This window comes from Pseudarthrobacter sp. C1 (assembly GCF_034720455.1).
Lineage (GTDB): Bacteria > Actinomycetota > Actinomycetes > Actinomycetales > Micrococcaceae > Arthrobacter.
Genome location: NZ_JAYESK010000016.1, coordinates 1 through 57,671, shown reverse-complemented (window position 1 = coordinate 57,671; position 57,671 = coordinate 1). Strand labels below are relative to the sequence as shown.

At 66.2% G+C, this 57,671-nt stretch carries 49 protein-coding genes, 2 pseudogenes and 1 riboswitch (1 of these 52 running past the window's edge); of the genes and pseudogenes, 30 read left to right on the top strand and 21 right to left on the bottom strand.

Annotated elements, in window-relative coordinates; all coding sequences use genetic code 11:
* From U7114_RS18815 to U7114_RS18805, 3 genes are all read right to left on the bottom strand, one after another.
* Window positions 1-1,014, bottom strand: partial view of a GH32 C-terminal domain-containing protein gene (locus U7114_RS18815; protein ID WP_321214497.1) — the beginning only. 1,608 nt of this gene lie to the left of the window's left edge; only the first 1,014 of its 2,622 coding nucleotides appear in the window; the start codon lies at window positions 1,012-1,014; its stop codon lies beyond the left edge, outside the window.
* A 255-nt stretch (window positions 1,015-1,269) separates the two neighbouring features.
* On the bottom strand, window positions 1,270-1,563 hold the full coding sequence (locus tag U7114_RS18810) for a putative quinol monooxygenase (protein WP_321214496.1): 294 nt from the start codon (window positions 1,561-1,563) through the stop codon (window positions 1,270-1,272).
* Window positions 1,564-1,611: 48 nt separating this feature from the next.
* Window positions 1,612-2,610, bottom strand: coding sequence for a LacI family DNA-binding transcriptional regulator (locus U7114_RS18805; RefSeq protein ID WP_321216301.1), 999 nt, complete (start codon window positions 2,608-2,610; stop codon window positions 1,612-1,614).
* 164 nt (window positions 2,611-2,774) lie between these two features.
* Between U7114_RS18805 and U7114_RS18800 the strand changes: the two are divergent.
* From U7114_RS18800 to U7114_RS18780, 5 genes and pseudogenes are all read left to right on the top strand, one after another.
* Window positions 2,775-3,893 (top strand): annotated as a pseudogene (locus U7114_RS18800) (substrate-binding domain-containing protein).
* A gap of 106 nt (window positions 3,894-3,999) precedes the next feature.
* Entirely contained in the window at window positions 4,000-5,046 is a 1,047-nt protein-coding gene (locus tag U7114_RS18795; protein WP_321214494.1) for an ABC transporter permease, read from the top strand.
* Window positions 5,043-5,837, top strand: coding sequence for an ATP-binding cassette domain-containing protein (locus tag U7114_RS18790; RefSeq protein WP_321214493.1), 795 nt, complete (start codon window positions 5,043-5,045; stop codon window positions 5,835-5,837). Before U7114_RS18795 ends, U7114_RS18790 begins: the two co-directional genes overlap by 4 nt.
* Before the next feature lie 104 nt (window positions 5,838-5,941).
* Window positions 5,942-6,901 (top strand): carbohydrate kinase, encoded by a 960-nt coding sequence (locus U7114_RS18785; RefSeq protein ID WP_321214492.1) that lies wholly within the window; start codon window positions 5,942-5,944, stop codon window positions 6,899-6,901.
* 273 nt (window positions 6,902-7,174) lie between these two features.
* Window positions 7,175-8,407: a saccharopine dehydrogenase family protein gene (locus tag U7114_RS18780; RefSeq protein WP_321214491.1), complete on the top strand. Its 1,233-nt coding sequence runs from the start codon at window positions 7,175-7,177 to the stop codon at window positions 8,405-8,407.
* Window positions 8,408-8,501: 94 nt separating this feature from the next.
* On the opposite strand, the gene U7114_RS18775 is transcribed toward U7114_RS18780, so the two are convergent.
* Window positions 8,502-9,326 (bottom strand): alpha/beta hydrolase, encoded by an 825-nt coding sequence (locus U7114_RS18775; RefSeq protein ID WP_321214490.1) that lies wholly within the window; start codon window positions 9,324-9,326, stop codon window positions 8,502-8,504.
* A 391-nt stretch (window positions 9,327-9,717) separates the two neighbouring features.
* On the opposite strand from U7114_RS18775, the gene U7114_RS18770 reads away from it, so the two are divergent.
* Window positions 9,718-11,283: an alpha/beta hydrolase domain-containing protein gene (locus tag U7114_RS18770; RefSeq protein ID WP_323058199.1), complete on the top strand. Its 1,566-nt coding sequence runs from the start codon at window positions 9,718-9,720 to the stop codon at window positions 11,281-11,283.
* A 34-nt stretch (window positions 11,284-11,317) separates the two neighbouring features.
* Here U7114_RS18770 and U7114_RS18765 read toward each other — a convergent pair whose 3' ends face one another.
* Both U7114_RS18765 and U7114_RS18760 read right to left on the bottom strand, forming a co-directional pair.
* Complete coding sequence (locus U7114_RS18765; RefSeq protein ID WP_323058198.1) at window positions 11,318-14,167, bottom strand: ATP-binding cassette domain-containing protein; 2,850 nt, start codon at window positions 14,165-14,167, stop codon at window positions 11,318-11,320.
* Complete coding sequence (locus U7114_RS18760) at window positions 14,164-14,733, bottom strand: hypothetical protein (protein ID WP_323058202.1); 570 nt, start codon at window positions 14,731-14,733, stop codon at window positions 14,164-14,166. Before U7114_RS18760 ends, U7114_RS18765 begins: the two co-directional genes overlap by 4 nt.
* A 132-nt stretch (window positions 14,734-14,865) precedes the next feature.
* On the opposite strand from U7114_RS18760, the gene U7114_RS18755 reads away from it, so the two are divergent.
* Both U7114_RS18755 and U7114_RS18750 read left to right on the top strand, forming a co-directional pair.
* Window positions 14,866-16,146, top strand: a complete 1,281-nt coding sequence (locus tag U7114_RS18755; protein ID WP_323058197.1) for a wax ester/triacylglycerol synthase domain-containing protein — start codon at window positions 14,866-14,868, stop codon at window positions 16,144-16,146.
* A gap of 91 nt (window positions 16,147-16,237) precedes the next feature.
* Window positions 16,238-16,777, top strand: a complete 540-nt coding sequence (locus U7114_RS18750) for a hypothetical protein (RefSeq protein ID WP_323058196.1) — start codon at window positions 16,238-16,240, stop codon at window positions 16,775-16,777.
* Window positions 16,778-16,816: 39 nt separating this feature from the next.
* On the opposite strand, the gene U7114_RS18745 is transcribed toward U7114_RS18750, so the two are convergent.
* Together U7114_RS18745 and U7114_RS18740 are read right to left on the bottom strand one after the other, a co-directional pair.
* Window positions 16,817-17,290, bottom strand: coding sequence for a GNAT family N-acetyltransferase (locus U7114_RS18745; protein WP_323058195.1), 474 nt, complete (start codon window positions 17,288-17,290; stop codon window positions 16,817-16,819).
* Between the two features lie 36 nt (window positions 17,291-17,326).
* On the bottom strand, window positions 17,327-18,940 hold the full coding sequence (locus tag U7114_RS18740) for a phospholipase D family protein (RefSeq protein ID WP_323058194.1): 1,614 nt from the start codon (window positions 18,938-18,940) through the stop codon (window positions 17,327-17,329).
* Between the two features lie 228 nt (window positions 18,941-19,168).
* Between U7114_RS18740 and U7114_RS18735 the strand changes: the two genes are divergently transcribed.
* Window positions 19,169-19,642, top strand: a complete 474-nt coding sequence (locus U7114_RS18735; protein ID WP_323058193.1) for an SRPBCC family protein — start codon at window positions 19,169-19,171, stop codon at window positions 19,640-19,642.
* A gap of 177 nt (window positions 19,643-19,819) precedes the next feature.
* Entirely contained in the window at window positions 19,820-20,593 is a 774-nt protein-coding gene (locus tag U7114_RS18730; RefSeq protein ID WP_323058192.1) for a methyltransferase domain-containing protein, read from the top strand.
* A 59-nt stretch (window positions 20,594-20,652) separates the two neighbouring features.
* On the opposite strand, the gene U7114_RS18725 is transcribed toward U7114_RS18730, so the two are convergent.
* Both U7114_RS18725 and U7114_RS18720 read right to left on the bottom strand, forming a co-directional pair.
* On the bottom strand, window positions 20,653-21,639 hold the full coding sequence (locus tag U7114_RS18725; protein WP_323058191.1) for an aldo/keto reductase: 987 nt from the start codon (window positions 21,637-21,639) through the stop codon (window positions 20,653-20,655).
* Window positions 21,640-21,768: 129 nt separating this feature from the next.
* The gene (locus tag U7114_RS18720; protein WP_323058190.1) at window positions 21,769-22,545 is read right to left on the bottom strand and encodes a peptidase; all 777 of its coding nucleotides are present in this window, start codon (window positions 22,543-22,545) and stop codon (window positions 21,769-21,771) included.
* 440 nt (window positions 22,546-22,985) lie between these two features.
* On the opposite strand from U7114_RS18720, the gene U7114_RS18715 reads away from it, so the two are divergent.
* Entirely contained in the window at window positions 22,986-23,357 is a 372-nt protein-coding gene (locus U7114_RS18715; RefSeq protein ID WP_321214481.1) for a VOC family protein, read from the top strand.
* Here the strand turns inward: U7114_RS18715 and U7114_RS18710 are convergent.
* Together U7114_RS18710 and U7114_RS18705 are read right to left on the bottom strand one after the other, a co-directional pair.
* Window positions 23,354-24,541, bottom strand: coding sequence for an NYN domain-containing protein (locus tag U7114_RS18710; protein ID WP_323058189.1), 1,188 nt, complete (start codon window positions 24,539-24,541; stop codon window positions 23,354-23,356). The two genes, U7114_RS18715 and U7114_RS18710, sit on opposite strands and share 4 nt — an antisense overlap.
* Window positions 24,542-24,782: 241 nt before the next feature.
* Window positions 24,783-25,103: a hypothetical protein gene (locus tag U7114_RS18705; protein WP_231754857.1), complete on the bottom strand. Its 321-nt coding sequence runs from the start codon at window positions 25,101-25,103 to the stop codon at window positions 24,783-24,785.
* A gap of 117 nt (window positions 25,104-25,220) precedes the next feature.
* On the opposite strand from U7114_RS18705, the gene U7114_RS18700 reads away from it, so the two are divergent.
* On the top strand, window positions 25,221-25,973 hold the full coding sequence (locus U7114_RS18700; RefSeq protein ID WP_321214479.1) for a GOLPH3/VPS74 family protein: 753 nt from the start codon (window positions 25,221-25,223) through the stop codon (window positions 25,971-25,973).
* A gap of 33 nt (window positions 25,974-26,006) precedes the next feature.
* Here U7114_RS18700 and U7114_RS18695 read toward each other — a convergent pair whose 3' ends face one another.
* On the bottom strand, window positions 26,007-27,353 hold the full coding sequence (locus U7114_RS18695; protein WP_321214478.1) for an MBL fold metallo-hydrolase: 1,347 nt from the start codon (window positions 27,351-27,353) through the stop codon (window positions 26,007-26,009).
* Window positions 27,354-27,571: 218 nt separating this feature from the next.
* Here U7114_RS18695 and U7114_RS18690 point away from each other — a divergent pair, with 218 nt between their 5' ends.
* The 5 genes from U7114_RS18690 (at window position 27,572) to U7114_RS18670 (ending at window position 33,525) form a co-directional block, all read left to right on the top strand.
* On the top strand, window positions 27,572-28,573 hold the full coding sequence (locus tag U7114_RS18690) for a LacI family DNA-binding transcriptional regulator (RefSeq protein WP_321214477.1): 1,002 nt from the start codon (window positions 27,572-27,574) through the stop codon (window positions 28,571-28,573).
* 182 nt (window positions 28,574-28,755) lie between these two features.
* Window positions 28,756-30,090, top strand: a complete 1,335-nt coding sequence (locus tag U7114_RS18685; RefSeq protein ID WP_321214476.1) for an extracellular solute-binding protein — start codon at window positions 28,756-28,758, stop codon at window positions 30,088-30,090.
* A gap of 27 nt (window positions 30,091-30,117) precedes the next feature.
* Entirely contained in the window at window positions 30,118-31,020 is a 903-nt protein-coding gene (locus U7114_RS18680) for a carbohydrate ABC transporter permease (RefSeq protein ID WP_157240890.1), read from the top strand.
* A 2-nt stretch (window positions 31,021-31,022) separates the two neighbouring features.
* On the top strand, window positions 31,023-31,919 hold the full coding sequence (locus U7114_RS18675) for a carbohydrate ABC transporter permease (RefSeq protein WP_323058188.1): 897 nt from the start codon (window positions 31,023-31,025) through the stop codon (window positions 31,917-31,919).
* A 67-nt stretch (window positions 31,920-31,986) separates the two neighbouring features.
* Window positions 31,987-33,525: an alpha-N-arabinofuranosidase gene (locus tag U7114_RS18670; RefSeq protein WP_323058187.1), complete on the top strand. Its 1,539-nt coding sequence runs from the start codon at window positions 31,987-31,989 to the stop codon at window positions 33,523-33,525.
* A 60-nt stretch (window positions 33,526-33,585) separates the two neighbouring features.
* On the opposite strand, the gene U7114_RS18665 is transcribed toward U7114_RS18670, so the two are convergent.
* Window positions 33,586-33,870, bottom strand: a complete 285-nt coding sequence (locus tag U7114_RS18665) for a DUF427 domain-containing protein (RefSeq protein WP_157240896.1) — start codon at window positions 33,868-33,870, stop codon at window positions 33,586-33,588.
* A 153-nt stretch (window positions 33,871-34,023) separates the two neighbouring features.
* On the opposite strand from U7114_RS18665, the gene U7114_RS18660 reads away from it, so the two are divergent.
* The gene (locus U7114_RS18660; RefSeq protein ID WP_323058186.1) at window positions 34,024-34,485 is read left to right on the top strand and encodes a RidA family protein; all 462 of its coding nucleotides are present in this window, start codon (window positions 34,024-34,026) and stop codon (window positions 34,483-34,485) included.
* A 49-nt stretch (window positions 34,486-34,534) separates the two neighbouring features.
* Here U7114_RS18660 and U7114_RS18655 read toward each other — a convergent pair whose 3' ends face one another.
* The 4 genes from U7114_RS18655 to U7114_RS18640 form a co-directional block, all read right to left on the bottom strand.
* Window positions 34,535-35,734, bottom strand: coding sequence for a fumarylacetoacetate hydrolase family protein (locus U7114_RS18655; protein ID WP_323058185.1), 1,200 nt, complete (start codon window positions 35,732-35,734; stop codon window positions 34,535-34,537).
* Complete coding sequence (locus U7114_RS18650; RefSeq protein ID WP_323058184.1) at window positions 35,731-37,212, bottom strand: aldehyde dehydrogenase (NADP(+)); 1,482 nt, start codon at window positions 37,210-37,212, stop codon at window positions 35,731-35,733. The genes U7114_RS18655 and U7114_RS18650 overlap by 4 nt, the downstream gene beginning before the upstream one ends.
* Window positions 37,209-38,555 carry an enolase C-terminal domain-like protein gene (locus tag U7114_RS18645; RefSeq protein WP_157240903.1) on the bottom strand — a complete coding sequence of 449 codons (1,347 nt, stop codon included), beginning with the start codon at window positions 38,553-38,555 and terminating at the stop codon, window positions 37,209-37,211. The genes U7114_RS18650 and U7114_RS18645 overlap by 4 nt, the downstream gene beginning before the upstream one ends.
* A 163-nt stretch (window positions 38,556-38,718) precedes the next feature.
* Window positions 38,719-39,444: a GntR family transcriptional regulator gene (locus U7114_RS18640; RefSeq protein ID WP_321214471.1), complete on the bottom strand. Its 726-nt coding sequence runs from the start codon at window positions 39,442-39,444 to the stop codon at window positions 38,719-38,721.
* Between the two features lie 226 nt (window positions 39,445-39,670).
* Between U7114_RS18640 and U7114_RS18635 the strand changes: the two genes are divergently transcribed.
* A complete protein-coding gene (locus U7114_RS18635) occupies window positions 39,671-41,008 on the top strand; it encodes an MFS transporter (protein ID WP_157240905.1) in 1,338 nt (445 codons plus the stop codon).
* Window positions 41,009-41,106: 98 nt separating this feature from the next.
* Here U7114_RS18635 and U7114_RS18630 read toward each other — a convergent pair whose 3' ends face one another.
* Window positions 41,107-42,339 carry an amidohydrolase family protein gene (locus U7114_RS18630; RefSeq protein WP_323058183.1) on the bottom strand — a complete coding sequence of 411 codons (1,233 nt, stop codon included), beginning with the start codon at window positions 42,337-42,339 and terminating at the stop codon, window positions 41,107-41,109.
* A gap of 103 nt (window positions 42,340-42,442) precedes the next feature.
* On the bottom strand, window positions 42,443-43,900 hold the full coding sequence (locus U7114_RS18625) for a DUF3100 domain-containing protein (protein ID WP_323058182.1): 1,458 nt from the start codon (window positions 43,898-43,900) through the stop codon (window positions 42,443-42,445).
* A gap of 171 nt (window positions 43,901-44,071) precedes the next feature.
* Between U7114_RS18625 and U7114_RS18620 the strand changes: the two genes are divergently transcribed.
* From U7114_RS18620 to U7114_RS18605, 4 genes are all read left to right on the top strand, one after another.
* Entirely contained in the window at window positions 44,072-45,559 is a 1,488-nt protein-coding gene (locus U7114_RS18620; protein ID WP_323058181.1) for a chlorohydrolase family protein, read from the top strand.
* Between the two features lie 184 nt (window positions 45,560-45,743).
* Window positions 45,744-47,081, top strand: coding sequence for an amidohydrolase family protein (locus U7114_RS18615; RefSeq protein ID WP_323058180.1), 1,338 nt, complete (start codon window positions 45,744-45,746; stop codon window positions 47,079-47,081).
* 84 nt (window positions 47,082-47,165) lie between these two features.
* The gene (locus U7114_RS18610; protein ID WP_323058179.1) at window positions 47,166-48,152 is read left to right on the top strand and encodes an ornithine cyclodeaminase family protein; all 987 of its coding nucleotides are present in this window, start codon (window positions 47,166-47,168) and stop codon (window positions 48,150-48,152) included.
* 42 nt (window positions 48,153-48,194) lie between these two features.
* Window positions 48,195-48,863: a GntR family transcriptional regulator gene (locus U7114_RS18605; protein WP_157240917.1), complete on the top strand. Its 669-nt coding sequence runs from the start codon at window positions 48,195-48,197 to the stop codon at window positions 48,861-48,863.
* Between the two features lie 32 nt (window positions 48,864-48,895).
* Here U7114_RS18605 and U7114_RS18600 read toward each other — a convergent pair whose 3' ends face one another.
* Complete coding sequence (locus U7114_RS18600; protein ID WP_323058178.1) at window positions 48,896-49,255, bottom strand: VOC family protein; 360 nt, start codon at window positions 49,253-49,255, stop codon at window positions 48,896-48,898.
* A 94-nt stretch (window positions 49,256-49,349) separates the two neighbouring features.
* Between U7114_RS18600 and U7114_RS18595 the strand changes: the two genes are divergently transcribed.
* From U7114_RS18595 to U7114_RS18565, 7 genes and pseudogenes are all read left to right on the top strand, one after another.
* Window positions 49,350-49,649 carry a hypothetical protein gene (locus tag U7114_RS18595; RefSeq protein ID WP_323058177.1) on the top strand — a complete coding sequence of 100 codons (300 nt, stop codon included), beginning with the start codon at window positions 49,350-49,352 and terminating at the stop codon, window positions 49,647-49,649.
* A gap of 167 nt (window positions 49,650-49,816) precedes the next feature.
* Window positions 49,817-49,914: riboswitch (glycine riboswitch) on the top strand.
* Between the two features lie 160 nt (window positions 49,915-50,074).
* Window positions 50,075-52,927, top strand: coding sequence for an aminomethyl-transferring glycine dehydrogenase (gene gcvP, locus U7114_RS18590; RefSeq protein ID WP_323058176.1), 2,853 nt, complete (start codon window positions 50,075-50,077; stop codon window positions 52,925-52,927).
* Window positions 52,928-52,937: 10 nt separating this feature from the next.
* Window positions 52,938-54,059, top strand: a complete 1,122-nt coding sequence (gene gcvT / locus U7114_RS18585) for a glycine cleavage system aminomethyltransferase GcvT (RefSeq protein ID WP_323058175.1) — start codon at window positions 52,938-52,940, stop codon at window positions 54,057-54,059.
* A 163-nt stretch (window positions 54,060-54,222) separates the two neighbouring features.
* Window positions 54,223-54,606: a glycine cleavage system protein GcvH gene (gcvH, locus tag U7114_RS18580; RefSeq protein ID WP_157240929.1), complete on the top strand. Its 384-nt coding sequence runs from the start codon at window positions 54,223-54,225 to the stop codon at window positions 54,604-54,606.
* The gene (gene glyA / locus U7114_RS18575; RefSeq protein ID WP_323058174.1) at window positions 54,603-55,937 is read left to right on the top strand and encodes a serine hydroxymethyltransferase; all 1,335 of its coding nucleotides are present in this window, start codon (window positions 54,603-54,605) and stop codon (window positions 55,935-55,937) included. Before gcvH ends, glyA begins: the two co-directional genes overlap by 4 nt.
* Before the next feature lie 163 nt (window positions 55,938-56,100).
* On the top strand, window positions 56,101-57,537 hold the full coding sequence (locus tag U7114_RS18570) for an L-serine ammonia-lyase (RefSeq protein WP_323058173.1): 1,437 nt from the start codon (window positions 56,101-56,103) through the stop codon (window positions 57,535-57,537).
* A 24-nt stretch (window positions 57,538-57,561) separates the two neighbouring features.
* Window positions 57,562-57,671, top strand: a pseudogene (locus tag U7114_RS18565) (lipoyl synthase); the annotation flags it as partial.

The following is a 57,671-nucleotide window of genomic DNA, read 5'->3' as shown; positions in this document are numbered from 1 at the left end:
CAAGGAACCGGTCGCTGGGGCATCACCGAAGGGGCCATTCTTCCAGTTGCCCGGTTCGTTGTTCGTTGTCCAGCCGTTGTAGGTTCCGTCGTTGAATCCGGCCAGGACTGTTCCGGCGGGTGGGGCAGCGGCTGGTTTGGTGGTTTCGGAGGTGAACGTGGTGCCGTCGAAGTTGCCCACGAAGTATTGGACCGCAGAGCCGCCAGCGACACCGCCGGGGTTGATGCTGACAATCATGACCCATTTGACGTTGTTCGGGTCACCGTCAACAGCTAAGGGGAACAGATCGGGGCATTCCCACTGCCCGCCGGTGGCGTTGGCGGGCCCGAAGTCGCTCAGTGCGGTCCAGTCCTTGAGGTTGTCGGACTTGTAGAGGACAACCTTGTGCTCCTGCGATTCCACCGCGGTCATGACCCAGTAGCCTCCGCCGGCCGGGTTGTCGTACCAGAAGACCTTCGGGTCGCGGAAGTTGGGTGAGTTCCGGTTCAGGACGGGGTTGCCGTCGTACTTGGTCCATGTCTGGCCGTCGTCCAGGCTGTAGGCCAGGGACTGGGCCTGCAGGCCGCGGTACGGGGACGGTTCCTTGTAGGCACTTGTGTAGATCGCGATCAGGGGCGGGTTTTCCGCGGTGCCGAGTCCGGACGTGTTGTTTTTGTCCACGACCACGCTGCCGGAGAAGACATCCTCCTGCGCGTCAAATGAAATTGCGAGGGGCTGCTCCTCCCAGTGGACGAGGTCCTTGGACGTGGCGTGGCCCCAGGACATGTTCCCCCAAGTGTTCCCGGAGGGGTTGTGCTGGTAGTACATGTGGTAGACGCCCTTGTGGAATACGAGCCCGTTGGGGTCGTTCATCCAGTTCTTTTCCGGCGTGTAGTGGATAGCCGGCCGGTGCTGCTCATCCCCGAGTTCGGCGGCGGACGCGGGCATGGCGCCGGCCAGTGCTGCGGCGAGCGAGAGGCTGGCCAGTGTCAGTGCTGAGACGCTGCGCGTGCTCCGCATTGTGGATTGTTTCATTTTGCTTGTGTCGCCCTTCATTGCGCGTGTCTAGCCAGTAGACAACGTTGTCAGCCAATGCGTTGGACTGTAAAGAATGTCTATCGGACAAGTCAACGGTCATTTTGAGGCCGATTTTCTTGAGTCTGATGGCGGCGCGGGGCATGGGGACGACGATCAGCCCCGCGTCCGCAGGACGGGGGCTGAGGCGTATGAATCGGCGGCTTTGAGGAAACCCTAGGTGGTGCCTACCCTATGGCCGCTGTTCTAGCTGGGCTATACGACCGGGTTGAGCCAGGTCAGCTCCGACGCGTCACCTTCGATGTGACGGGTCAGTTCCTCGTTGAACCTGGCTCCGTAGTCGGCGTTGATGTGCTCCTGGAACGCGGCTTCATCCCGGTAGACCTCGAAGACGAAGTATTCCCGGGGATTCTCTTCGCGGGTGTACGGAAGAAACAGTTCGTTGCCTGGTTCCTTCCGGACGTGCTGGGTCAATTCGACCATCATTTCGGCAACGCGGGCCTCACTGCCGGCTTTGACGGTGAACTCGGCATACAGGGTTTTGGCCATGATCTCTCTTCAGGTTGGTTTTGCAGAGGTGAAGTTTTTCAGAAGGGGTTATGCCGGCGGGCGAATTTCGCCGGATCCCCTTTGGATGAGCTCGGAGGGGACAATGTAGGTCCGCGGAGGTTGATCGTCGCCATCGATTCTGGCCAGAAGTCGTTCGGCCGACATAACGCCGATCCGGTCAGGGTGTTGAGCGATGACCGTAACCCCGGGGTCCATCATGTCGGCAAGCGTGAAGTCGTCAAAACCGACAAGGGCAACGCGCTTGTGTACGCCAAGCTCCCTCAGCGCACGCATCGTTCCGAAGGTGACGAGGTTCTGGCTGGAGAAAATTGCCGTCGGAGGATCCTCGGAACTCAACAGTCCAAGGGCTGCATGCCTCGCTGCTTCCTCATCATGAAGATCATCGATGACGGGTAGTGCGGAGGTTGGAATTCCTGCCCTGCCGACCTCCTCAAGGAAGCCTCGCCGGCGCTCCCGCGCGGTCTGAATGTCTGTGCGGTCGCCCAGGTAGGCCAACTTGGTGTGTCCGTGCGTCAGCAGATGTGCGGCCGCTTTGGCCGCGCCCACTGCGTTGTCAGTGACCACAGCATCTGCCTCAACCCCTGCCGGCTCGCGGTCAATAAAGACCATTGGCAGGTTTCTGGAGTGCTCAGGGATCATATATGCCTGGTTTTTAGCGATCGGTGTCAGGACAAGGCCGTCGACCCGCCTGCCCAGGAAAGCTGCGATGATGGCTTGCTCCCGCCGAGGGTCATCGTCGAGACTGGCGGCGAATACGGCTATTCCCCGGGCACCAAGCGCATCCTCCATGGCCCGGTGTATCTCGCCACTGAACGGGTTGGAGACACTGGGCAGCAGGAGGCCAACCGAGAGTGTCCTTCTGCCCGCTCGGCGGAGGCTGCCGGCTGTGACATCCAGCTGGTAGTTGAGCTGCGCGATGGCATCGAGCACCTTTTGCCGGGTGGCCTCGGATACCCCAGCCTCGTCGTTGATCACTCGTGAAACGGTTTTGATTCCCACACCCGCGAGTGCCGCCACGTGACGCATCGTGGGCCGCGTCGGGGACAGAGGTGGCTGGTAACGATCAGACATCGTTGTCAAGAAAGTAACTCCTTCTCGTTCTTTTCCTATTGACTCTAACGTGTGATCCTGCTTACCTCGGTATGACATCGTTGTCGAGGCCATGGAGGCCTCAAACACCAGGAGATTCAATGTTGAGTTCCAAGTCCCCCCTTGCAACGTCCACCCGCATCTTTGCGGCAGGAGCGGCCCTTACCTTGGGAACGCTCAGCCTTTCGGCTTGTGGAGGAAGTTCCACCGCGCCAGGTGCCGGCGAAGGGACGTCAGATGAAAAAGTCGGCGTCTCCCTGATCGTCAAGACCACGACAAACCCGTTCTTTGTTTCGATGCAGGAGGGTGCGAAGAAGGCCGCGGAGGCCGGCGGTGTAGACCTCAAACTCGCGGCGGGCAAGGCTGACGGCGATGAGGATACGCAGATCCAGGCCATCGAAAACGCCATCTCCAAGGGCGACAAGGGCATCCTGATCACACCCAACGGCCCCTCGGTGGTCGACGCGCTGAAGAAGGCGAAGGACGCCGGCCTCTTCGTCATCGCATTGGATACCCCGCCGGACCCTGCGGACGCTGCCGACATCACGTTCGCCACCGACAACTTCGCCGCGGGCGAGCTGATCGGCAAGTGGACCGCCGCTCAGCTGGGCGGGAAGAAGGCCACGATCGCGCTCGTTGACCTCTTCGACGACAAGATTGTCTCGGTTGACTACAACCGCGACCAGGGCTTCCTGACGGGCCTGGGCATCGACACTGCGGATTAGAAGAAGAACGGCGATGAGGCCAAAACCGGAAAGTACACCGGCGGCAAGGGCGGCGACTACGAAATCGTCGGCAACCAGGCCTCGCAGGGCAACGAGGACGGCGGCCGCACGGCCATGGAAACCCTCCTGTCAAGCAATCCTGACATCAACGTCATTTACACCATCAACGAACCCGCCGCTGCGGGCGCCTTTGAGGCCCTGAAGTCAGCCGGCAAGGAAAAGGACGTGCTGGTCGTATCGATCGACGGCGGCTGCGCTGGCGTGAACAACGTCAAGTCCGGCGTCATCGGCGCCACGGCACAGCAGTACCCGGTCAAGATGGCCGAGCTCGGTGTCAAAGCAATTGTGGACCTGGCCAAGACCGGTGAAAAGCCGGCCAACTCACCGGGCCTGGACTTCTACAACACCGGTGTGGAACTCGTCACCGACAAGCCGGCCGACGGCGTCAAGAGCATCACCACCACCGAAGCCTCCGGAATCTGCTGGGGTAAGTAGAACCCCGGCCATGCACCCGGGGAGGCCGCACCGCTGTGGCCTCCCCGGGGCACAACCCCCGCGTTAGCTACACGCCAGCAACTATCACCAAAGATCAGGACCAACCGTGACCCAGCAACAGACCGCCGGCCCCCCCAGCGCAGGGCATGCCGACCTGGCGGAGGAATTCCTTGACCGCCAGACACCGCTTAGCCGCATCCGAAACATCCTCCACCGTTACCCCGCCGTCAGCCCCGCCTTGGTCCTGCTCATCGCCGTGGTCGTGTTCGGCCTCCTCAATGACAGGTTCCTGCGGGTCGAAAACCTCTCGCTGATTACCCAGCAGGTCTCCGTCGTCGGCACCCTTGCCATCGCCCAGACACTCATCATCCTCACAGCCGGCATCGACCTGTCCGTCGGAGCCGTCATGATCCTCTCCTCCATGGTCGTAGCCCAGCTCGCCGTCAACAACGGACTGCCCGGCCCTGTAGCACTGCTCGCAGGCCTCATCGTGGGACTCGCCGCCGGAGCCCTGAACGGATTCCTGGTCACCAGGTTCCGGCTCCCACCCTTCATCGTCACCCTGGGCACGCTGAACATCTTCATCGCCCTGACATTGCTCTACTCCAACGGAGCGACCGTGCGCGGCTCGGCCATGCCGGACCTGCTGACCTGGACCGGCAGCACCTTCCCCGTAGGGCCGGTGCGTATCTCAACAGGCGTCGTCGTGATGCTCCTGCTCTACATCGCCATCGCCTTCATCCTGGGCAAAACCGCCTGGGGCCGGCACGTCTACGCTGTGGGCGATGACAAGGAAGCCGCCCGCCTGGCCGGCATCGCGGTGAACAAAGTCCTCATGAGCGTCTACCTCGCCGCCGGCGCAGTCCTGGCCATCGGCGCCTGGATCCAGATCGGCCGCACCAACGCCGCCAGCCCCAACGCCGGTGTTGACCTGAACCTGGACTCCATCACCGCCGTCGTCATCGGCGGAACCAGCCTCTTCGGCGGCCGCGGCTCCGTTTGGGGAACACTCCTCGGCGCCCTGATCGTCGGGGTGTTCCGCAACGGACTCTCCCTCGCCGGCCTGGACGTTCTGTACCAGACCCTCGCCGTCGGCGTCCTGATCATCCTCGCTGTGTCCATCGACCAGTGGATCCGAAAGGTCAAGTCATGACCATGACAGAACCAGCAGCCCCGCACACCGCCACCCGTGAGCCCATCCTGAAAGCCAGGAACCTCGTCAAGACCTTCGGCCGGGTCGTCGGCCTTGACGGCGTCAGCCTCGACCTGTACCCGGGCGAGGTCCTGGCGATCATCGGCGACAACGGTGCAGGCAAATCAACCCTGATCAAATGCCTCACCGGAGCAGAAGTCCCGGATTCCGGGGAACTCTTCGTCTCAGGACAGCCAGTGCACTTCAAGCGGCCGCAGGACGCCCGCGCCCACGGCATCGAGACGGTGTACCAGAACCTCGCGGTGTCGCCGGCACTCGACGTGGCCTCAAACCTGTTCCTCGGGCGGGAAGAGCGGGTCCCCGGCCTGTTGGGCAGTGTCTTCCGTGTCCTGGACACCAAAGGCATGCGCCGCAAAGCCAAGGACGAGCTCACCCGGCTCGGTATCTCCACACTCCAGGACGTGACCGTCCCGGTGGAGAACCTCTCCGGCGGCCAGCGCCAGGCTGTCGCCGTTGCCCGTGCGGCTGCTTTCGGCTCAAAGGTCGTTGTGCTGGACGAGCCCACGGCGGCCCTGGGCGTACGCGAATCCAACCAGGTCCTACAGCTTGTCCGCGACCTCCGGGACCGCGGCCTGCCGGTCATCCTGATCAGCCACAACATGCCCCACGTGTTCGACGTGGCGGACCGAATCCACATCCAGCGCCTCGGCAAATGCGCGGCCACCATCACACCACAATCCCACAACATGACCGATGCGGTTGCGATCATGACCGGTGCAGCCACCGCCTGAACAATTGCTTGCCCCGACGTCAGTCCGCGCACCGGGTTCCCGGTCCGCGGACTGACGTCGCTTGAACAGCCCCCACACGATTAGCTCCTCACGAGAGACAGACCATGGATTACCTCACAACAGCCCGGCAAGACGCTCACCGGACGCTTGACGTCACTGTCGTAGGCGAAGCGCTGACCGACGTGGTCACCACCTCCCACGGCCAGGTGGAACACCCGGGCGGCTCGCCGGCCAACGTTGCCTACGGACTCGGCCGCCTCGGCGTCACCACAGGTCTGCTCACGGCCATCGCCCCTGATGCCCGCGGAACCGCGATCGAAAACCATCTCCACAGCGCAGGCGTCACGCTTCTGCCCGGTTCCAAGTTCCTCACCCGGACACCGTCGGCAACAGCAACCCTCGCACCGGACGGCTCCGCCACGTATGAGTTCGACATCTCATGGGATCTTGGGCCCACGCCGCCCGCGTACTTCCCGAAAATCCTGCACACGGGATCCATCGCCACGTTCCTTAGCCCTGGTGCCAGCGCCGTAAAAGCCCTGATCGAACAGGCCCACCGACACTGCATGATCACCTACGACCCCAACATCCGGCCGGCCCTGCTCGGCAGCCACACGGAAGCGAAAGCCATTTTCGAAGACCTCGTGGCCCTCACGGACGTGGTCAAACTCAGCGATGAGGACGCGCAGTGGCTTTACCCCCGGAAAAGCTTGGACGAAACCGCAGCACATATCCTCGGACTGGGCGCCCGGTTGACCGTCATTACCAAGGGCGCCGAAGGCTCACAATTCACCTCCGCCGACTCTAACATCAGCATCCCTGCCGTGAAGACGACAGTTGCAGACACCATCGGCGCTGGGGACTCCTACATGTCAGCACTGATCTTGGGCTTCCTCACCCGAGGAACCGAAGGCTTCGCCCCGGCTGTCCTGGAGCAGCTTGGACACACCGCAGCTGCAGCCGCGGCCATCACCGTGCAGCGCCCGGGAGCGAACCCACCGACCCTACAGGAACTAAACGCTGCAGTTGAAGCCAACGTCCCTGCTCAATACGCAGGTGCCTGAAGCACATCCATCAACGAAGGCTCTTCACGGTGGCGGCAACCTAGTCGCTCTGACGGGGCTGGTCCTGCCACTACTTCCTGCGTTAGATGCGTGATTCTTTTGTCTATTGGGAGTCCTACTCAAGAGCCAAGAATGGTATTCCCTCAATCTGCCGCGGCGGGGCAAACCCGTGCTGACTGATCACGGGGTCGGAACTGGTGGGGACCTCATTCTGCGGACCAAGGCAAGGAGCCGTGTGTCAGCTTGGAGTTGCCGCTGTGAAAGGCTGCAGTTATGGACACCTCATCTCGGGAACATGACCTCGTTCTCTACGGGGCGACGGGTTTCGTTGGCAGACTGATCGCCGCCTACCTCGCCGAGCATGCACCGGCCGGTATGCGAGTCGGACTCGCGGGCCGGTCCTCGTCCCGGCTCGAGGCGGTTCGGTCGCAGTTGCCGGCCGCGGCGCACGGGTGGGCCCTCATCGAAGCCGACTCGGGGGATGCAGACTCAATCCCCGCCCTGGCTGCGAACACCCGCGTGCTCTTCACCACCGTCGGTCCATACGCAAAACACGGACTGCCCGTCGTCGAGGCCTGTGCCCGGGCCGGTACCCACTACGCCGACCTCGCCGGTGAGGTGTCCTTCATCCGGGAGGCGATCGATCGCTACGACGCTCTGGCCAGGACGACCGGGGCACGGATCGTGCACTCCTGCGGCTACGACTCCGTGCCGTCCGACCTCGCCGTACTGCTGCTTCACCAGGCCGCAGAAGCCGATGGCGCTGGCGGTTTAGCCGAGGTCCAACTCGTTGCTAAGGCCAAGGGCGGCCTCAGCGGAGGCACGCTCGAATCGATGCGCGGGCAGCTCGACGCGGTGCGATCGAGCACCGCCCTGAGGTCACTAGCCGCGGACCCCTACGCTCTGAGCCCCGACCGCACCCGGGAGCCGACAACACCACAGCCACCCGACGCCGGTCCTGCGCGCCGTTCGGCTGACGGCACCTGGACCGCGCCGTTCATCATGGCCCCCGTCAACACCCGGATAGTGCGCCGCAGCAACGCATTGCAGGGTTGGGCCTACGGCCGCTCCCTTCAGTACGGCGAGGTGATGGGGGTGGCCCCCGGACCGGCAGGAGCGGTCCTCGCCGGGGCAATGGCACTCGGGCTTCGGGCATTCACGGGCGCGATGGCCTTCCCGCCCACCCGGAAGGTCCTCGACCGCTTTCTTCCGGCACCGGGTACGGGTCCGAGCATCAGCACGCAGCGCGCGGGCTGGTTCCACTCCCAGGTGACCGCCCGCACCGAGGACGGCCAGCGTTACCAGGCGATTGCTGCTGGCCCCGGTGATCCCGGCTATGCCGCCACCGCCGTGATGGCAGGGGAGACTGCACTCGCTCTTGCCCTCGACGGTGACCGGCTGCCAACCGCTAAAGGGTCGCTGACACCGGCCACCGCACTCGGCAACGTGCTCATACAGCGACTCCGCGCGGCCGGCCACACCTACCAGGTAACCAAACTCGCCTGAACCCGGATCCTGCAGCTCGCCTGAAATGGGCAATCATTGACTGAACCTGCCTCGACCGGGCAAAACCGGGCGGGGGAGGGGCCAGCGGCGCCTGTCAGGAACGGGTATCGAGGTAGTGGAGAATCTCCCGGGCCGTTTCCTCCGGGGCGCTGACGTGGGGGCAGTGCCCGGTGGCCTGGAGCTGCACCAGGGTGCTGTGTTCCAGATTCTTGTGCAGGTAGGCGCCCACTTCCGGCGGGGCAAGCCGATCGTCGGAGCACTGCAGAATCAGGCAGCTGGTGCGCACCTTCTTCAGTTCAGGGCGGGTGTCGGAGAAAAAGGTTACCCCGGCGAAGTGCCGGGCGATGGTCGGATCTGTCCTGCAGAAGCTGCCACGCAGATCCTCCGCCAGCTCCGGCTCTTGCGGGTTGCCCATCACCATGGGCGCCAAGGCCGCGGCCCAGGCGAAATAGTTGCTGTCCAGGGATGCCAGCAGGCCCTCGATGTCTTCCCGCGAAAACCCGCCCACGTAGCCGTCGTACGGGTCATCCGTATGGCGGGGTGAAGGAGCAAGCAGGACCAGGTGGGAGAAAGGGTTGGGGTCCTGCACTGCGGCGATCACGGCGATCATCGTGCTGACACTGTGGCCCACCAGGATGACGTCATCGAGTTCAAGGGCGGCGCAAATCTCCAGCAGGTCCGACGCGTACCCATTCAGGGACCCGTACTTGTCCCAGTCATAGGCGCTGATGTCGGAGTGTCCTGCACCAACATGATCAAAAAGCACCAGCCGGTAATCATCAACAAAATAGGGCAGCAGCTTCCGCCATATAGCCTGATCGCAGCCAAAACCGTGGGCGAACATCATCACAGGCCCATCATCCCGGCCGGATATGGTGACATTGTTCCGGCCGATTACCGCAGCAGCTGCTTCGATCACATTCTCCCTGACCCTCCGTAGAGTGGCATCCTGTCCCAGACTATCCACGGGGAATTGCGAATCCTAGGGATCCTCCCACTATGACCTTCACAGCGACATTGATCCAGCCCGCTGCAAAAGCCTGCGCCCCCTTGACCGCCCGCGCTGGAGACCGGCTTCACCCCTATTTACAGGATTTGCGGTTGATGCTCGCTGCGCCACCGTTGGCGCCATGACAGTCAATACCTACCCTTGACCGTTTCGGTCAACCATATCTACTGTGGAGTAACATCGCTCCCTGACGTTGTCACGTTTGAACTGAGCGTCGATCTCGCAGCAAGGGCACACGGCGCCGAAGCCTGTGTTCCGGAGCGCGCCGGGCAGTGCAGCCCGGATCCGAGAAGGAGCATCGATGAACACCCGTGCCCGAGCATCCATCCTGCTGACGCTGTCCCTCGCCTTTGCGGGCCTCAGCGCGTCAGCCGTTCCAGCCAACGCAGAGGCTCCCGCTCCGCCCGGGCAGGGCGCAGAGTCTGCCGGGGCGACGCCGGTACCCACTGTGCAGGGTCCCTTGGCGGCTACCGCCGAGTCGTACCCGTTCGGTGCGGCCAGCCATCAAGAGGTTTCCCAGGATCTATCGAAGCTCGGTTATGACGAGGAGGAGTATCTGGTTAGCGGCACCTCGAATGTCTACAGCTGGCCCACCGCGGGTCCCGCCCAGATCCGAATCCCCGACGCCCCCTACACCACCCGCGTCCTGGTCCGTAAGCCCGCCGAGGGCCAGAAGTTCAGCGGCAACGTGGTAGTTGAGATGCTCAACCCCAGTAATCTGTTCGACCTCAACATCGGCTGGGCAATGGCCCATGAGCAGATCGTCGCCAACGGAGACGCCTGGGTGGGCATCACCGCCAAGCCGATCGCCGTTGAGGCGCTCAAGAACTTCGATTCGGCGCGGTACGAGGCACTGTCCTTTGCCAATCCGCTGCCGCTGACCGATCCCCGCAACTGTGCAACGGTGGCCGCTGACTCGTCCCGGACGACGGAGAACGGCCTGATCTGGGACATCTACTCCCAAGTCGGCGCTTGGCTCAAGAGCAATGATCCCGCCAACCCGCTGCGCTACGGATCGCCGACCACCCGCGTGGAGCACGCCTACGGCTTCGGCTACTCCCAGACCGGAGGCTTCCTGGTCAACTACATCAACGGCGTCCACCCGCTCGTCGTCGAATCCGACGGCGAGCCGGTCTATGACGCGTACATGGTCGCTGTGGCGGGTGGCGCGTTCGCTGGCGCGTACCCCATGAACCAGTGCGAGACTGCCCCGCCCGCCAACGACGTCCGCCGCCAGTTCAAGGACGTCGGGGTGCCCATCATGCGGATCATGTCGCAGTCTGACTACCTCCGGGGCATCGGATCCCGGCGCGCCGACAGCGACGCTCCCGGGGACCGGTACCGGCATTACGAGATGGCGGGCGCCGGCCACGCCACACCGGACGAGCTCACCTTCTCGGCCTCGTCCGAAGACATCATCGCCGCGGGCCGGTCGGTCCCGCCCGCGTCCTGCAACGAGGGGCCGCGCAGCAGGTTCCCCAGCTCCATCTTCTTCAACTCCGCCCTGCAAAACCTCGACCTCTGGGTCCGGGAGGGCATCGCACCGCCGCGCGCTGAACCGATCCTCGTCCGCGACGGCGCGCCGGTGCTGGACGAGTTCGGCAACGTGCAGGGCGGCCTGCGCTCGCCGTTCCTCGACGCTCCGACGAGCACCTGGTACGGCACTGCCACCGGCGCGTCGTTCTGCTTCATCGCCGGCTACGAGCGGCCCCTTGGGCAGGACGTGCTCGATGGCTTGTACGGGAACCACGGCGACTACGTGGCGGCCGTGAAGAGCAGCGTTCGAGCCCTCGAGGACCAGGCATTCCTGACGGACTACGATGCCCGCCGTCTCCTCACTGAGGCCGCGCAAAGTACGACACCCTGACGAGCCATCGGGTCGGCGCGTTCCATCAGTAGCCTCAAACCCCGATGTGAAGCCGGTCTTTGGCCTGGGCGGAATGAGCCTTTTCGGCTTGACCGCCTGCGCTGGAGACCGGCTTTACCCGCCGGAGCGCGGCAAGGATGGCCCGCCCCACCACCGCGATGCCGATCACCGTGGTGACGGCGCGCAGGGTGTCCCAGCCCGCCGTCGACGTCACCAGCGAGTACAGCAGGAAGCTGCTCAGGTTGGTGCCCAGCGGCGCGCCGGGCACATACGAGATGCCGGTGCCGGCGCCCACCGCGAAGGGCCAGAACCACAGGTTGGTCAGCAGGCCGAACAGGTAGGACGCCACCACACCATAGCCGGCCAGCATCCACAGTTCGGCCCTGCCGCGCACCCGCCGGGGGAGCAGCCCCGCCCCCGCACCCACCCACGCACAGGCGAAGATCTGGAACGGAGTCCACGGCCCGATCCCGCCCCACAGGGCACTTGAGAGGGCGATGGTGGCGGCGCCGAGCAGCATGCCGAATCGGGCGCCGAACGCCCGGCCGGCAAGGATCAGCAGGATGAACACTGCTTCGACGCCCCCGACGCCGGTGCTCGCCACCCGGACAGCCGTGCCGACGGCGGCCAGGACGCCGAGCAGCGCGACCGTGTGTGCGGAGCGGACTGAGCCGTCCAGGGACACCACGATGGCGACGGCGGCGAGCGGCGCGATTGCCAGCGCTGCATAGGGGAGGGCGGCGGCTGCGTCCTGCGGGAGGGCCGCGGCGAGCAGCGGCCAGCAGAACGCTGCGAGGGCTACGAGGTTTGCGGTTCCGAGGACGGCGAGTTCGACGCCGCGCGGCAGCCGGATGCGGGGCTTTGTTGCTGCGCCGGTGTCCGGTTCGGTGATTGGCTTTGGCCGGGCGCCCGCTTGCCGGGGAAGCAGGGCAAGCGGTTCCGGCGCGTCAGTCACCGGCGGGGAAGGCGCGACGCCGTCACGCATCGGGAGGATCCGGGCGCCGAGACCGTGGGCAAAGTCGTGGTCGTGCGTGGCAATCAGGACAGCGGTACCGGAATCCGCCGCGGACCGGAGCGCGGCCGAGACCGCCTTGCGCGCGGCCGGATCGAGCCCGCGGGTGGGCTCGTCGATCAGGAGCACCGGGGGACTGTCTATGGTCTGCAGCGCAATGGCCAGGATCCTGCGCTCGCCTGCGGAGAGGTCCCGGGGATGCTCGTGTCCAATGGGCATCGTGACGTCGCCCCGCAGACGGGCCAGGCGTGACGCCGCCAAGCCGGGCTCGGGCTGTTCGCCCTTCTTTCGGCGCGCAAGGCGCCGCTCGGCCGCGCGGAGCTCTCCCTCGACCGTATCCCTGGTGAAGAGGTCGTCCGAGGCGTCCGGCACCAGGGCGACGCGGCCGCCGTCGGCCGTTCCGCCGTCGTTGGTTTTTGCTCCGCCCGCTCCCTTACTGACCGCTTCCTCACCCAAGGCAAGCGCCACCAGTAAGGAGGACTTCCCGGCCCCGTTCGGCCCCACCAGGGCAACCACTTCACCGCGGTGCAGGGTGAGGGACGCCTCGCGCACCAGCGCGGTCCCCTTGCGGTGCACCGCGAGGTTAGTCGCTGTCAGCACGGGCGCGTCGCCCGCAGGCTGTGCCAGCGCCGGCCGGGCATCGTCACGGGGGGAAGGCGGCGACGGCGCGGCGCCCGGCACCAGGGCGCCGTCGGCGATAGTCCAAGAGGAGTCGGCAACCGGGACGAGCGCTGCCGCCCGGTGCTCCGCCACGATGATGCAGACGCCGTCACCGGCGAGGGCATTGAGCACGGCGATTACGTGCCTGCGGGCCGTGGTGTCGAGGTCTGCCAGCGGCTCGTCCACCAGGAGCAGGGGAGGCTGCTCCACCACCGCGGCGGCGATGGCCACGAGCGTTGCCTCCCCCGCCGAGAGGGTGCTGATGTTCCGGTCCAGCAGCGCCGAGACCCCGATGCGCTCGGCGACCTCCAGCACCCGGGCCGTGGCGGCGGCTGATGGCATGCCGCGCAGCTCAAGGGCAAGGGAGATCTCGTCCCGCACCCGGGTGCTGGCGAAGGCGGCACGGGGATTCTGCAGGACGACGCCGATGAGCCGGGCGGTATCGCGCGGCGGCGTGGCGGCCCGGTCCGTTCCGGCGATGCGCACGGTGCCGGAGATCTCGCCGCCGTCGACGTGGGAGAGCAGGCCGGCGATGCCGCGCAGGATGGTGGACTTGCCGGAGCCCGTGGGCCCGGTAATGACAGTGATGGACCCGCTCGAGGGCGTGAACCCGGCAACGCGGACCTGCGCATCGCCGATGCGGAACCGGGCGTCGCGCACCAGGAGCGGGCCGCCGTCGTCGTTACGTGGCTGGTGTGCGGCGCGGCTCCCGAAGCCGCGCAGTTCCAAGGCGGCGGCAACCCGGGCCGCGTGTTCAAGGGTGCGCTCGAGGACGGGCACGAGGGCGCGGGGCCCGAAACGTTCGCCCCGCAACCGGAACGCCAGGCGCACGGAGGTCACGGCGTCGGCCAGCGCGGGGAGCGCCGCCCATGCCACGACGAGCGTGCGGGCCAGGCCCTGCATGGGGCCGCGGCGGGCCAGGTGAACGAAGCCGCGGGCCACGTCCACGAATGCGTTCAGCAGGCCGAAGCCGACAAACAGCCCGGCAATCGGCAGGGCGGACAGGACCGCCGCCCACAGCCCGGGCCCGGTGACCGGACCGAGGAACACCACGTGGGCATACGGGGCCGGCAGCCGCATGGCCGGCAGGTCGAGCAGGATCGGCGAGCCAAGGCCCGCGCCGTTGAAAAGGACGCGGTAGATGACCCGCGCCGCGATGAACACGACGGCGAGAGCAATGCCGGCGCGCAGCGGCGCGGGTCGGAAGGTCATGCCGCGGGGGCGGCCGGTTCGTTGTCCACGGTGTAGAGCAATTCAAGGCTCTCGCCGGGGCTGAGCTTGAGGCTGTCCAGGCCTTCCTGCGCGTAGGCCCACGTGCCGGCGGCGGGCTTCACCCAGAGGGCCCAATAAGAGACCGTGTTTTTGTCATCGCACGCTTCGCGGGTAGTGCCGCCCTTGTGCTTGATATCGAAGTCCGCAGCGGGCACGCCGTTGACGCGGCACGCGAAGCTCGTGGGGTACTTGGCGGTGCCCTCGATCTTCACGTCGGCTTTGCCCAGCACGTCCGATGCCAGAGTGGGACCGTCCACGGGCACGCACACGGACTTGTCAGCGGCAGACTGCTTCAGTGCGCCGGAATCGACGATGACCTTCACGCCGTCGCAAGTCCCGGCCGTGCCGGATGCTGTGCTGGGTGCGGCGCTCGACGAAGCGGCTGCGGAGGAGGCCGGCGCGGAAGTGGTGGGCTGGCTGGCGGCCGGCGCGGAACAGGCTGCGAGGGTAAACAGGAGACCGGCGGCGGCGAGGGAGCTCGCGGCGGCGGTGCGCATCTTAGTCAAAGTCACTTGTTAAGGGTAGGGCGTTGCTTGTCCTTATCTGGATGCGGTGGCGTTGTGTGACGTCAGGGGCTGCAGTGATTTCCTGTCCGCCCACGCGCTGACAAGCCGGTGTTTCGCGGTTACTGTCAAGGCATGCACCCGGCGACGCAAAAGCTGGCCCCTGTTGATGAGGCGAACCTGGTGCTCGACCACGCCGGGCAGGTCAACGTGTTCCTGGCCGCCTGCCTGCTCGGGCCGGGCGGTTTCCTGGCTCCGGACGGCACACCGGACATGGCGCGGCTTAGGGCGACACTTGGCGATCGGATTGCGGATTTGCCGGCGCTCCGCAAAAGAGTAATCCAAGTGGGCCGCCGGCATCACTGGATTGAATCCGTGCCCGACGTCGAGCACCACATCCGCCTCGTGGAGCCCGTCGATGGTCTTGGGGGACTTCAGGACAAGTGTGCCGAACTGACGGGGGAGCCACTGGCATGGGACCGCCCGATGTGGGAGGTCCTGGTGGTACCGGGCGCCTCGGCGACTGGCGTGGGTGTTGTGCTGCGGATCCATCATGCGGTGGCCGACGGGATGACAGCGGCGGTGATCGTGCAGCAGCTCTTTGATCCCGGGGAACCGGGGGAGCGGCCGGCGGGTGAGGCGCCTCTGCGCCGGCCTGCAGTGGCGCCGCAGTCCCAGCCCGGGAACAATGTACGCCGCACCCTGCGTCGTGTTACGACCGGCCTGTTTCGTATCCTCAAGACCCTGTGGGGCTCTGGCGTGGGTGGCACCGTGCTGCTCGGTGAGCGCAGCTCGCACCGCGGCGTCGCTTTTCTGCAGACAGATATCGAAGCCCTGGAGACGGCGGTGCGTCCGCGGGGTGCCACGGTAAATGACGCACTCCTCGCCGCGGCCGCGGCCGGCTTCCGGGCGGTCCTGGCGGCTTCCGGCGAGCCGATCGCCGCCCGGTTGCCGGTGTCAGTGCCGGTGGCGCTGCGGCGCCGCGGGGCTGCAGCGAACCAAGTGGGAGTCATGCTTGTGCAGCTGCCGCTCGGCGAGCCCGACCCCGACCTGCGCCTGCGGCTCATCGCCGCCCAGACCTGTGAGGAGAAGGTGCGGGCAAGGGATCAAGGCACCTTGGAGTTTATGCGCGGGCCGATCGGTGCACGCATCCTGGACCGCCTCTCCCGGAAGCAGCGTGTTGTTGCCGGGTTCGTCAGCAACGTGCCGGGTCCGAAGGGAACTTACCGCCTCGCCGGAGCCCCGGTTATCGCCCTCTGGCCCCTTGGGATTCTCCCGGGAAACGTACGGCTCGGTGTCGCGGCTGTCTCGTACGGCGGCAATCTGTGTTGCGGAATCCACTTTGACGCGTTGAACGTGCCGGGCGACGTCTTTGCGTCTGCGATGGGCGAGGAGATGGCGTGCCTGTGCGGGTAAGCGCAGGGCTGGGACGCAGCCTAAAGTGAGCGGTCGACGGCGGGAGGTTCCCGCCGTCGTCGTTGTCAGACCCTCCTGCCATGCTGTGGTTATGGAAGCCGGTGTGGTTGTCGATGCGGAAGTCAGGGCCCAGCTGGTGGCTGCCGTTGGCTCGGTGGCGGGGCTGGTTGATGAGCTTGCGGGTGTTGTGGCCAGCCCGTCGGCCGCCGGTGCGCCCTACCGGCTTCCCGATGCTGATGCTGATCCGCTGCAGGAGCTTTCCGAGGCGTGCCTGGATGGGTTAGGGGTGCTGGCGCGGGTTGAGGCCGCGACGGCGGCGGCGAAAGTCCAGCTGGTGGCTGCCTACGCGGAGGCTGCAGCGGTGCTGGAGGGCCCGCCGGCCAGCGCCTATGAAGCGTCGGCGCGGGAGGTGAGCCGAGTGGCAGAAGTCGCCTGCGTGCTGACGATCGGTGAACGGGCCGCGTCCGCCCTGCTGGGGGAGGCCCACGCGCTAATCGGCTGGATTTCGCCGACCGGCCGATGCTATCCCGCCGAGCACCCGGACCGGGAACCACCGCTCTGGCCACCGGGCTGCCTGCCGGCAACCGATAGCACACTGGAACAGGCCATCCTGGCGCGCCTTGCCGCCTGACGCCCCGGGCTGTGTTTCCGGTGTCCGCTGGAGCGGGTCCTAGAGTCGGAGCTCCATGAAAACGCTGTTGGGGTCCAGGACGTAGCCGGCGAAAGGCGGGCACTCGGAAAAGCCGTTTCGGGCATACAGGCGCCGGGCGGGGGCGAAGTAGTCCTCGGTGCCGGTCTCAAGGTAGAGGCGCTCGAGGTTCCGGGTGCGGGCGTCGTCGAGGATATGGCGGAGCATCAAGGTGGCTACGCCCCGTCCCCGAGCCCTTGCCGCAGTGCGCATGGACTTGATCTCACCGTGCCTGGGCGGGCCGGCAGGGGCCGCCAGGAGCTTGAGTGCGCCGCACCCCAGCAGGTCGCCGTCCTCACGGGCGGTCCAGAACGTGATTGACGGCGCCGAGAGGGCGGAATGGTCCAGGGCATGGACGCTTTCGGCCGGCGAGGTGGCGAACATGTCCGCCAGGTGTTCGCTGAGGAGTTGATGGACGTCGCCGCGGGCGGGGTCGTCCCGGTCAATGGAAATCATCGGCTCAAATGTACCGGCTGGCACGGTGGATCCTGCCTAGAACTTGGTTGTGCCGCGGATTTTGCGGGGGCGGCCGTCCGGGTCCACCAGAAGGCGGTAGACAGGGTCCGCCCAGAGACGCTGAAGGCGCGGCACGGGTTCTGTGGTGTGGTGCCGTGCATGTCCCCTGGGGCGGGGCGAACGGCGGCCGGTTTCGTGCCAATGGTCCAGAGCGTCCGCGGTTGCATTCCACAGGGCGAGCCCGTCCGACGGAGCGAGTAGCCGGGGGTCATCCTGGTCCAGGCCCAGGTGTTCGGCCCAGAGCTGGAGCCGGAGCTCCTGGGCCAAGGGACGGGAAGCCCCGGGACCAGTGTCTGCGCCGGGCGCTTCACCCTGACCAGCGGAGGTGTCGATGACCGCGCAGGTGAGCTCGCTGTCCGTGGTCCAGGACCGGCGGTTGAAGTTGTCCGATCCGCACGTGAACCAGGTGTCGTCGATGATGCAGACCTTGGCATGGACATAGATCGGCGTCCCGGCCCTGTTCTCCAGGTTGAATACGCCGAATCTGTCGGGGGCAACGCGGCGCATCTTTTCAATGGCGCGCAGCTGGCCGAGCCGCTTGGGCGGCCCTCCCAGCGGGCCGTCGGAGTCCGGGTAGCGGGGCACCACGGCGATCACGTTTAATGCGGGGTTCTGTTCGAGGGCCGCTGCGATTCCGGCCGCCACCTCAGCCGACCACAGGTACTGGTCCTCGATGTAGATCAAGGAGCGGGCCAGGCCGAAAGCTTTGGTGTAGGCCCGGGCAACGCTCCGTTCACCATCGGGTGCGAACGGGAACGGCGGATGCTTCACGCCGTAGGTGCGCAGCAGCTGCACGGCGTGAGGGCCCGCCGGCGGCGGTGGCGGCGCAGTCTCCGGCAGGGGCTCGGGGTGCCGGGGCATATCGGCCATGCGCTGCAGCAGCCTCCGGTACGGAGTGCGCCGGTCCAGGGGATGGGGGTCATCCCACCGTTCCGCGAACAGTTTCAGCACATCTGCCACAACCGGGCCGCGCAGTTCCAGGGCGGCATCGTGCCAGGGAGGCTGTTTCCCGTACCGGGGATCCATCTCCACCGCCTGCGGGTCTCCCATGTGATCGGCGTCGTCCCGGCGACTGTGGGAGAGGTCGATCCCGCCGACGAATGCGACGTCCCGGGAAGGGTCATTACGGTTGCGGATGACGAACAGTTTCTGGTGATGGCAGCCGAAGAGGCGTACCCGCTGGTCCAGCAGCACCTCGCCGCCGGCGTCGTTGATCTGGCGGCTGAGGTGCTCGTTGGACAGGTTGCTCATGGGTGCAGACACACGCTCTCCGTGCGATCTCCACACCAGGCCGCGCACTTCCACCCCGTCCCGGGCCAGCCGCGCCAGCAACTCCCCGATGGCCGGCCCGTCCGCCGTAAGCTTTTCGTCGCCGTCGCCTCGCCAGTCGGTGAACCACACGCGGTCTCCCGCTTGCAGAGCGGACAGCTCCTCGTGGAGCCGGGCGAAATAGGTGGCACCGTGAACCAGGGGCCGCACCAGGTTGCCCTCCGACCAGGACGGCGATCCCGCATTGCCCGCATGCACGTCGGCGGCCGCGTTGCCCCACTCGGCGGCACTCAAGAACCAGTAACCAGCACTACTGTCCACTCGTCGTTCCCTTCGGGATCCGGGGCCCGTCATTAGGCGTCCGGCCTACCAGTAGCCTACGACTGTGCCGGCCAATGTCATCCGGTGGACGTCGTCGTCCCTGCAATTCCGAGGGTCTGGACACCGCTGCCCGCCGGACTTATCGTGCAAAAGTGGCGGCTGCCTGACTGGCAGGATGGCAAACTCTGCCGGTCCGCTGTTGCGGCCGTCCCTCATGAGGAGGAAGCAATGGAACACGTTGAAGAGACCGTTGAAGTAGCAGTGCCGCTGCGGACCGCGTACAACCAGTGGACCCAGTTCGAATCCTTTCCGCAGTTCATGTCCGGTGTCCAATCCGTGACCCAGCTGACTGACACCACCAACCATTGGGTTACCAAGGTGGGCGGTGTGCAGCGGGAATTCGATACTGAAATAGTCGACCAGGAGCCTGACGACCGAATTGCCTGGCGCAGCACCGACGGCAAGTCCCATGCCGGCATCATCAGGTTTACGCCCCTGGATGCCAACCACACGAAGGTTAGGGTCCATTTCGAGTGGGCACCGGAAACCCTCACTGAAAAAGCAGGTGCGGCACTGAAGATGGACCAGATGCAGGTGAAATCTGACATGCGCAAGTTCAAGGACTTCATCGAATCGCGCGGTACCGAAACCGGCGGCTGGCGCGGGGAAGTCGAGGACACCGGCCCCACCGGGCAGCTCTAGAAGTGCCGGGCGGGGCCGGCTGAGGAAGCGGCGCCTCGCAAACGGAAAGCGGACGACGGCGGGACCTCCCGCCGTTGTCCGCGTCGGTGGCGCCTACGCCCTCTTGACGTTCAAATTGCAGGCGAGGAGACTCATCCCACCGCTTTCAAGTCCGTGAAATTAAGGGCAGGAAGATCCATGGAAACCACTCCGGGACAGCTCGATACCGCCGATCTCGAGGACCGTGTCCGCTCCATGTATGAGCTGGTCGCTAATTACCCGCACCAGGAATTCCATTTCGAAACCGGGCGGACACTCGCCGAACGACTGGGCTATCCCAGCCTGGACCTGGACCGCATTCCCGCTCCTGCCATCGAGTCTTTTGCCGGCGTGGGCTACTTCCACGACCTGGCAGCCCTGCAGCCCGGCGAATCAGTTTTGGACCTTGGAAGTGGCTCGGGCATGGACAGCTTCCTCGCCGCGCTCGCGGTAGGAGACACCGGCGCGGTGATCGGCGTCGACATGACACCTGCGCAGGTGGAGAAAGCCCGCCACCTGGGCGCGGACTTTGCCAACACGGAATTCCGGCAGGGCCGCGTCGAGGCCCCCGACGTCCCGCCGGGCTCGCTGGACTGCATCATCTCCAACGGGGTCATCAACCTGGTTCCGGAGAAAGCGCGCGTGTTGGACGCAGCCGCTCGGGCACTGAAACCCGGAGGCCGCCTGGTGGTTGCGGACATCGTTTCTGCGGTGCCGCTCCCCGAAAATGTCACGTGCGACGCGTCCTTGTGGGCCGCGTGCATTGGCGGAGCCATGCAGCAGGACAGTTTCCTGGCGGCGATCGAGTCGGCCGGGTTCACGGTGGACACCGTCCGCCCCAACGGGGCCTACCGGTTCCTCTCCAGCCGGGCGGTGAAGGCCACCGGCAAATACGGCGTGGCCAGCATCAGTGTGGCCGCACGCCGGGCGTAAGCTCCGGTTCACTGATGCCGACCGCCGCCACGCCGTCGTCCGCTTGCAACCGCCGCCGCTCACCGCCCGACGTAGCGCATGTGCGTATCGTTGTAGCGGTTGCCCTGCACCCCGATCTGGCTGGCGACGGCGTTCAGGTCCGCCACATCATCGGCGGACAGCGCAACGGCTGTCGCTCCGGTGTTCTCCTCGAGGCGCTCCCGGCGGCGTGTGCCGGGGATGGGCACGATCCAGGGATGCTGTGCCAGCAGCCATGCCAGCGCGATCTGTCCGGGGGTGGCGTTCTTGGCGGCAGCCAGTTCCGCGACATGCTTCACCAGCGCCTGGTTGGCTGCGCGGTTCTCCGGGGTGAAACGGGGGATGGTGCCGCGGACGTCGCCTTCCGCGAACTGCGTGGACGTATCCACGGTCCCGGTGAGGAAGCCCTTGCCGAGCGGGCTGAAGGGCACGAACCCGATCCCAAGTTCGGCCAGGGCGGGCAGCACTTCCGGCTCCGGATCCCGGGTCCACAGCGAGTACTCGCTCTGGACGGCCGTCACCGGAAAGACGGCGTGGGCGGCGCGGATGGTCGCGGCCGAGGCCTCGGAGAGCCCGAAGTGGCGGACCTTGCCGGCCTGGACGAGCTCGCCCACGGCGCCGGCCACCTCTTCAATGGGCACATTGGGGTCCACGCGGTGCTGGTAGAACAGGTCCAGCGTGTCCAAGCGCAGCCGGCGCAGCGACTCGTCCGCGACGCGTTTGATCTGCTCGGGTGAGCTGTCCAGCCCCACAGATTTGCCGCCCTCGATCCGCCACCCGAACTTCGTTGCGATCACTACTTCGTCCCGCACCGGCGCGAGTGCTTCCCCGACGATTTCCTCGTTGACGTAGGGGCCGTACACCTCGGCGGTGTCAAAGAAGTTGACTCCCAGGCCGACCGCGTCACGGATCACCCCGATCATCGCCTGGCGGTCCCCGGGGTTGGGGCCGTAGCCCTGCGACATGCCCATGCAGCCGAGGCCGATCGCCGAAACCTGCAGTCCCTGTCCGAGTGTTCGTGTATGCATGATGACTCCTTTGCCCCTGGCAGTCCGTGCCGGCACGCTTGTGCGCGGCCTTCCTCCAGTCAACGGCCTATCGGGCGCGTTAGGGAGTGTCTGCTGAAACAGGTAACAGCAGGCCCCCTTTAGCTGGCTTCAGATCCGCGGGACGCACTTCCCCCTGCCCAACAGCGCAAGGCCGGCACGGTCCCCTTCCCCGAAGTCCACTCGCCCGCTGTTCTCCGCATACATCAGCTGGGTGGGGTCGTCCACATGGTCCAGCCCCACCACATGCGCCAGTTCGTGCATGATGACCGCCCTGACCAAAGCGGGCCCGTCGGGGAAAGCCAGCGTTTCAGCCAGTGCCGGCGCGTCAAGCTGGACCTGGCCGGTGACGTACACGTACGGCTCGCCTGTTACCTGGAGCGAGGAGCTTCCACCGGTTCCCGCAACCCTTCCGGCAAGGTCCGGTGCCTCCTCCGGTGTGGACCATGCAATCAGGATGGGCGCCCACTTCCTGCCGTAACGGTCAGGCTGGTACGCCGCCCGGTCCGTCGACGGGGCCTCCGTGGTAGGTCCGTCATACACAAACTGCAGGCCCGTGGCCGCGGACACGGCAGCGACGGACTGCTGGATAAGCTGGTCCGTGCCCGGCGGCGCAAGGTCCGGCCGCACCACGTAATGGATCGGACGGCACGGGTCGTAGGCAACAAACTGCTGGTCCGGGTCGGGTGGCTCCTGGAGAACGTACGCGGTGGATCCTGTTGTGGCGGCCGGAACGCCGAGGGGAGACGAGGCCGCCTCAAACCCCGGGGGAGGGACATCGGCGCCGGGCAGGTGGGGCAGGGCCGCTGGCAGGACGAACCGGTCGAACAAAGTGGGCGTGAAGTAGAGCCCCGCAACGAGCGTCAGGCCCAGGACGGTGGCTGACACCGATTTCCACCTCAGGGTGCGCCCGGGCCTTGTCCCGCGGTAGCTCCGCCTCTTTGATGCAACCGGGGTGGGAGCGGCGCGCCAAGGTTCAGGATCCTGGAGCTTCCCGAGCGCCTCATCTATGGCCCACTGCGGGATGCGCCCGCTCGGCGAACGGCGGACGCCCGGGATATTCAGCCCGTTGCCAGGCACGTCCGAAGAATCCCTTTTGCCAAAACCTGATACCACCGGCGCCCCCTGTGCCCCCAACCCATCCTCAGGATGGTCCGCTCAGCATAATAGCTGCCGGAGGCAGTGGCCATGACGGCGGCGCCTTCAATGCGCCTGGATGGATCTCCCCATGTTGGAAGCGGCGTTCTGCTTGTAGTCTGTTCCTGCTGCGCCGGACAGCAGCCGGCAGCACTCGGTAGTTCCGTCCCTTATGGAGAGTGGAGTAGGACATGCAGCTCGGCGCTTTTTCGGTCAGCCTGGCGGTCAAGGACATCGCGGCCTCCGCTGCCTTCTACGAGAAACTCGGCTTCAGCAGGTTCGGCGGCGACATCACGCAGAACTGGCTGATCCTGAAAAATGGTGACACGGTCATCGGCCTCTTCCAGGGCATGTTCGAGAAGAACATGCTCACGTTCAACCCGGGCTGGAACCAGGACGCCGAGGCGGTGGACCCGTTCACCGACGTGCGTGATATCCAACGGCAACTGAAGGCCAAGGGCCTGGAGTTCGTCTCCGAAGCGGACGAGGGAACCAAGGGCCCGGCGAGCTTTATGGTGCTGGATCCGGACGGCAACCCGGTGCTTTTCGACCAGCACGTCTAGGCATCCAGCAGCCCGCCGCTGGCCCACCGGCGCACCGCCAGCTTTTCAGCGGCATCGAACTCCAGCAGCGCCACCCGGCAGAGTTCTTCCACATTCGCCGTCCACGCTGCTGCCAGTTCCGCGGCCGTCGCCTGGTCGCTGAGCTGGAAGTTGGCGTACGCGAGGCCCTGCAGGACGAAACTGACCGCGTTGCGTGAGACCGGCTGGCCGGCACTAACGCAGTCGTCCCGCACCTGGCGGCTCAGCTCGGTGCGGTTGACCGGATGTTCATGAAGCCGGGCCGCCAAGGACTGGAAAATCTGCCGGAACTGGGACGCTGAAAGAGCCGGCACATCCGTCACGCGGGTGACCTGCTCTTCGACGCCCGGCTGCTGCTCCGCCGGCACGGGAAGATCCTCGACCGAGAACCGTTTCCCGTCCCAGACCCAGCCGCCCTGGGCTGCCGAATACTCCACGTCCTTGCCGATCTGCGAGACCCAGGTCCCGAACTTTCCGAAGCCGCCCCAGTCCGTCTTCAGGGAAGGGTCTGCCGTGAGCGCCCGGTGGGCCACCATCGCGCCGACAACCGGTCCCGGCGCGGAGCGCACGAACTCCAGGACCTCACGGATTGCCGGCGAGCTTACTTTCGTCTTGGCCTTGGCTGCGGGAGGAACCTGCGGTTGCTTCACAGACGCCATCGCATGAATGGGCTCAACCGTCGTTCCGTTGAGGATCGCAACGAAATCGTGGGACTCCACAACGTGGTCCGCCATCTCCCGGTAAGCGAACGCCACCGCGCCGGCAGCGATGACCGTCGTCATCCGGTCAGCCGCACGGAACCGCTGGATCAGGGACGTGAAGTCGGCGTCGGCCGAGGCGATGAAGAACTCTTCGATCCCGCCGCTTCCGGAGAGCGCGTCCATGGCATCGAGCACCAGGTTGATGTCCGTGCTGCTCTTCCCCCGCTGCGTGAGCGACGGGCAGTCGATCACGCGGAAACCGGCCCGGGTCCAATATGTCCGGTACTTCGAGTACACCATCGGGTTCAGGTAGCAGTTGCGGATCAGGAAGCGGCGGGGCCCCTCCCCGGAACCGCCGGCTGACAATGCGTCAGCCCAATGCTTCGGGTCTTCGGCGAACCGCTTCGCCGCCAGCGGATCGAGTGCCTGCAGGCCGGTAAAGACGTTGTCGAAATCCACAAACATCGCTGCCCGGATGCCAGGCCTGCGGGAGGGGGAGAGTGCCTCGTTCNTGCAGGCCGGTAAAGACGTTGTCGAAATCCACAAACATCGCTGCCCGGATGCCAGGCCTGCGGGAGGGGGAGAGTGCCTCGTTCATGGGGCCAGTGTGCCAGCAACGCCGCCCACCGGCGACCCCTCCGGATGCGACACGCAAGCGGACGACGGCGGGACGTCCCGCCGTCGTCCGTTTCCTTCTGCCCGTGGTTCAGGTGGAGAGGTTCCAGTGGACCCGGATGGCCTCGGCAATGGGACCGTCCTTGACGTCGACCCGGAAGGCAACGGGCGCAGTCCCTGTTTCTTCGATGACTGCGTCACGGTAGACGCGGCCGCAGGAGGGACAGAGCGTGTAGAGGTCCTCATCGGCGGGCCATTCCGCCAATTCCGGCGGGACAGGGGGTTCTCCTGAATGCACGGGGACGCCGCGTGAGTTGGCCTGTATCAATCCGTCCTTGCTGACGGTGTTGCCGCACACGCAGGTGATTGTGGTGACATCATGGTCAACCACTTCGGCAGTTTCGGTGTCCACGGCGACCTCCCCGGCGCTGGAAGAGACGTTACGGTATCAGCTTATGCCTGCCGATCCGCCGGGAAACTAGGTACTTCGGCCGTAGTAGCCGCTGCCAGGCAGGCGCACCATGGTGCTATGGACGCTGAAACACCGAAAGCGATGGAACTGAGCCTTCCCCAGGCGTTCCTGCTGCTGGCCACAAATGACACCACCGGAAAACCCGAAATTCCGGTCTTCGCACTGCGGACCACGCTGGCAGGTGCTGTGCTGGCCGAGCTGGACCTGCTCGGTGCTATCGAGCTGCAGGGCAAGCACGTCAGGGTTGCCGGCACTGCTCCGGACACCCATCTGCAGCACGAGCTGGAGCTCCTCCGCGGCAAGTCACGGCCGCACACTCCACGATGGTGGGTCTCGGCGCTTGAGAGCCGCGCCGAAGTGCAGCGCGTCTACGAGGGGATGGCCTCCCTGGGCATCGTGGAACACGTCGGCGAAAGGCACCTGGGCCTTTTCCGCGCCGTGCGCTACCCGGAAAAGGACCATGCTCCGGAGGCCGCACTCCTGAAAAAGATCGAAGCGGCACTCAGCGGTGCACCGTCCAACCTCGAGCCACCGGACACAGGGGCCGCCGACGCAACGGCCACCGATGCCGGCACCGCGGGGGCCCAGGTACAGGATTCCGCGTCCGCCAAGACCGGTACCAAGGCCCCCGAACCCAGGACCATAGCGCTGATCGCCCTGCTCCAGGCGGGCGGGCTGCTCGGCAAGCTCATCCCGGAAGCGGACAGGGTCCGGGCCAGTGAGCTGGCCAAGGACTACTGGCCGTCCCGCGCCGTGGAGGACGAACTCCGCATGATCAGGCTGGCGGAGGAAGAGGCCGCGAACCTCTGACACGGCAGGCACCGTTTCACGCCGGCGGAGCCCTCATGCCAGGGCGAGGCCGGCCTTCCTCGCGTCACGGAATTTGGCATCGATGTGCACCACGTCGCGGCCTGCGCGCTGCAGCAGGCTTGCCGCCACCGCAGAGCGGTACCCGGACCCGCAGTGCACCCACAGCCGCCCGGCGGGCACCTCGTCCATGCGGCGCAGCAGCTCGTGGACCGGGATGTTTGTTGCCTCGCGGATGTGCGACTCTTCGAACTCGTCGGTGCGGCGGACGTCCAGGAGGGGCTCGTCGGTGGGCCTCTGCAGCACTTCCTGCCAGCCAACGCTGCGGTAGGAGGAGGTGGGTGCCCCGGGCGCGAGTTCCCCGGGTCCGCTGCCGATTGCGGCGTCCGGGTTGTCGATCCCGATGCGGGAAAGGTCCCGGATGGCGTTCTCCACGTCCCGGTGCTCACCCACCAGGGTCAGTTGTTCGTCCCAGGGCAGGACCCAGCCCAGGAAGGCGGTGAACTTGGTGCCGTCGCCGTATTCGAAGCTGACGCTGCCGCTGAGGTGGCTGTTGGCAAAGGCAATGCGGTTCCGCAGGTCCACCACCCACTCTCCCCGCTGGAGGCGGGCCGCCAGCTCATCCTGGTCCAGGGAGTCGGGCAGTTCCAGGTCCGGCGCCGTGGGTCCTGCCAGGTTGATCGGGGCCATATGGGCGTAATAGGACGGATAAGCCGTGAGGTTGTGGATGAGCTCCTGGACGAAGTGGTCCTCGTCCGGATCCGTCAGGGCATGGTTTTCCTTCAGCTGCTCGCCGATGGTGGAGGACTCCGCCCCGCTGGCCGGGCCTGAGGAACAGAAGGAGCCGAAGCCATGGGTGGGGTAGAGCCCGGCGTCCTTGCCCGCCTCGTCCACCAGGCGCCGCACCGAGGCGTATTGGTGGTGGGTGAGCGGCACGGTGTCTTCGTCGCTGACCAGGTCGGTGCGGCCCACGGAGCCGTAGAGCAGGCTCCCTCCGGAGAAAACGGCCTGGCGCTCGCCGTCCGTGACGATGTAGGAGAGATGGTGGTGGGTGTGCCCTGGCGTGGCCACCGCCTTGAGGACCATCCTTCCCACCTGCACCGTGTCTCCGTCCGAGATCGGCTGGCGGCGGTACGGGACGTCGTCCGCGGCGTTGACCAGGTAGGCGGCATTGTGGTCCTTGGCGAGTTGCAGGCCGCCCGTGACGTAGTCGTTGTGGATGTGCGTTTCCGCAACGTGCGTGATCCTCACCCCGGCGTCCGCGACGGCCTTGTCCACCCGGTCGGTGTCCCGCTGGGGATCGATGACGATGCCCACCGCGCCGTCGTGGACCAGGTAGGTGCGGTCGCCAAGCTGGGGCGTTTCGATAGTGACGACTTCCATGCCGGGTTCCTCCTTGAACGGGTATCAGCCTGATCGCCACGTTACCCCCGGCAATGCCGGGCTGGTAGCCCCGCCTGCACCCCTCACGCAGGAGGCGGACGACGGCGGGAGGTTCCGCCGTCGTCCGTCCCGACTGGCGGTAAAATCGTCAGCAGGCCCGCCGTCGGAAGGCGGCCACTCGCTGCCGGCTCTTGCCCGGAAAGTTTGGAAGGGGAGCATTGCGCGCAACGGTCAAGGATGTCGCCCGCCGTGCCGGGGTCTCACCCAAGACTGTCTCGAACGTGATGAACGGCATCGTTCCGGTGAGCGGGGCCACCCGGTCCAAGGTGGAGCAGGCCATCCTCGAACTGGATTACGTCCCCAACCTCTCCGCCCGCGGGCTGCGTAACGGGAGGTCCGGCGTGATTGCGCTGGCCCTGCCTGACCTGGGCACGCCGTACTCGGCAGAAATTGCCCACAATATTGTCGAAGTGGCACACGAGCAGGGCTGGATCGTGCAGATCGAGGAGACCGGCTCGGATCCCCAGCGCGAACACGAACTCATGGTGCGCGCCCGCTCCAACCTGATCGACGGGCTCATCCTTAATCCCGTAGTGCTGGACGAGAGTGCCGTGCAGGTGGGCGTTGCCCTGCCGCCGGTGGTCCTGCTCGGTGAGGTCAAGCAAAAGCTCGCCGACCGTGTGCACGTGGACAGCGTCGGCGCCGCGCGGGACATGACCCTCGCCCTGGCCGCGTCCGGGCGACGCCGGATCGCCATCCTGGGAACCACCGAGGGCAGGGGATCCGCCGCGGCGATCCAGAGGACGCAAGGTTATGAAGAGGCCCTGGGGATCCTGGGCATTGACCGGGACGAGTCGCTGCTGATCCCCTGCGAAAAATGGACGCCGCAGACCGCCGCCGATGCGCTTACGGCCTACCTGGACACGCATCCTGTTCCGGAAGCGTTGTTCTGCTTCACCGATTCCATGGCAATCGGCGCCCTGAGCGTGCTCTGGAAGAGGGGCCTGCGGATACCGGACGACATTGCCGTGGCGGGCTTCGATGACATTGCCGACGGCCGCTACGCCGTGCCTTCCTTGACCACTGTCTCCTTCGACAAGCGCGGCATTGCCAGCGAAGCCCTACGCCTCCTGACGGAGCGGATGGCGGACCGCGGCCAGGAACAGCGCGTGGTCTCCATCGACTACACGATCGTGGAGCGGGACAGCAGCCGCGGCTGAAACGAGAGCATTCCACCAAGTTGTTGGCGCTAACAGTTTTTCCTTGCGGCAGCCATTACATCGATGTAACGTGAGACCTGCGTCACTTCCCCCAAGGCATCTGCCGGGGACGGAGCGCGCCGGAACCGGAACTTTAGGCAACAGTAGGAACCTTTCAGCGGACCCATCCAAAGGAGTGATTGGTGAAGCAGTTTGAATTTTTGCCCGGGAAACAGTTGTCCCGCCGGCAGTTACTGACAGGAACGGCCGCCCTGGGCAGCGTCCTGGCAACAGGCGCACTGACGGGCTGCGGCGGAAACGCCCAGGCTGCCGGCGTGCGGGACATCGGGTTCTGGCATTTGCTGTCCGGGGGCGACGGCATCAAGATGCAGGCGATGATCAACGGCGCCAACCAGGCCAACCCTGCGTTCAAGGTGCATCCCACCGTGCTGGCGTGGGGGCCGCCGTACTACACCAAACTGGCCATGGCCTCTGCGGGCGGACGTCCGCCGGAGCTGGCGATCATGCATGCCAGCCGGGTGCCGGGCTACGCCCCCGGCGGCCTGATCGACCCCTGGGACCTCTCCCTGCTGGCAGAGCACGGCGTCACGGGCGACAACTTCGCCCCGCGCATTTGGGAGAAGAGCCAGCAGAACGGCAAGGTGTTCTCCATCGCCCTGGATTCGCATCCGTTCGTCATGTTCTACAACACGGACGTCGCCGGGAAGGCCGGAGTCCTGGCCGGAAACGGACAACTGCAGGAAGTGGCCTCCCCGCAGGAGTTCCTGGCCATGGCCAGGGAGATGCAGAAGGTCACCCAGGCCCACGGATTGTCCTTTGGCTACCTTGGCAGCGGATCCCAGATGTGGCGGCTTTTCTACACGCTCTACAAACAGCACGGCGCGGACATGACCCTGACGCCGGGCCAGCCGATGAAGGTCGACCGTGACGCAGCCATTGAGTCGCTGGACTTCATGGCATCGCTTTTCGACGACACCATCGCGGCCAAGAGCGGCGACATCAGCACGGGCATCGCGGAATTCGCCCGCGGCGGCTCGGGAATGCTGTTCAGCGGCGTCTGGGAGCTGCCGACGCTCAAGAAGGCGGGCCTGCCGGTGGACGCGGCCACCATTCCCACGCTCTACGGCACCCCGGCTGCCTACGCAGACTCGCATTCCTTCGTCCTTCCGCGGCAGCTGAACGTGGACGACACGAAGCGCCGCGACGTCTACAAGTTCGTCAGCGACGTCCTCAAGGGATCACTGTCCTGGGCAGAAGCGGGCCACATTCCCGCGTACCAGCCGGTGGTCCAGTCCCAGGCCTACAAGGACCTCACGCCGCAGGCGCACTACGCCAATGCGGCCGACGTCATCGCCTACGACCCCGAAGCCTGGTTCAGCGGCTCGGGATCTGACTGGCAGACCTACTTCGCGGAGAACGTCCAGAACGTCCTCCTTGGCCGCGACAAAGCGGCCGCAGGCTGGGACGCCTTCGAAGAGCGCACCAACCACCTGCTTTCCCGGCCCAACCCCGTCTAAACCCACCGAGCGACAAAGGAGTCCTTCATGAGTTCTTCACTAGCAGCACGGCGGAGCCCCGGGAGCCTCACCAGGAGCAACCTCAGCGGCTGGGGGTTCGCCGCGCCCTTCCTGGTTTTCTTCCTCGTTTTCCTTGTGTGGCCCCTTCTCTACGGCGTCTACATGAGCCTCACCGGCAAGTCCCTGACCGGAGCCAATGACAGCCTGATCGGCTTTGCGAACTACGCCGAAGCCTTGTCCGACGCCGGCATGTGGCGCTCACTCGGCAACACCCTGTACTTCACCGTGATCAGCACGGTCCCGCTGGTGCTGGTGGCCCTGGTGATGGCGGCACTGCTCAACGTCGGTTTGCCGGCCCAATGGCTGTGGCGGCTCTCCTACTTTGCCCCGTACCTGCTCGCGTCCACCGTGGTTTCACTGTTCTTCACGTGGATGTACAACCCGCAGCTTGGCCTCATCAACGATTCCCTGTCCAAGATCGGAATCCCCAAGGTCGCCTGGCTCAACGACCCCAACGTGGCCATGTGGGCGATCGTCATTGCCACCCTCTGGTGGACGGTGGGGTTCAACTTCCTGCTCTACCTGGCGGCGATGCAGAACATCCCGCACCAGCACTATGAGGCAGCATCCCTCGACGGTGCCGGGGCCTGGCGCCAGTTCTTCTCCATCACCCTGCCGCAGCTGACCCCCACCACCGTGATGATCGTGCTCCTCCAGATCCTCGCCTCGCTCAAGATCTTCGACCAGGTGTACCAGATGACCGCCGGAGGGCCCGGAGGATCAACCCGGCCCGTGGTGCAGTACATCTTTGAAACCGGATTCACCGGCTACCGGCTGGGCTATTCCGCAGCCATCTCCTACATCTTCTTCGGACTGATAGTGCTCGTCTCGGTCATGCAGTTCGTCATCACCCGCCGCAGGAGTGCATAACCATGGCAATTCAGACCCTCGACCGCCCCGAGTCAGGCACACGCACCAGCCAGGACCTCCGCCAGCCACGCAAGAAAATGACGGCAGGCAAGATCGCCGCCGTCGCGGTTGCCGCGCTGATCGCAGTCCTCTGGCTGGTCCCCTTCGCCTGGGCAACCGCCACCGCCTTCAAGACCGAGACGGATGCCGCGGCTCCGAAGATCAGCTGGGTCCCGCCGTCGGGCTTTACGCCCGAAGCGTTCGTGAAAGTGTTCCAGGACGGCAACATCCCGCTGTGGACGTGGAACTCGCTCTACACCTCGGCGGCCATCACGGCCATCACCCTGGTGATCTCTGCGCTCGTGGCCTACGCACTGTCCCGGATCGACTTCAAGGGCAAGAAGGTGCTGATGACGGTGATCATCGCCTCCATCATCGTCCCTCCGCCGGTCCTGATCATCCCGCTCTTCTACCAGATGCTCGCCCTGCACATGATCGACACCTCCTGGGCCATCATCCTGCCGCAGGTCATCCACCCGGCGATGGTGTTCGTGCTCAAGAAGTTCTTCGACCAGATTCCCCGCGAGCTTGAAGAAGCGGCGGTGATGGACGGCGCCAGCCGCATGCGGATCTTCACCCAAATCGTCCTGCCGCTGTCCCGGCCCATCCTTGCCGCCGTCGCCATCTTCGTGTTCATCGGCGCCTGGAACAACTTCCTGTGGCCCTTCATCGCCACCAACGACGGCGCGCTCCTCACCCTTCCGGTGGGGCTGCAGACCATCAAGAGCGCCTACGGCATCCAGTACGCGCAGAACATGGCGTCCGCCCTGCTCGCTGCGCTGCCGCTCATCCTCGTCTTCCTCTTCTTCCAGCGCCAGATCATCAAGGGCGTTGCGACGACGGGCCTCGCCGGAACCTGAACCGCCACCTACCGCCTGCAAACCAACGCTACGAACAGACCTGAACAACGACCAAGGAGTGCTGTACATGTCCCGCGCACGGATCACCCTCGACCGCGACTTCACCATCGGCGAAGTCCCCCGCCGCCTCTTTGGCTCCTTCGTGGAGCACATGGGCCGCTGCGTCTACACCGGCATCTACGAACCGGGCCACCCGGAAGCCGATGACAAAGGCTTCCGGCAAGACGTCCTCAAGCTCGTCAAGGAACTCGGGGCCACCGTCATCCGGTATCCGGGCGGCAACTTCGTCTCCGGTTACAACTGGGAGGACGGCATCGGCCCGCGCGAGAACCGTCCGCGCCGGCTGGACGGCGCCTGGCACACCGTAGAGACCAACGCGTTCGGCCTGCACGAATTCGTCGACTGGTCCCGCCAGGCCGGCACGGAAATCATGGAAGCCATCAACTTGGGCACCAAGGGCGTGGAGGCGGCCCGCGAGATCGTGGAATACGCCAACCACCCCGGCGGCAGCTACTGGTCCGACCTCCGTGCGAAGAACGGCCACAAGGATCCGTTCAACATCAAGCTCTGGTGCCTCGGCAACGAGATGGACGGCCCCTGGCAGATCGGCCACAAGACTGCCGAGGAATACGGCCGCCTGGCGCAGGAGGCGGCCAAGGCCATGCGCTTCGTGGACCCGGACATCGAACTGGTGGCCTGCGGAAGTTCCAACTCGGGCATGCCCACCTTCGGCGCCTGGGAACAGACTGTCCTGACGCATGCGTACGACGAGGTGGACTACGTGTCCCTCCACGCCTACTACCAGGAGCACGACGGCGACGCCGGCAGCTTCCTGGCCAGCGCAGTGGATACGGACTACTTCATCGAATCAGTCATCGCGACTGCCGACGCCGTCCGGGCGAAGGGCAAGCACAAGAAGCACATCAACCTGTCCTTCGACGAGTGGAACGTCTGGTACCAGCGCGGCCGGGACACCGAGGACCAGCTGCGCAACGTCGCCAAGGCCGGCTGGCGCGAGCACCCCCGGCTCATCGAGGACAAGTACAACGTGACGGACGCCGTGGTGGTGGGAACCCTGCTGAACTCGCTGCTCCGCCACGGCGACCGCGTCAAGATCGCCAACCAGGCGCAGCTGGTCAATGTCATCGCCCCGATCCTCAGCGAGGAAAACGGCCCGGCCTGGCGCCAGACCATCTTCCACCCGTTCGCCCGCATGGCCGCGCTGGCCACGGGACAGATCCTGCGCCTGTCCGTTGACTCGGACAAGTACGAAAACGCGCGCTTCGGCGGCACCGACCTGGTGGATGTCAGCGCGACGTGGAACGAGGAGACGGGCCGCGTGGCGCTCTTCCTGGCAAACCGCGGCCTGGAGGAAGCGGCGGACATCGACGTCTCACTGCGCGGGTTTGATGCCCGCCAGGTGGTCCGCGCGGAGGTCCTGGAGATCCCTGAGGGCGGGGACCGTTTCACCGCCAACAGCCAGGACCGCCCCGACCAGGTGGGACTCAAGCCGCTGCAAGGAGCGAAGGCCAGCGGCTCCGAGCTCAGGGCAACGCTTCCGGCGCTGTCCTGGGCCGTGATTGAGCTGGACGTCGCCAAGAACTGACCGGGGCGGCGCACAAGGGGAGCGGACGACGGCGGGAACCTCCCGGCGTCGTCCGCTCTGCTAGTGCTCGATGGTCACGCCCCGCCAGAAGGCGATGCGGTCCTCGATCTGCTTGGCGCGCGGCTTCGGCTCCGGGTAGAACCAGGCCGCGTCCACGTTCAGTTTCCCGTCCACTTCCAGCGTGTGGTAGCTGGCCCTGCCTTTCCATGGGCAGACCGAATAGAGGTCGCTGTCCCGCAGGTAGCCGGCGTTGACGGCGTCGCGCGGGAAGTAGTGGTTGCCCTCCACCACCACGGTGTCCGCGGATTCGGCGATGACTTTTCCGTTCCAGATAGCCCTGACCATGTGGTTCCGTTCTGTTGGGTGCCGGCTGGACGCAGGCGGCATGCTCGTAGCGATGCCAACGGAATAAGGGGCGCAGTTGTTCCCCGGCGGTCTCTGGGGATCCTTGGACCGCTAGTCTGGAAACAGGGCCCGAACACGCTAGGGGATGACCACATGACGCCTGAGCAGAAGCTTGCCGGGGCCGGATTGGTGCTGCCGCCACCGCACCCGCTGGTTGGAACCTTTGCCCTCATCACCCGGCATGCGGACGTCCTCCATGTTTCCGGGCACGGGGCCTTCGCGGACGGAGAGCCGATCCACCGCGGCAAGCTGGGAGCGGACCTTACAACGGCGGAGGGAAAGGAGGCGGCCCGGGCCGTCATGCTTTCCCTGCTCAGCACTGTGCGCGACCACCTCGGCGGGCTGGACCGGGTGGCCCGCGTCCTGAAGGCCGTCATTTTTGTGAACAGCACGCCCGGGTTCACCGAGCACCATCTTGTTGCCAACGGCGCCACCGAGGTGCTGGCCCTAGCGTTCGGCACGGAGCGGCTGCCGGCCCGGTCGGCCATCGGGGTCAGCTCCCTTCCGCTGGGCTTCGCGGTGGAAATAGAGGCAACTGTCCAAGTCGCCGATTAAAGAAGCGAACGACGGCGGGAACCTCCCGCCGTCGTCCGCTTCCGGCCGCCTACCGCACCTGGGCAGCAGACTCCTGAAGGGCCCGCTGGTGGTGCAGGTACTCGAACAGCTGCCGCAGCCCGAAAGACCATTCCGGCAATTCCTCGGCGGGGCCCACCTGGTTGACCAGCGCACCGAGGTGCCGGCTGCGGATGGTCACGGTGTCGCCCATCTTGTGCGTGAAGCCCTGCCCCGGCTGGTCGCGGTCCTGCGTCGGGGCGAACAGGGTGCCGGTGAACAGTGCGAAGCCGTCCGGGTACTGGTGGTGGCGTCCCCGGGTCGCGGCCACCAGTTCTTCGAACGGCCGGCTGATCCGGGCCACCGAGTTGCGGCCCTCAAGGCAGTAGCCGTCCGTGCCATCGACCCGCAGCAGGATCTCCTCCTCGCGGAGCGTGTCCAGGGTGAAGCCGCCGTCGAACAGCCGGATGAACGGACCCAGCGCGCAGGAGGCGTTGTTGTCCTTCGCCTTGCCCAGGAGCAGGGCGCTGCGGCCCTCCACGTCCCGAAGGTTGACGTCGTTGCCGAGCGTGGCGCCCACAACGGAACCCCCCGAGGTGGCGATCAGCACCAGCTCCGGCTCGGGGTTGTTCCAGTGGGAAAACGACGGGATCCCTACCTGCGCGCCAAGGCCCACCGACGCAAGCACCGGGGCCTTGGTGAACACCTCGGGGTCCGGCCCGATGCCCACCTCCAGGTACTGCGACCACAGCCCTTCCGCGATCAGCACCTTCTTGGCCTCGGCGGCTTCGGGCGAGCCGGGCCGGACCGCGGCGATGCTGCCGCCCAGCGCCTTCGCCACCAGCTCCCGGGTCTGCCTGGCGCGGCTGGCGTCGCCGCCGCAGCGCTCCTCAATCACCCGCTCGATCATGCTGTCCACGAACGTCACGCCGCAGGCCTTGACGACCTGGAGGTCCACCGGGGCCAGGAGATGCGGCCGGGCTGTATCGCGGGCCAGGGACGCCTCGATGATCTCCGACGCCGACCATCGGGGCACGGTCATGGCGCCCCGGACGGCTGCCACCAGGTCCGGGCGTTCGAGGAGTGCGGAGACCGTTTCGGCCAGGGGCTGGAGGTCATAGACGTCCCCGCCCTGGACCGCCACGACGCGCGGGCCGGACGCTTCGACGTCCCAGATCCGGCCGATCAGGAGCGCGCCGGCTGCATCCTCCGGAAGGACCGACGACGGTCCAATGGGCCTGGGCGCGTTCACTGGCCGCCGCCCGCCGTCGCCGGCGCAGCTTCCGGCCGCTGCCACTCGCCGTCGATGCGCTGCGGCACCCGCCAGGGGTTGGCATCCTGCACCGGTTCCGGCAGCCGGTCCGCCGGGAAGGACTGGAAGGCCACGGGCCGGAGGAAACGCCGGATGGCAGCCGTCCCCACTGACGTGGTGTTGGACGACGTCGCCGGGTAAGGCCCGCCGTGGTGCTGCGCGTAGCTGACGGTGACGCCCGTGGGCCAGCCGTTCCACAGCACCCTGCCGCTGAGATCGGTGAGCCGGGCGGCAAGGTCGGAGACGTCGTCGTCGGCTTCCGCCTGCAGGGTGGTGGTGAGCTGCCCCTCGAGGAGTCCGGCCAGTGCCGGGAGCTCGGACTCGTCCCCGTACTCCACGATGAGGCTTGCCGGCCCGAACATCTCCTGGCGGAGGATGGACGGATCCTTGCGCACCGCGGACGCCGAGGTGTGCAGCACGGTGGGGGACGGCGCCTCGGCAAAGTCGCCTTCCACCAGCACCTCCACGCCCTGCGTTCCACGGAGACCGCCGACGGCGCCCGCGAACCCCTCATGCAGACGCTCGCTGAGCAGCGGCGCGGCAATGAAATCCTTGAGCGCTTCGTTCAGCGCCGCGCGGACGGCGTCGGTGTGCCCGCGGGGAATGAACAGCAGGCCCGGTTTGGTGCAGAACTGGCCCATGCCCAGGGTGAAGGAGCCCGCGTAGCCGGCGACGATCCCGTCGCGGCGTGCGGCCCAGGCGTTCTCCGTCACGAAGACGGCGTTGATCCCGCCGAGCTCGCCGAAGAAGGGGATGGGCTCGGCACGCGCCGCGGCACGGTTGAACAAGGCGCGGCCGCCCGCCGTCGAGCCCGTGAAGCCGATGGCCTTTGTCAGGGGGTGGTCCACGAGGGCCTCCGCGGCGGACCTTCCGGTCACCAGGGCAAAGAGGCCCGACGGCGCGCCGGCGGCGTCGAGTGCGGCCACCGCAACCTCTGCGGTGCGCAGGGCAAGCTGCAGGTGCCCGTCGTGCGCCTTGTGCACCACGGCGCAGCCGGCGGCAAGCGCCGAGGCACTGTCGCCGCCCATCACGCTGAAGGCAAACGGGAAGTTGGAGGCGCCGAAGACGCCCACCACCCCGAGCGGCACGTTGTAGCGGCGCAGGTCGGGCCGCGGCCCCATGCCCCATTCCGGATCCGCGCGGTCGATCGTGGCATCGAAGTGCTCGCCGCGCCGGATCTCGTCCGCGAAGAGCCGGAGCTGGAAGGTGCTGCGCTTCAGTTCGCCGCGGAGACGCGCCTCCGCCAGGTGGGTTTCCTGTTCCCCGAGGGCCACCAGCACGTCAGCGTCTGCGTCCAGCGCTGTTGCCACCGCCTCCAGCCATGACGCCCGGGTGAAGGGATCCGCCGTCCGGGCCTTTTCGAAGGCGGCGTGGGCCGCTTCGACGACGGCGTCCAGCTCTTCCACGCTGGTGGTCATCGGACGCCTCCCGCCGGGGCGAGCCGGGCCCCGGTGACGGCGGCGCGGTTGCCTACTTCGGCCCAGCCGGCACCGCCCGGGAATTCCCAGCGGGACCGCGAGGCGCTGAGCATTTCGGCGCCGGTGCCGGGCAGCTGCGGGGCAGCGTAGCGGCCGTTAACGATCCGGACCGGCTCGGCGAAGTGCTCGTGCAGGTGGTCCACATACTCGATCATGCGCCCGTCCTGGCTGCCGGTGATTGCCGCATAGTCGAAGAAGGAGAAATGCTGGACGAGCTCGCAGAGCCCCACGCCGCCGGCGTGCGGACAGACCGGGACGCCGAACTTGGCGGCGAGCAGCAGGTTGGCGATGTTCTCGTTGACGCCGGCCACGCGGGTGGAGTCAAGCTGGAGGACGTCGATGGAGCCTGCCTGCAGCAGCTGCTTGAACACAATGCGGCTGGCAACGGCCTCACCGGTGGCAACGCGGACCGGGGCCACGCCCCTGCGGATGTCCGCGTGGCCCAGGATGTCATCGGTGCTGGTGGGCTCTTCAATCCAGTACGGGTTGAACTCTGCAAGCTGGTTCACCCATTCGATGGCTTCGGAGACCTCCCAGCGCTGGTTGGCGTCGATGGCGATGGGAAGTTCACCCACGGCCTGCCGCGCCAGGGCCATGCGGCGGCGGTCATCGTTGATGTCCCCGCCCACTTTGAGCTTGATCATGGAGAAGCCGTCCGCTGCCGCCTGCTTGCTGAGCCGGACCAGCTTTTCGTCGCTGTAGCCCAGCCAGCCGGGGGAGGTGGTGTAGGCGGGGTAGCCGTCCACCTTGAGGGCGGCGATCCGTGCGGCCTTCCCGTCCTCGCCGGCGCGCAGGATGTCCAGGGCCTGCTGGGGGTTGAGGGCATCCCGGATGTGGGTGAAGTCGACGACGTCGACGATCTCCTCGGCGGGCATTTCGCTGAGCAGGAGCCACAGCGGCTTGTTTTCGCGCCGGGCCCGGATGTCCCAGAGCGCACTGACCAGGGCGCCGGCCGCCATCTGGGTCACGCCCTTTTCCGGGCCGAGCCAGCGCAGCTGGGAATCGTGGATGAGCCGCTTGGAGGCGTTGCCAAGGTCGTAGATGAGCTCGTCGATGTCCCGGCCCACCAGGAGGGCTGCATAGGAATCGATGGCGTGGGTGATGACCTCGTTGCCGCGGCCGCAGCTGAACACAAAACCGTGGCCTTCGTCGCCCGCGTCGGTGCGGATGACCACGTACGCGGCGGAGTAGTCGGGGTCGACGTTGACTGCGTCGGAGCCGTCAAGTTCCAGGGACGTCGGGAAGCGGACGTCCTGGGTACGGATGGAAGAAATGGAAGGCATGCTGGTCTTCTCTCTGCACTGGGAGGAGTTCGTGGGCTATTCCTATATGAAGTTTGATAATCATATAGGAAGTGTGAGGCAGGTCAAGTTTTCCGGCGGCCCTGGCGCACAAAAAAAGAAGCCCGGCAGGTTGCCGGGCTTCCCTGTGATTGCTGGCCTGGAGTCACACGATGCGGGTCCTGGGCGGGCCGCCTTCCTCAAGGGGCTCGAGCTCCACTGTTCCCTCGAACGCCTGGGCGAAGCGGGTGAAGGAATTCCTGATGTGCTGTGCCATCGCCGCCTCCGCCTCCTCCGGCCGGCAGGCCTGGATGGCTTCCCGGACGGCGGAATGCTCGGCCATGGTGCTGGCCCCGTCAACGTCTGCCGGGTAGAGGCGGAAGGTATGCAGGTGGCAGTGCGTCTGGGCGAAGGCGTGCCGGACCACAGGGTTCCCGGCTGCGGCAAGGATGGTGTCGTGGAAGCGCGTGTCATGCGCAACGAGGTCCTGCCGCAGGTCACCTCCGCCCCTCATCACGCCCTGGAAGGCGGCCAGTTCTTTCTCCAGCGCCCTGGCGGGGTTGGCGAGCCGGTCCACTGCTGCCGCGCGGGCGGCCCACGGCTCCACCAGCAGCCGGAATTCAAACAGTGACCGCAGTTCGTCCAGGCCCAGCAGGGGAGTGGTGCTGTAGCCGCGCCCGGGGGTGTAGACCACCAGGTTGTCGCCCTCGAGCCGCTGGAGCACTTCCCGGACCGGCGTCTGGGATACGCCCATGGTGCGGGAAACGGCGTCGATGTTGATCCGGGTGCCCGGCTCGATTTCCCCGTTGAGGATTGACGCGCGCATCGCGGAGTAGACGTCGGTGACGGCTGCTTTGATGCGGGAAGTCTCGGACGGTTGACGTGGTGGCACGCGTTTACCTCTTTGCAGTGTGTTGCCGGAGTCGCTGTGGGAATCATAAGCCACCGGCCGGTTCCGGGCGCTCGCGGAAGTTTTTTTTTGGGGGGGGGGACTTGTCTTGGATCACTTTCTATATATGATTAACCGCATTCCTATATGATCGTTTCCCCAACAAGCGCGCCCCGGCCCTCCTTGTGCCGTGTCGCCCGAAGCCCATGTTTACGTCAAAGGAGACCGCATGACTGCTCTAGGCAGTAGGCTTGCCCCCAAAACTTCCCCCAAGGCTCCCCGCACCATGACCCGAAAACGCTGGATGATCATCTGGCTCGCCTTCATTGGCCTGAGCATCAACTACCTTGACCGCTCCAGCCTTAGTGTCGCGCTGCCGTTCATGGGCAAGGACTTCGAGCTCTCGGCAACCCAGCAGGGCCTGATCTTCGCGGCCTTCTTCTGGGCCTACGACTTCTGCCAGCTGGCCGCCGGCTGGTACGTGGACAAAGTGGGTCCGCGCAGGTCGTTCTCCCTCGCGGCCGTATGGTGGTCCATCTTCACCATGGTCACCGCAGCGGCGACGAACTTCTGGTCCCTGTTCGCCGCCCGGTTCCTGCTGGGCGTTGGCGAAAGCCCCGCCCCCAGCACCGCGGCCAAGGTGGTGGCCACCTGGTTCCCGGTCCGGGAGCGTGCGTTTGCCACGAGCATCTGGGACTCCGGCTCCCGTGTCGGCGCGGTGATCGCCCTGCCGATCGTGACCCTGATTGTTGCCTTCACGTCATGGCACGCCGTGTTCATCATCATCGGCATTGCCGGGATCATCTGGGCCGCGGTCTGGTGGAAGGTGTACCGCAGCCCCGAAGAGCACCCGACGGCGGACGCCGCCGAGATTGCCTACATCCAGGAAGGCGGTGCGCGCAGCGCCGCAAGCGATGACGAGGGCGCCGCCAAGCTTCCGTGGCGCTCGCTGTTCAAGTACCGGACCGTCCTCAGCATGATGTTCGGCTTCTTCTGCCTCAACAGCGCCATCTACTTCTTCATCACCTTCTTCCCGAGCTACCTGGTGAAGGAGCGCGGCTTCGACCTGCTCAAGCTCGGCTTCTTCGGCGCCATCCCCGGAATCTGCGCGGTGCTGTTCGGCTGGCTGGCGGGGTACGTTGCAGACCGCGCCGTCCAGCGCGGCGTCTCGGTGACCCGCGTCCGCAAGACCGCCATCGCCGGCGGCCTGACCGGCGGCTCGGTCATCATGTTCGCTGCGCTGGTGCCCGAGGCCTGGATGGCGCTGGCCCTGCTGTCGGTGGCGTACTCCAGCCTGACGGTCGCAGCAACCGGCATCTGGTCGCTTCCGGCAGATGTTGCCCCCAGCTCACGCCACGTGGGCTCCATCGGCGGCCTCCAGAACTTCGCCTCCAACCTGGCCGGCATCTTCACCCCGATCCTGATCGGCGTCCTGGTGGACCAGACAGGCTCCTTCGTGGCCCCGCTTGCCGTCATCGGTGGGGTGGCCCTGGTCGGCGCCGCCAACTACCTCTTCGTGATGGGCAAGATCGAGCCCCTGAAGGTGGCTGAACCCGCAAAGGTCTAGCGGGAGGATCGCAAAACATCAGCGGACGACGGCGGGAGGTTCCCGCCGTCGTCCGCTTTGCTTTCTCCGTCCGGAAAGCACCAGGGACAGCGCGTGGGTCAGGCGGCCGGTTCCGCAAGGACAACCAAACCGTCGGCGACGAGCCTGCCGGCGTGGATGACGGTACGGTCCGTGCCGCGGTCCATGACGGTGCTGGTGACGGTTTCGCCGTCCACAATGACGATGTCTGCCGCATCTCCAACAGCGAGGCCGGGCCGGTCATCCGGGCCGGTGAGGCGTTGAACCGTCCGGTCCATGATGGCGGCGCCGCCAATGGTGGCGATCGCCGCGCAGTGCTCAATCAGGCGGTCCTGGCGCAGCCGGTGGGTGAAGGCCAATTGCCAGGTGCGGTCCAGCATGTCGCAGTTGCCGTATGGGCTCCAGTAGTCCCGTTGGCCATCCTCGCCAAGACCCACGCGGATCCCGGCCGCGGTCATCTGGACCAGGTCGAACTGGGTGCCGGCGCTTGCCGGGGCCACCGTTGCCCAGGCTACGTCCAGTTCGGCCATCTGCTCCATGAGGCGGGCAGTCACATCCGGGTGGACGTTGGCCAGATCGTAAGCGTGGGAAAGCGACACGCGTCCCTGCATGCCCAGCGCCCGGGTGCGTTCGAAGACAAGTTCGGCGCTGAAGACGCCAAGGTGCCCGGGCTCGTGAAGGTGAATATCGACGTCGGCCCCGTACTTCTCCGCCAGGCCGAACACGATGTCCAGATGGCGGGCGGGATCGCGGTCCAGTTGGCAGGGGTCGATGCCCCCTATGGTCGTGGCCCCCGCACGCAGTGCCTCCTCGAGCAGCGGGACAGTGCCTTCCTCCAGCACGAGGCCGGCCTGGGGAAACGCCATGATCTCCACGTCTGCAGCACGGGCAAAGCGCTCCTTCGCGGCCATGACTGCCTCGAAGCGCTCAAGCTTGCAGTCCACATCGATCTGGGCATAGGAGCGGACGCGCGTGGTGCCGCGTGCAATCATCCGTTCCAGCGTCCCCGCCACCACATCGGGGTAGGGGATGGGGGTGTCGCGCCAGTTCTTCCGGTCATTGCACATCATGTTCCACACCCCCGGCGAACCGGTGTGCTCCCGGAAGGGCAGCCCGATCCGGGTCGAGTCAAGGTGGACGTGCACATCCGTGAATGCAGGGAGGGCGATCCGGCCGCGCCCTTCCAGCTTCCGGCCGGAAGCGTCACCAGTTACGGCGCCGGTCCCCACCGCACGGATGGCCGCGATCCGTCCCGCGCTAATTTCCAGGTCTACGGCGTCCCCGCCCCACGGGCGGACATTGGTGATGAACATGGTTGGATCCCTTTGCAGTGCTGTCCCGGTTAAGGGTCTGTGGTGTTAACGGCGGGGGGAAGGCACCGGGCCCGGAGGCCCGCCGCCTTCCCCGCAGTATGGACTAGAAATGGAAGGCGACCTGCGCGATCACTGCGGCGGCAACGAAGCTCGCGGTGAAGGTCATCAGGGCGACGATGATGATCTTCCAGCTCAGTGAGCGGAGTGCCTTCACATCACGGCCCAGTGACATGCCGATCAGGGCGATCATTGGCAGGCCTGCGAAGAGGACGTTGATGTTCTGCGTGGTGGAGGCGATGAAGGGGCCGATGGGCAGGAACGTCGCGGACGCAATCGTTGCAAGGGCAAGGACCCAGATGCTGGACGGAACCGCCGGAACTAGCCTGGCGAGGACCAGGGCGATGGCAGTAAGGACCAGCAGGATGGTCACGCCGACCACATCCAGCGGTCGCATTGAACCTGTGCCCAGCGTGTTCAGCAGGATGCCTGCCACTCCCGTCGCGGCGAAGGCGGTGAGCCACGTCCTGGGGGAACGGAGAACAGTGGGGTCCGCTTCGATGCCGTTGACGTCCACGGTGTCAGTGACGGCCGGCTCGTCCGCTTCCACAGCGGCCGCGCCGGAGCGCGCGTGGGCGGATCCGCCTGTTTTGCTCCCGGCTGCGGAGCCAAGGAGAGCGCCGCCGCGGACACGGCGGCCCAGATCGTCCCGCCCGAAAATGCGGGACCACATCGTGTAAAGCTTCTGGCACATAGGCAGCGCGATGAAAACGCCGGCGTAGAAGCCGACGATGTTGGTCACCAGATTGGACAGGGCAGCAAGGGCCATGATCTCGCCCGCCATCTCCGGATACAGGATGGACAGGGCACCCACGCCGCCGAGCATCATGGAGGCGGACCCGAGTCCAAGACCCAGCGCGAGGGCCCGCGGGTCAAAGAAGTCCAGTCCACCCAGAAGGCCCGCCAACAGCGAGATGAACACGGCACCGAATACACTGCCCAAAACCCACACCGCGAATACGCCGCGGTACTCGGGGGAACGGACGCCAAAGCGCTGGATCGCGAAAGCAAGGTAGGACTCGCGGTCAATCGACCACGTGGCACCGATGGCTGTGCGGCCCAGGCCAAGCGCAACCGCGACCGGCAGTGCCAGGATCACTGTGCCCACCACATGGCCCACCTCCTGCAGCAGGATCGCGGGACCGATGTTCGTGAACTTCGTCAAGGACGGCCCGATCTGCGTGCCGAGGCCCGCGAGGAAGAACACGATGGAGACATCCATGAGGTGGGTGGACACCGCACGGGCACGCCCGCCGATTGGTTTCCATCTCTGGACTCCCAGGAAGCCGCCGATGAGCACGGTCCACAGGATTGGCATCAGGACAATCGCGGCGGGGCCGAGGTGGAATTTATGGGTTCCGATCATGATGGCGGCGGCACAAACGGCGGTGGAGAGCGCGATCATTGCGAACCACAGGGCGGGGCGGGCACGGAAAGTATGCGACGGTACCGCGTCCACTAGGACGGATGCGGTGCCGCCTGTGGTCTTCGCTTCATTGCGCATGACGCAGGCCTTTCGAGGGGGAACGGGGAGGAGCGAGCGATATACAGCCCAGGTTTCGGGAATGTCGCTCTGGTATACCAAAAGACTGTATACTCGTACCCAGTGAGAGGCAAGTCACATTTTTGTAGGCGCCCGGAACCCACGCCCGGCGCCCAGGTGCAAGGAGGCACGATGTACACGAAAATCTCCGCCCGGTACGTTCTGGGTTTTGATGGAAAACAGCACACCCTCATTGAGCACGGCGAAGTCGTGTTCGAAGGTACTGTCATCGTCTTTGTCGGCCGCGGCTATGACGGTCCCGTGGATGAGGAGCGCGACTACGGCAAGAGCCTGGTCATCCCCGGACTGATTGACCTGGATGCGCTCGCCGACATCGACCACCTCATCCTCGACTCGTGGCCTTCGCCTGAAGTTGCCGCCGGCCACTTGTGGTCCGAGAACTACTTCGCCAACAACCGCCGGGATGTGTTCAGTCCGGCTGAACGCGCCAAGGTGCGGGAGTTCGCGCTGGCGCAGCTGGCACTGCACGGCATTACCACCTATATGCCGATTGCCTCGGAGATCCACAGCTCCTGGGCTGAAGGGCTCGATGAACTGGTGGACATGGCGCGGACCAGCCGTCGGATCGGACTCCGGGGCTACCTCGGGCCGGCCTACCGGTCGGGGGTCCACGTCACCACTGCAGCGGGGGACCGCGAAGTCCACTTCGATGAGGCCCGCGGGGTTGCCGGGCTGCAGGACGCACAGGATTTCCTGGACTTCGCGGCTGACCTCGCGGACCCGCTTATCACGGGCGTCCTGCTCCCGTGCCGGATTGAGACCTTGTCCGAAAACCTCATGCGGGAGACTGCCCGGATTGCCCGTGAGCGGGACGCCCTCGTGCGGCTGCACTGTCTGCAATCTCCCCTGGAAGACGGGCTGTTGCTGCGCTCTGCCGGGCGCAGCGTGCTGGAACTTCTGGAATCCACGGGCCTTTTCGGCACCCGCCTCCTCATTCCCCACGGCGTGGTGATTGACGCCAGGAATCCTGCTGCGGCGGCCGCCGGAGGCCCGTTGGACCTGCTGGCCAGGCACGGCGTCAGCATTGTCCACTGCCCCTTGACGTCCTTCCGCTACCAGAAGCAGCTTGTGTCATTCGACCGTTTCCGCGAGGCCGGCGTCAATCTCTGCCTGGGCACCGATTCCTTCCCTCCGGACCTGATTCGGGGCATCGACGTGGGGATGCACCTGACCCGGCTGGTCGAGGAAAGGCCCGACGCAGGCGCCCTGGCTGACTACTTCGACGCCGCCACCCTCGGCGGGGCCGCGGCCCTTGGGCGGCCGGACCTGGGAAGGCTTGCGCCCGGTATGCAGGCGGACATTACGGTGGTCTCGCTGGCCGGCTTCGCAGATGGTGTCGTCGAGGACCCGCTGCGCACACTCGTGCTGAACGGCACGGCCCGCCAGGTGACCGATACTTTCGTGGCCGGGCGTGCCGTCGTCGTCGACGGCGCCCTGCCCGGCCTGGACCTCGAGTCCCTGCGGGCCGAGGGGCAGCAACTGTTCGACCGGATGCGGGCAGCCTATTCCGAGCGGGACAGCCGGCGCCGGGACCCTGATGAGCTGTTTCCGCCCACGTATCCGCCAGCGGACATCGTCGCTCCGGTAGGCGTTTCCTAACCTGGCTCCGGCAATTCGCGTTCCCGCCCACCCTAGTCCTTGGTATACCAGTGGGGCTATTGTGAACGAAGTCGGGGCCACCAGTACGTAGGGGCGAAGCTCGACCGCCCCCGCCAATCGCTTGACATTGACCCGTCCACGGACCCCGCGCTTCCGCCGCAGGGCTTATCCCTTTGGAGAAACCATGTGCCTGCACGACCACACCCCCGCCGCCCTCCCTTCCCCGGCCGTTCCGCGCCGCGGGATCCTCGCCGGAGCAGCCGCCCTCGCCGGGATCTCGGTGGCCAGCCTTGCCGCCCAGCTGGGAAATGCCCCGGCGGCGAAAGCGGAGGGCAACACGGCAGGCCCCGGCCGCCGTGGGCGTCCCGCTTCGCCGCCGCCGATGATCATCGAAGGCGGCACCATCGTGGATCCCCAGACCGGCGACGCTGTCTATGACGGCGTCCTGGTGCTGGAAGCAGGAAAGGTCAGTGCGGTCGGTACCCGGGAGGAAACGCGACGTGCAGTGGCCGCGCTTGCCGGGCGGGCACACGTGGTGGATGCCTCCGGCCGCTGGGTCATTCCAGGACTCATCGACGTGCATGTCCATGCGAACGCGCTGTCGGATGCGCGCGCCATTCTGCAGGGCGGAGCAACCAGCGTCAGGAGCGGCTCGAGCAGCTTTTACCAGGACGTCGCCTTGGCCGCCCTGCCTGCCTGGGCCGCCGGAGCCTCGCCCCGGATGAGCCCTGCCGGGCTGTTCGTCTCACCCGAGCTGGGGGACTCGCTCCTCGCCGACCCTGATCTTGCACCCCTTGCCTCCCTGGCTGGCGGCGTCAGGGAAACGGGCGATCTCGCCTACCTCACGCGCGTGAACCTGAACCGCGGCGCGCAGGTGATTAAGACAAGGGCCAACCCCCGGGCGGGCCTGCCGGAGCAGGATCCCCGTGAGCTGGTCTACAACTACGATCAGCTCTCCGCCGTGGTCAAGGCAGCAGGCAAAGCGGGTGTGCTGTGCCATGCCTACAGTGCCGAAGGGATAGACGGCGCGGTCCGGGCAGGGGTGCGCAGCATCGAGCACGGAGTCTTCGTCACCGAAGAGACCATCTCCCGGATGTCCAGGCAGGGGACGTACTTCACGCCCACCATGGATGCCATCACCAGCATGGCGGGTTCGTCCAACCCAATCCTTGCCGCCCGGGGCAAGGAGTACACACCCATCATCAAAGCAGCCGTGAAAGCCGCCCATGATGCCGGCGTGACCGTCGTTGCGGGGACGGACTCGTTCGGATCCGACGTGACTCCGATCGGCACGGAAGTCCGCCTGTTGAGTGAGGCCGGGCTTTCCCCCCTGGAAGCCCTGAGGGCCGCCACGGTCAATGCCGCCGCGCTGCTGGGCTGGAGTGAAAACGCCGGCCGGCTGGTGCCCGGTTCCTTCGCGGACGCCGTCATTGTGGACTCTGATCCCCTGTCCAGCGGCTCTGCCTTGGAAGGAATCCGGGCCGTGGTGGCGCAGGGAGTCCTTGTCAGGAACAGCCTCTGAGCCACCGTGCCTCTCAGGGCGGGGTTTCCCCGCCAACCCTGACCGCCCAAGCTAACGCCCCCTTCCATTCCGAAAGCGACCCCCATGACCCTGATCCTTAAAGCCTCCGAGCTCGAAACCCTGGCCGATATGCCCGGAACCATTGCCGCCGTCGAACGCGTCTTTGCCGGCCTGAGCCGAGGTACCGCTGTCCAGCCCGCGCCGGATTCGCTCCTCCTGCCGTCGTCGGATGCCCGGTTCCTGCCGATGGCGGCGCTGTCCGGGCCGGAGGAGCTGGCATCCGTGAAACTACTGGCGGACATCCCGTCCAACGGTGGGGCCGGCCTGCCCTCGCAGCGGTCCACCATCATGCTCGTAAGCCAGCTGACCGGTGAAACACTGGCCATCCTGGACGGTAAAGTCCCCACCCGGGTCCGTACGGCCGCTGCCAGCGCGGTGGCGACCAAGCTGCTTGCCAGGCCCGGGAGTGCCACCTTGGGGTTGGTGGGGGCGGGGGCCCTGGCGGTGGCACATGTGGAAGCCATGCTGGCCGTCCTGCCGATCAAAAATGTCGTGGTGTGGTCCCGTTCCACTGAGACGGTCGCTGCGTTCTGTGACCGGATTTCCTCATACGGGCTGCACATCACGCGGGCCGCCAGTGTGCAGGAAGTTGTTGAGAACTCGGACGTGCTGTGCACCCTCACGCCAGCGGTTGAGCCGCTGGTCAAGGGGGAGTGGTTCCAGCCCGGACTGCACGTCAACGCCGTCGGATCCCGTCCGCGGCCTGACCACCGGGAGATTGACTCAGCGGGTATGGCGCGGGCGCGGGTCTTCGTGGACAGCCTGGCCACGGCCCAAGCGAAGTCAGGGGGACTGATCGTCCCTGTGGCTGAAGGCGTCATGGGCTTTGACGATGTGGAAGCCGAACTTGGTGACGTGGCGGCCGGGATAAAAGCAGGCCGTCTGGGGGATGAGGACATAACCTTGTTCAATTCGGTGGGTATCGGCCTGCAGGACCTTGCCATCGGGAGGCTCCTGTATGACGCTGCACTCAACCAGGGGGTCGGCACCCGCGTGGAGCTGAATAACTGAGGCAGCCCGGAAGCAGGGCACTGGAACCAACAGGAGGCATCTTTGAGTACCCAGGCGGACGCACCCGCGTCTTCGGCTGATGCTACCCGTGCACGGATCCGGGAGTTGATCATCTCGGGTGACTTCGCGCCCGGTTCACGGCTCAGGGAACGCGAGCTGTCACAGGCCCTGGACGTTTCCCGGGTCCCCGTCCGCGAAGCCCTCCAGCAGCTGGAAGCCGAAGGTTTCATTGACACCTCGCCACGGCGCGGGGCCACCGTCAAGCAGATCACCCTGAGGGACGTCAATGAACTCTTTGATGTCCGGCTCAGCCTCGAGGTCCTCGCCGCGCGGCTCGCCGCCCAGGCCGCCGCCCGGGGTGAGTCCACAGCGCGCCTGCAGCACATGATGGACAAGGCCGAAGAAGCAACCCTGCGCCACGACCACACGGAGATCCCGCTCATCAACACGGCCCTGCACGCGGAGATCGTCTCGATGGGAGGCAACTCGCTGCTCGAGTACTCCATGAAGCCTCTGCTGGGCAGGATGCAGTGGCTCTTCACCCTGACCGGGCACCGTGATCCCCAGGTCCAGTGCGCGGAGCACCTGAGCCTGTGCCGGGCCATCTATGACGGCAAGGCCGAACTTGCGGCGGCGCTGGCGTTCGCCCATGTGGAGCTGGGCCGGGAACCATCACTGCAGGGGCTGGCCGGGCAACTGCCTGAAAACTGACCCGGCCGGAAGTTCAAGGTTCGACGGCGGGGCTACCGCGGACTTTTGTCAACGACGCAGAACCTGTTGCCGTCGGGGTCGGCGAGGACCACGAAATCGGGGTTCTCCGGGTACAGGTCCCAGTCGACGCGCTGGGCGCCGAGTGAAACCAGCCGTTGCACCTCGGCGCCCTGATCGTCCGCATACAGGTCCAGGTGAATGCGCGGGTGCTCCTGGACCGGCGTTTCGCTCAGCATGAGGGCGAGCTGCGCTCCCGGGCCCGCTGCTGGCACCAGGATCACCCAGGTTTCGTCCCCGGGCTCCTGCGGGACGTAGCCGAGGGCGGCGTGCCAAAAGGCGGTTGCGCGGGCGACGTCGTTGACGCCGAGGACGGTGCTGCCTATGGTCAACATCCGCCCAGCCTAAACCCGCTGCCCGGAGCCTGTCTTGCCCCGGAGCCGGACCCCTGAGCCGGACGCCGGGGGCGGCCCGGCTAGACTCGCCTGCATGGGGGACAACAACGCACCTGAAGACCGCAAAACTCCGCCGCCTGCCCGGGTTCTTGCCGCCGTCGTTCCCATCGCTGGCCTTGTGACGGTAGTGGCGGGGTGCCTCGTAGCATGGAGCAACGCGGACGCCAGCTTCGGCTGGTTCGCCTACGCGCCGCTGAGCAACCAGCTTTTCAGCGGCAGCGGCATCGCCTTGGTTACCCAAGGTACACAGATCGGCCTGGCCGTCGCCGTCGTCGGACTGCTCGTCCTGGCGTTCTGGGCGGGGTACCGGCTGGGCAGGGAAGCCTCCCGCTAGAACTTCCGGAAGCCTCCTAATTGCACCGTCTCCGTGCACCTGATGCCTTCGAGCACGTCGGGCGCGTCCCGCCGTCGTAAGCCTGACTTGGAAAGACGCGGATTTTGCATCCAGCCCCATAACCCGGTAAGGTGTGAGCCGTGTCACCGACCAGTGGCACGTGCTTATGATCTGCGGCGGGAGAGTCCTGCCGGTACGTTCTGCAGGCGCCGTAGGAGCAAATCCTCCCCAGGAATCTCTCAGGCCCACGTACCGCCGCGGCAAGGCAACTCTGGAAAGCAGTCCGGGCAACCGGGCTCACCGACGGTGCAAGTGGCGCCCCGCTGAACAGCAGGGCAACGCAAAACTCTCAGGTCCAATACAGAGCGGGGAGGAACCCGAATCAAAGTGGCACCGGTTGCCACCTGAATTATGGAGTTCCTCTCATGACGGTTCAATCGTCCCCAACCACCTTCGCAGACCGCCATATCGGCGCGCGCCGCCAGTCCGACATCGACACCATGCTCAAGGCCGTCGGCTACGACACCCTTGATGGCCTCGTGGACAGCGCAGTTCCGGATTCCATCCGCCAGGACAAGCCCCTCACCCTTGAGGGCGCCCTCAGCGAAGTCCAGGTCCTCGCCGAGCTCCGCAAGCTGGCCGGCAAGAACAAGATGGCCGTGCAGATGATCGGCCAAGGCTACTACGACACCGTGACCCCGCCGGTGATCCGCCGCAACATCCTTGAAGCCCCCGCCTGGTACACCGCCTACACCCCGTACCAGCCCGAGATTTCCCAGGGCCGGCTCGAGGCGCTGCTGAACTTCCAGACCATGGTCCAGGACCTCACCGCGCTCCCGGTGGCCAACGCCTCCCTCCTCGACGAAGCCACCGCCGTCGCCGAAGCCGTGCTGCTGATGCGCCGCGCCAACAAGTCCAAGACTGCGAAGGACGGCAAGACCGTCCTCGACGCCGACCTCCTGCCGCAGACCATCGCCATCGTGCTGGGCCGCGCCGAAGCCCTCGGCTTCGAGGTGGAAATCGCAGACCTCACCAACGGACTTCCCGACGGCGAGATCAACGGCGTCGTCCTGCAGCAGCCCGGCGTCTCCGGCCGCGTCTGGGACCAGTCCGCCGTCATCGCCGAAGCCAAGGAGCGCGGCGCGCTTGTCACCGTCGCTGCCGACCTCCTGGCACTCACCCTCATCACCCCGCCGGGCGAGCAGGGCGCGGACATCGCCGTCGGCTCCACCCAGCGCTTTGGCGTGCCGTTGTTCTTTGGCGGACCGCACGCCGCCTACATGGCCGTCCGCGACGGCATGGAACGCACCCTCCCCGGCCGCATCGTGGGCGTTTCCAAGGACAACGCCGGCGTCCCCGCCTACCGCCTGGCACTGCAGACCCGCGAGCAGCACATCCGCCGCGAGAAGGCCACGTCCAACATCTGCACCGCCCAGGCGCTGCTGGCCATCGTCTCCTCCTTCTACGCCGTCTACCACGGCCCCGACGGCCTGAAGGCGATCGCCGAGACTGTCCACAACAACGCCCGCGCCCTGGCCGCCACGCTGAAGACCGCCGGCCGCGAACTGGTGTCCGACACCTTCTTCGACACCCTCACGGTCAGTGTTCCCGGCAAGGCCGCCACGGTGATCACCGCCGCCGAAGCCCGCGGCATCAACCTGCGCCTCATCGACGCGGACACCGTTGGCGTGTCCGTTGATGAAACCACGACGCCGGAGGTCCTCGCCGCGGTTGCCGTCGCCTTTGGCGCCGGTCCCGTTGTGTCCGGTGAGGGCTTCGAGCTGCCCGAATCGGTGCTGCGCACCTCCAGCTACCTGCAGCACCCGGTGTTCAACACGCACCGTTCCGAGACCCAGCTGCTGCGCTACATCCGCCGCCTCTCCGACCGGGACCTGGCACTGGACCGCACCATGATCCCGCTGGGCTCCTGCACCATGAAGCTGAACGCCACCGCCGAGATGGAAGCCATCTCCTGGCCGGAGTTCGCCTCCATCCACCCGTTCGCCCCCGACTCCCAGACCGAGGGCTGGCGCGAACTGATTGCGGGCCTGGAAGCCGACCTCGCCGAAATCACCGGCTACGACCAGGTATCCATCCAGCCCAACGCCGGCTCCCAGGGCGAGCTCGCCGGCCTGCTGGCGATCCGCGGCTACCACCACTCCCGCGGGGACCAGCAGCGCAACGTCTGCCTGATCCCGGCATCGGCGCACGGCACCAACGCCGCCTCCGCCGTGCTCGCGGGCATGAAGGTTGTGGTTGTTGCCACCGCTGCAGACGGCACCATCGACCACGCCGACCTGCAGGCCAAGATCGAGGCCCACAAGGACGTCCTCTCGGCCATCATGATCACGTACCCGTCCACGCACGGCGTGTACGACTCCGATGTCCGCGAGGTGTGCGACGCGATCCACGCCGCCGGCGGCCAGGTGTACGTTGACGGCGCCAACCTGAACGCACTTGTAGGCCTCGCCCAGCCGGGCAAGTTCGGCGGCGACGTCTCCCACCTGAACCTGCACAAGACCTTCTGCATCCCGCACGGCGGCGGCGGACCCGGCGTCGGCCCGGTTGCTGCCAAGGCACACCTGGCACCGTTCATGCCGGGCGACGCGAACAAGGCCGCCCATGAAGCCGGGCATGGCGTCGCGATTTCCGCTTCGCGCTTCGGCTCCGCCGGTGTGCTCCCGATCTCCTGGGCCTACGTGAAGCTGATGGGCGGGCAGGGCCTGACCGAGGCCACCAAGTCCGCGCTCCTGGCTGCGAACTACGTCGCAGCCCGCCTGGACGAGCACTTCCCGGTCCTCTACACCGGTGAAAGCGGCCTCGTTGCGCACGAGTGCATCCTTGACCTGCGCGAGCTGACCGCCCGCACGGGTGTCACGGCCGAGGACGTGGCCAAGCGGCTCATCGACTTCGGCTTCCACGCCCCCACGCTGTCCTTCCCGGTGGCGGGCACCCTGATGGTGGAGCCCACCGAGTCCGAGGACCTCGCGGAGATCGACCGCTTCATCGAAGCCATGATCACCATCCGCAAGGAAATCGACCAAGTGGCCGCCGGCGACTTCACCGTTGAGAAGTCCCCGCTGCGCAACGCACCCCACACGGCCGCCGCCGTCGTCTCCTCTGAATGGGACCGGACGTACCCGCGCGAACAGGCCGCCTTCCCGGTGGCATCGCTCCGGCAGGACAAGTACTTCCCGCCGGTCGGCCGCATCGACGGCGCGGCAGGGGACCGCAACCTGGTCTGCTCCTGCCCGCCTCTTTCCGAGTTTGAGAACTAAGGATTCCGTGATGACTGAGAACTACACCGCGCTCTATGAGCAGCACAAGATTGCCGGCGCATCCTTCACCGACTTCGGCGGCTGGCAGATGCCCCTGAAGTACAACTCCGAGCTGGCCGAACACCACGCTGTCCGCAACGCCGCCGGACTGTTCGACCTCTCCCACATGGGCGAAGTGTGGGTAACCGGCCCGGACGCCGCAGCCTTCCTGGACTACGCCCTGGCCGGCAAGCTGTCCGCGGTTGCCGTGGGCAAGGCCAAGTACTCGCTGATCTGCCAGGAAGACGGCGGCATCATCGACGACCTCATTTCCTACCGGCGGAGTGAAGACAAGTACCTTGTGGTGCCCAACGCCGGCAACGCTCCGGTGGTTGCCGCAGCGCTGGCCGAGCGGGCTGCCGGCTTCGACGTCACCGTAAACGACGTTTCCGCCGAGACCTCCCTCATCGCGGTGCAGGGACCGAACGCCGAGGCCATCCTGCTGACGCTCGTTCCTGCGGATCAACACTCCCTGGTGACGGAGCTGAAGTATTACGCGGCCGTCGAGGTGGAAATTAACGGGCAGGACCTGCTGCTGGCCCGCACCGGGTACACCGGCGAGGACGGCTTCGAGATCTACATCCCCAATGAGGACGCCGCCGGTCTGTGGGACGCGCTGCTGGAAGTTGGTGCCGGCCACGGGCTCATCCCCGCAGGCCTGGCCTGCCGCGACTCGCTCCGCCTCGAAGCGGGCATGCCGCTCTACGGCAACGAGCTCTCCCGCGAAGGCAACCCCTACGCAGCCGGCCTGGGCCCCGTGGTTTCGCTGGCCAAGGAATCCGACTTCGTGGGCAAGGCCGTGCTCGCCGAACTCAAAGCACTCGGCGCAGGCTCCACGTCCGGCCGCAAGCTCGTGGGACTCAAGGGCCTGGGCCGCCGCGCCGGACGCAGCCACTACCCGGTCCTCAAGGACGGCAACGTCGTGGGCGAGGTGACCTCCGGCCAGCCTTCACCCACCCTCGGGTACCCGATCGCGATGGCCTACGTCGACGTCGAACACTCGGAACCCGGCACCGCCCTGGACATCGACCTCCGCGGCAAGCCGGAGCCCTTCGAAGTAGTAGCACTCCCGTTCTACAAGCGCCAGAAGTAACGCCCGCCCCGGCGGGGCTGACATCCTCTGCATGCTGCTCCTTCGTCGCTTTGACGCATGCTGCCGGATGCCAGCCTCGCCAGCCCTCGACGCTCTCTCACTTAATGCGGGTTTTGGGCCGACGCTCCCTCACTTTCTCAAACACGAACCTAAGGAAAAACACATGGCAAAAGTTGCTGCTGAACTGAAGTACTCCGCCGAGCACGAATGGGTTGCTGCTGACGGATCCGGGCCCACCGGCGTCGGAATCTCAGCTGTGGCCGCCGAAGCCCTCGGCGACATCGTGTACGTCGACCTCCCCGAGGTTGGCTCCACCGTGACCGCGGGAGAGACCTGCGGCGAGGTGGAGTCCACCAAGTCCGTCTCCGACCTCTACGCTCCCGTCACCGGCGAAGTTGTCGAGATCAACGACGAAGTGGTCTCCGACCCCGCCCTGATCAACAACGATCCCTACGGCGCCGGCTGGCTCTTCAAGGTGGCCGTCACCGAAGAAGGCCCGCTGATGTCCGCTGAGGAATACGCGGCAGCCAACGGCGGCGAACTGTGAGCAGCGCGGCAGCAGGCACCGGCACAGTGACGGCCTTCGAGCAGGTGGTTTCGCCGAGTCTCGACGCGGACCTCTCCACCCTGGACCCGGAGATCGCCGCGAAGATCGACGACGAACTCACCCGCCAGCGCGACGGCCTGGAGATGATCGCCTCCGAGAACCACACCGCCGTGGCCGTCATGCAGGCGCAGGGCTCGGTGCTGACCAACAAGTACGCCGAGGGCTACCCGGGCAAGCGCTACTACGGCGGCTGCGAACACGTGGACGTCATCGAACAGCTCGCCATCGACCGGATCAAGGCGCTCTTCGGCGCGGGGTTCGCCAATGTGCAGCCGCACTCCGGCGCCCAGGCCAATGCCTCGGTGATGCACGCGCTGATCAAGCCGGGCGACACCATCATGGGCCTGAACCTTGCCCACGGCGGGCACCTCACCCACGGCATGAAGATCAACTTCTCCGGCAAGCTCTACAACGTGGTCCCCTACGGCGTCCGCGAGGACACCCACACAGTGGACATGGCCGAGGTGGAGCGCCTGGCCCAGGAGACCAGGCCGGCGCTGATCGTGGCCGGCTGGTCCGCCTACGCCCGGCAGCTGGACTTCGCCGAGTTCCGCCGCATCGCTGATTCCGTGGGCGCCTACCTCATGGTGGACATGGCGCACTTCGCCGGGCTCGTGGCCGCCGGCCTGCACCCGTCGCCGGTGCCCCACGCGCACGTGACCACGTCCACCACGCACAAGACCCTCGCCGGTCCGCGCGGCGGCATCATCCTGACGAACGACGCCGACATCGCCAAGAAGATCAACTCGGCTGTGTTCCCCGGACAGCAGGGCGGACCGCTGGAGCACGTGATTGCGGGCAAGGCCGTGGCGTTCAAGATCGCCGCGTCCGCCGAGTTCAAGGAGCGCCAGCAGCGCGTCCTTGCCGGCGCCCGGATCCTCGCCCAGCGCCTGGTCCAGCCGGACGTCACGGCCAAGGGCATCAGCGTGGTCTCCGGCGGCACCGATGTGCACCTGGTCCTGGTCGACCTGCGCAACTGCGAGCTCGACGGGCAGCAGGCCGAGGACCGCCTCGCGGCCATCGACATCACCGTCAACCGCAACGCCGTCCCCTTCGACCCGCGGCCACCGATGGTGACCTCCGGCCTCCGGATCGGCACGCCTGCCCTGGCCACCCGCGGGTTCGGCGAGGACGCCTTCCGCGAGGTCGCGGACATCATCGCCGAGGCATTGACGGCCGACGCCGACGCCGACCTTTCGGGGCTGCGTCACCGCGTCGAAGCCCTCGCCAAAGCCCACCCGCTCTACCCGGGCGTCGCACCACTGTCCTGACCTCGGTTGCGTCCGCGACGGCGGACCGGACTTTTCACGCGTGCTGGCTCGTTCCTCGCCTCTGACGCACGCTTCCGAAAAGCCCGGCTCCGCCGGCGCTCGTGCCCACGTCGCCTTAGCGACGCTCCACCCACCCATTACACGTCTCGTTAGGAATCCCACCATGGCCGTTGGCGTCTTTGATCTGTTTTCGATTGGGATCGGACCTTCGAGTTCTCATACTGTGGGGCCGATGCGGGCTGCTGCTGTTTTTGCTGAGGAGCTGAAGGCTTCGGGGGTGCTGGCGGGGGTGGCGTCGTTGCGGGTGGATTTGTATGGGTCGTTGGCGGCGACGGGCCATGGGCATGGGACGATGACGGCCATTTTGGTGGGTTTGGAGGGGTTTCATCCGGAGTTGATTTTGCCGGAGGAGGTGGAGGAGCGGCTGGCGGCGATCGCGGAGACGGGGTTGCTGCAGCTGGCCGGTGCGGTGGCGTTGCCTTATGGGGTGAAGGATATGGTGCTGCGGCCGTTGACTGTCCTGCCGCGGCACACGAACGGGATGACGTTCACGGTCTCCGACGCGGCCGGGAAGGTTTTGCATGCGGCGACGTTCTTTTCGGTGGGCGGCGGGTTCATTGTCCGTGAGGGCGAGGAGGACGCGGCCCAGCTGGAGCTGGAGGAGTCCAAGAAGGAGCTGCCGTTGCCGTTCCGGACCGCGGCGGAGTTGCTGGAGCATTGCCGGGAAACCGGGCTGGGCATCAGTGATGTGATGCGGGTGAACGAGGAGGACAGCCGCACCCCGGAGGAGATCCGGGCGGGCCTGCTGCACATCTATTCGGTGATGGAGGGGTGTGTGGCCGCGTCCTTGAAGCGTGAGGGGGTGCTGCCGGGCGGGTTGAAGGTCCGCCGCCGGGCCCCGGACTGGTATGACCGGCTGCGGAAGGAAAGCGCCCGGCCGGCCGGGTCCGAGGACAAAGGCGACGGAGCCGAGTTCCATGATCCGAAGTATTGGCAGGAGTGGGTTAATTTGATCGCCCTGGCGGTCAATGAGGAGAACGCCTCGGGCGGGCGGGTGGTCACGGCGCCGACGAACGGGGCGGCGGGGATCATCCCGGCGGTGCTGTATTACGCGCTGCATTTCGCGCCGGGGATGGAGAACGCGTCCCGGGTGGACCGGGAGGATGTGGTGGTGAAGTTCCTGCTCGCCGCGGGCGCGGTGGGGGTCCTGTACAAGGAGCAGGCGTCGATTTCGGGGGCTGAGGTGGGCTGCCAGGGCGAGGTGGGCTCGGCGTCGTCGATGGCCGCCGCCGGGCTGGCGGAGGTGATGGGCGGGACTCCGGCGCAGGTGGAGAACGCCGCGGAGATCGCGATGGAGCACAACCTGGGCCTGACCTGTGATCCGATCGGGGGCCTGGTGCAGGTGCCCTGCATTGAACGGAACGCGATCGCGGCGGCGAAGGCGATCAACGCGGCGAAGATGGCGCTCTGGGGCGACGGTTCGCACCGGGTTTCGCTGGACGAGGTCATCGTGACCATGCGGGAGACCGGCAAGGACATGAGCTCCAAATACAAGGAAACGGCCATGGGCGGCCTCGCCGTCAACGTCGTCGAATGCTAGTCGAATGCAAAAGGAAGAACACTAATGACATTGGCACCTGAAGGCCGGAAGCTTTTGCGCGTTGAACAGCGCAACTCGGCTGTCCCGGTGGAGCGGAAGCCGGACTGGATCAAGGCCAAGGTCCAGATGGGCCC

Coding starts and splice junctions, on each gene's coding strand:
- U7114_RS18810 (WP_321214496.1), bottom strand. CDS start 1,563: ATGGCCAAAACCCTGTATGCCGAGTTCACCGTCAAAGCCGGCAGTGAG.
- U7114_RS18805 (WP_321216301.1), bottom strand. CDS start 2,610: ATGCGTCACGTGGCGGCACTCGCGGGTGTGGGAATCAAAACCGTTTCA.
- U7114_RS18790 (WP_321214493.1), top strand. CDS start 5,043: ATGACCATGACAGAACCAGCAGCCCCGCACACCGCCACCCGTGAGCCC.
- U7114_RS18785 (WP_321214492.1), top strand. CDS start 5,942: ATGGATTACCTCACAACAGCCCGGCAAGACGCTCACCGGACGCTTGAC.
- U7114_RS18780 (WP_321214491.1), top strand. CDS start 7,175: ATGGACACCTCATCTCGGGAACATGACCTCGTTCTCTACGGGGCGACG.
- U7114_RS18770 (WP_323058199.1), top strand. CDS start 9,718: ATGAACACCCGTGCCCGAGCATCCATCCTGCTGACGCTGTCCCTCGCC.
- U7114_RS18765 (WP_323058198.1), bottom strand. CDS start 14,167: ATGACCTTCCGACCCGCGCCGCTGCGCGCCGGCATTGCTCTCGCCGTC.
- U7114_RS18755 (WP_323058197.1), top strand. CDS start 14,866: ATGCACCCGGCGACGCAAAAGCTGGCCCCTGTTGATGAGGCGAACCTG.
- U7114_RS18750 (WP_323058196.1), top strand. CDS start 16,238: ATGGAAGCCGGTGTGGTTGTCGATGCGGAAGTCAGGGCCCAGCTGGTG.
- U7114_RS18745 (WP_323058195.1), bottom strand. CDS start 17,290: ATGATTTCCATTGACCGGGACGACCCCGCCCGCGGCGACGTCCATCAA.
- U7114_RS18735 (WP_323058193.1), top strand. CDS start 19,169: ATGGAACACGTTGAAGAGACCGTTGAAGTAGCAGTGCCGCTGCGGACC.
- U7114_RS18730 (WP_323058192.1), top strand. CDS start 19,820: ATGGAAACCACTCCGGGACAGCTCGATACCGCCGATCTCGAGGACCGT.
- U7114_RS18725 (WP_323058191.1), bottom strand. CDS start 21,639: ATGCATACACGAACACTCGGACAGGGACTGCAGGTTTCGGCGATCGGC.
- U7114_RS18715 (WP_321214481.1), top strand. CDS start 22,986: ATGCAGCTCGGCGCTTTTTCGGTCAGCCTGGCGGTCAAGGACATCGCG.
- U7114_RS18710 (WP_323058189.1), bottom strand. CDS start 24,541: ATGTTTGTGGATTTCGACAACGTCTTTACCGGCCTGCAGGCACTCGAT.
- U7114_RS18700 (WP_321214479.1), top strand. CDS start 25,221: ATGGACGCTGAAACACCGAAAGCGATGGAACTGAGCCTTCCCCAGGCG.
- U7114_RS18695 (WP_321214478.1), bottom strand. CDS start 27,353: ATGGAAGTCGTCACTATCGAAACGCCCCAGCTTGGCGACCGCACCTAC.
- U7114_RS18680 (WP_157240890.1), top strand. CDS start 30,118: ATGAGTTCTTCACTAGCAGCACGGCGGAGCCCCGGGAGCCTCACCAGG.
- U7114_RS18675 (WP_323058188.1), top strand. CDS start 31,023: ATGGCAATTCAGACCCTCGACCGCCCCGAGTCAGGCACACGCACCAGC.
- U7114_RS18670 (WP_323058187.1), top strand. CDS start 31,987: ATGTCCCGCGCACGGATCACCCTCGACCGCGACTTCACCATCGGCGAA.
- U7114_RS18665 (WP_157240896.1), bottom strand. CDS start 33,870: ATGGTCAGGGCTATCTGGAACGGAAAAGTCATCGCCGAATCCGCGGAC.
- U7114_RS18660 (WP_323058186.1), top strand. CDS start 34,024: ATGACGCCTGAGCAGAAGCTTGCCGGGGCCGGATTGGTGCTGCCGCCA.
- U7114_RS18650 (WP_323058184.1), bottom strand. CDS start 37,212: ATGACCACCAGCGTGGAAGAGCTGGACGCCGTCGTCGAAGCGGCCCAC.
- U7114_RS18645 (WP_157240903.1), bottom strand. CDS start 38,555: ATGCCTTCCATTTCTTCCATCCGTACCCAGGACGTCCGCTTCCCGACG.
- U7114_RS18635 (WP_157240905.1), top strand. CDS start 39,671: ATGACTGCTCTAGGCAGTAGGCTTGCCCCCAAAACTTCCCCCAAGGCT.
- U7114_RS18630 (WP_323058183.1), bottom strand. CDS start 42,339: ATGTTCATCACCAATGTCCGCCCGTGGGGCGGGGACGCCGTAGACCTG.
- U7114_RS18625 (WP_323058182.1), bottom strand. CDS start 43,900: ATGCGCAATGAAGCGAAGACCACAGGCGGCACCGCATCCGTCCTAGTG.
- U7114_RS18620 (WP_323058181.1), top strand. CDS start 44,072: ATGTACACGAAAATCTCCGCCCGGTACGTTCTGGGTTTTGATGGAAAA.
- U7114_RS18615 (WP_323058180.1), top strand. CDS start 45,744: ATGTGCCTGCACGACCACACCCCCGCCGCCCTCCCTTCCCCGGCCGTT.
- U7114_RS18610 (WP_323058179.1), top strand. CDS start 47,166: ATGACCCTGATCCTTAAAGCCTCCGAGCTCGAAACCCTGGCCGATATG.
- U7114_RS18600 (WP_323058178.1), bottom strand. CDS start 49,255: ATGTTGACCATAGGCAGCACCGTCCTCGGCGTCAACGACGTCGCCCGC.
- U7114_RS18595 (WP_323058177.1), top strand. CDS start 49,350: ATGGGGGACAACAACGCACCTGAAGACCGCAAAACTCCGCCGCCTGCC.
- gcvP (WP_323058176.1), top strand. CDS start 50,075: ATGACGGTTCAATCGTCCCCAACCACCTTCGCAGACCGCCATATCGGC.
- gcvT (WP_323058175.1), top strand. CDS start 52,938: ATGACTGAGAACTACACCGCGCTCTATGAGCAGCACAAGATTGCCGGC.
- gcvH (WP_157240929.1), top strand. CDS start 54,223: ATGGCAAAAGTTGCTGCTGAACTGAAGTACTCCGCCGAGCACGAATGG.
- U7114_RS18570 (WP_323058173.1), top strand. CDS start 56,101: ATGGCCGTTGGCGTCTTTGATCTGTTTTCGATTGGGATCGGACCTTCG.